Raw genomic sequence first — 42829 nt, 5'->3', positions numbered from 1 at the left:
CTCGCCGAGATCGGCGCCACCGGAAAGCTGACCCGCGCCTACCGACCCCAGACGAACGGCAAGGTCGAACGCTTCAACCGCACCCTGCTCGACGAATGGGCCTACCTACGGCCCTACACCAGCAACACCGAACGCACCGCAGCCCTCGACACCTTCCTGCACACCTACAACCACCACCGCTGCCACACCGCCCTCGGAGGCCAGCCCCCGATCAGCCGTGTCAACAACCCTGCGGGTCAATACAACTAGGCCCTGTCGTCAAATTCCCACCTACCCCCCTTCGGGCGACGGCGGGAATGTGACGACAGGGCCTAGGAGCGTCCGGTGGAAGGTCGTTCACAAGCCACACGACATGAGCACGGAATGTGCCGAATGCCGGACGTCTCCCGTCGGATGCCTCGAATCCTGGGTTGCGGAACATGGCCGAGATTGCCCGTAAGTGGCCCATACATCCGCCGGATTTCTCCGCCGACGACCGAACCGGGCCATGTGATGTACGTCTCACCACACGCCCGGTCCGTCGACGGGTGTCCGGCCACCGAGCGGAGCCCGGCCCGGCCCCTACGGCCGCTGCCCCGGGAACGCGCCCGCGCCGAGCCGCTCGAAGCGCTCCTGGACGTTGGCGGCGAACGCCTGCTGCTCGGGGGCGGCGAACGCCTGGCCCGTGACGTTCATGGCGACTGTCAGCACACCGCTGATGGGCGCGCCGGGCGAGGTCCGCACGGGGGTGCACAGGAAGTCGAACTCCTGGGGCTGCGGGTAGTCGTAGGTGCCGAGGTGTGCGCGGGACAGGGTGGCCGCGCGGCCGCTGTGGAAGGCGTCGTCCATGGCGTTGAACACGCCGACGGCGTCCAGGTGCGGCAGGGCGAGACGGCCCGGGCTGAACTGCGGGACCATGCCGAACGCCTGGCCCTGCTTGCCGTTGGCGTAGCGCAGCAGGTGGTTGGGGCCCTCGGTGAGCATGATGGGGAAGGGCGCGCCGTCGAACACCGCGAACAGCTCCTGCTGCTGGGCGAGCAGGCTGTCGCGCAGCTTGAAGTCCGCGAGCAGGGTCTCGGAGAGTTCCTGCATGGCCTCGCGTATCCGGCGGTCCCACTGGCGCGGCTCGAAGTCGGCGACGCAGACGGTGCCGAGGATCATGCCGGTGTTGTCGCGCAGGGGGGTGCCGAGGTACGAGCGGACGCCCAGGTCGTTGACGAGGGGGTTGCCCTTGAACCTGGGGTAGTCGAAGACGTCGTCGAGGGCGAGCTGGGACCCCTGGGCGACCACATGGGGGCAGAAGCCGTAGTCGCCGGGTGCCTCACGGGACAGTTCGCTCAGGTCGAAGGGGATGGCCGGGCTGTCGGGGCCGACCTTCTCGCCGGGCGACGAGGTGGGGATGTACATGCCCCGGAACATCTGCCGCTCGTCATTGATGAAGTTCACCATGGCCAGGGGCGAGCGGGTGAAGCTGGCGGCGAGCCGGGCCACCCGGTCGAACGTGGCTTCCGCTTCCACGCTGTTGAGGCCGAGCACCTGCAGCCGTAGCCTGCGCTGTTCGCTCGCGCGGAGTGCCTGGTCGGATGAGGTCAGGGGATCCATACCGCAGATGAAAGCAGAATCTCCGACTCCACGGTTCACCACGGCCGTTAATTTCTGCCCCGGATGCCTCACAGACAACGGCTGTCCCTCTAGGCTGACTTGATGGACAGCGCCACCCGCGGCCCTGGCGGACCCCCTGCCACTCCGGTCCCGCTCTGTGGGCCAATCAGGAAGCCTGTCCAGATTTCTCCAAGTTTCAACCTTCGGCGATCACTTCCCGCCAAACCTTGAACGACAATCGAGCGGAAACGATTTTGCGTACGACAATCGTGCGGTGGTCCGGTTTTCGACGGTCGTGTGTGCGGTTTCGGCTGAACGAAAGGGTGTTGAGCGGTGGGGCGAGTGCGGTTCGGGCTGCGGACCCCCGGTCTCACATGTGGGCTGGAACACCCTTCCGCCCAAGACGTTTTCGCGCCAAGATCCACTGAGCGCATTGCGCCGCAGTACAGCTTCCGGGACGGTCGGCCACCGTTCCGGTTAGGGACCTGTCACCGACAGGCCCCGGGGCCCGTCGTCGACGGGCCTGAGTGAGGGCGCCCTGCCCCGCTGATCCACGGGGGACCCGGTACGAGGACGTCCGGGTGGCCACTTCAGACTCATGAACCTGAAACATGCTCAACCTCCGCCACACTCGGGGGCCCCGGGGCCACGCGGAGGTCGAGCGCGCCATCACTCAGGCACATCGACGCACAGGCGAAGGAGAGGTCCGTTGAAGAAGTCGGACGTGGACGCACGGTCCGTGGCAGTGATCGGCATGGCCTGCCGACTCCCGGGGGCCGCGGGGACCGACGAACTGTGGGAGCTGCTGCGCGACGGCGTGGACGCCACCAGCGAGACCCCGCCGGAACGCTACGACGTGGACGCCCTGCACGACCCCCGGCCGGGCCCCGGCAAGCTGGCCAGCCGGCGTGCCGGATACGTTCAGGCGGCGGAGTTCGACGCCGAGTTCTTCGGTCTGTCCGCCACCGAGGCCGTGGAACTGGACCCGCAGCAGCGCCTGTTGCTGATGACCACCTGGGAGGCCCTGGAGGACGCGGGCCAGCGGCCGGACGCCCTGGCGGGCAGCCGTACCGGGGTCTTCGTGGGCAACGCCCGTGCCGACTACCTGGAGCGGGCCCTGCGGCTCGGCCCCGACGGGGTGACCGCCGCCCAACTGCACAACTTCCGCTCGCTGCTGCCCGCCCGGCTCTCCCACTTCTTCGACCTGCGCGGCCCCAGCATGGTCGTCGACACGGCGTGCTCGTCCTCGCTGACCGCCGTGCACAGCGCCGTGCAGAGCCTGCGCGCCAAGGAGATCCCGCTGGCCGTGGTCGCCGGCGTCAACCTCAAGCTCCGCCCCGACGAGGGCCAGGTGATGACCGCCGCCGGGGGGATGTCCGCCGACGGGCGCAGCAGGTTCGGTGACGCGAACGCCGACGGGCACGCGCCCAGCGACGGTGTCGCCGTCGTCGTGCTGAAGCCCCTCACCGACGCGCTCGCCGACGGCGACCGGATCCGCGCCGTCATCCAGGGCAGCGCCGTCGGCAACGACGGCGGCACCAGCGACTCGGTGCTCAACCCCTCCCTCACCGGCCAGCTCGACGTGCTGCGCTGGGCCTACGAGGACGCCGGGATCGACCCCGCCGACGTCGACTACGTCGAGGCGCACGGCTCCGGCTCCCCCGTGTTCGACCCGCTGGAACTGACCGCGCTCGGCCAGGTGCTGGGCGAGGGGCGCCCGGCCGAGCGGCCGCTGCTGGTCGGCTCGGTGAAGTCGAACATCGGTCACGCGGAGGCGGCGGGCGGACTGGCCGGGCTGATCAAGGCGGTGCTCTGCCTGGAGCACGGCGAGGTGCCGGCCAGTCTCCATGTGGAGACCCCCCACCCGGAGGTCGCCTGGGACGAGCTGCGGCTGGAGATACCCCGCTCCCTGCGCCCCCTGCCCGACCGCGGCCGTCCGGCTGTCATGGGCATCTCCGGTCAGGGTTCCTCCGCCCTCAACGCGCATGTCGTCCTGCGCCAGGCCGAGCCCTCCAGGGAGACGTTCAAGGAGCGGCTCATGGCGGTGCTGTCGATCACCACCTATGTGCTCCCGCTCTCCGCCCGGACGCCCGCCGCGCTGGACGCGCTGGCCCGGTCGTACGCGGAGTACCTCGGTGACGGCGGGGCGGGCGCCGGGTACCCCGTGCGGGACATCTGCTTCAGCGCCGCGCTGCGCCGCCGCCACCACGAGCACCGGATGGCGGTGTCCGGCGCCACGCACGCGGAACTGGTGGCCGCGCTCTCCGGGGCGCCGGGCGCGCAGGGCGCGCACAGCGCCCGCGAGGTCGCCGACCGCTACCGCGCGGGCGAGGAGGTGGACTGGGAGAAGGAGTTCAAGGAGTTCAGGAAGGGCGCCCGCTTCGTCCCCCTCCCCCACTACCCCTGGCAGACCAAGCGGTACTGGCCCGGCGAGAGCGCCTCCGGCGGCGGGGACCCGGAGAGCGACCTGTCCTCCTGGCTGCTGCGGGAACACGCCCGCACCGGCTTCGACGACGGCTCCACCCTCACCGAGATCGGCATCGACTCGCTCGCCCGGCTCCGTATCGTGGTGGAGCTGACCAAGCGGTCGGGCCAGGAGGTCGACCCGGAGGAGTTCGGCCGTCTGCGCACGGTGGGCGAACTGCGCGAGTGGACCCGTGAGCTGGAGGCCGCGGCCCGATGAGCGCCCGCCCCGGGGTCGGCACACCCGACCCGAACAGACCCGGCCCGGTGAAGCCCGGGCAGGACACCACCCCGCAGACCCTGTACGGCTGGTTCGCCCGCTCCGCCGAGGAGTTCGCGGACGAGGTCGCGCTGGAGGTCGAGGACCGGCGGCTGACCTACGCCGAGTTGCGGGACCTGGCCGAGGGGATCGCCGCCCGGCTGCTCACGGCCGCCGGGGCCGACCGGCCCCGGCGCATCGGGCTGCTGGCCGGCAGGTCGGTCGCCGCGTACGCCGGGTATCTCGCGATCCAGCGGACGGGGGCCGCCGTCGTCACCCTCAACCCGGAGCACCCGGCGGGCCGTACCGCCGGGATCGTCCGGTCGGCCGGACTGGACCTGGTCGTCACGGACACCGCGGACGTCGACGTGGAGGTGCCGCGGCTCGTCCTGGACGAGCGGGAGCTGGCGGCGATCGGCGCGGGGCCCCGCCCGGACGCCGAGTGGCCCCGGGTGGGACCGGAGGATCTGGCGTACATCGTTTTCACCTCCGGTTCGACCGGGGCGCCGAAGGGCGTGCCGATCACCCACCGGAACATCTCCGCCAATCTCGCTCATGTGGCGCCCCGGTACGGCGTCGGGCCCGGCAGCCGGATGTCACAGACGTTCGAGCTGACCTTCGACGCCTCGGTGCACGACCTGTTCGTGGCCTGGGCGGGCGGGGCGACCCTGGTGGTGCCGGCCCGCAGTCAGCTGCTGTCACCGGTCAAGACCGTCAACGCCCTGCGTCTGACGCACTGGTTCTCGGTGCCCTCGCTCATCACCTTCGCCTCCCGCCTCGGCACCCTGAAGCCGGGCAGCATGCCCACCCTGCGGTGGACGATCTTCGGAGGCGAACCGCTGCCCCTGGCCGCGGCCCGCGAATGGCGGGAGGCCGCCCCGAACAGCGAGCTCGACGTGCTGTACGGCCCGACGGAGCTGACCATCTCCTGCACCGGCTACCGCTTCCCCTCGGACCTCGCCGACTGGCCGGACACCCCGAACGGCACGGCACCCATCGGCCGCTGCTTCCCCACCCTGGACTTCCTGCTCCTGGACGAGGACGGCGAGCCCGCCGACACCGGGGAGCTGTGCGTGCGCGGCCCCCAGCGCTTCCCCGGCTACCTGGACCCCGCGAACGACGCGGGCCGCTTCGTCCCGGCGGGCGACGGCGCAGGCACGGTCGAGAGCACCGGCACGGTCAGCGAGTCCGACTGGTACCGCACCGGCGACCGGGTCGCCCTGCGGGACGGGCAGCTGATCCACCTGGGGCGCACCGACCACCAGGTGAAGATCCGCGGCCATCGCATCGAACTCGGTGAGATCGAGGCGATGCTGCGCGAACAGGGCGGTGTGCGCGAGGCGGTCGTGCTCGCCGTGCCCGCCGCCGACGGCGAACCGGAACTGGAGGCCGCCGTCAGCGGCACCGGCTGCGACCCCGGACGGCTGTTCGCCGGACTGGGCTCCCGGCTCCCTCCTTATATGCTGCCGCGCCGGATCACCGTCCTCGACGAGCTCCCGCTCAACCCCAACGGCAAGATCGACCGCCGGGCCCTCCTCACCGAACTCACCCGAACCCGCTGACCCTTCCCCCCCACCCCGCCGGCATCTCCCCGCCCTCCCCGGAACCCTCACCCGGACCGGGAGGGACCACCCCGCCCCCCGGGGAGCGATGAAAGGGGAAGCAGGGAAGCTCCCCTTCCGTCCCCTCCCGTCTCCCGGCGCCCCACCGCCCGACCGAATCCCCCGCCCGCTCCGACCTCACGCACCGTCCACCCGCCACCCGGGGGCCGGCCCGACCCCCGGCCCCGGCCCCACCCGACTCTCCGATCCCGTCACCCATGAACCCCCGAAGCCGCGCCATCCCCCCACCCGCCGCGCACCGCCCCCTCCCCCGGGGCGTCCGCACGCGGCCCGGGGGCGTCCGCACGCGCTTCCCGGGGGTTCTCGCGTTCCCGGAGGGACCGGCCGCACCCGGCGTGCCGGTCCCCCTACCGTTCGCCGGTGCCCCCGCCCCCTCCGCCGGCGCGTCCGCTCCCCTTCCGACATTCACCCACGTAGTGAGGCCCACATGTTCGACGCCATCGTGGTAGGGGCGCGCTGCGCCGGAGCCCCGACCGCCATGCTGCTGGCCCGCGCCGGCCACCGCGTCCTCCTGCTCGACAAGGGGGTCTTCGGCTCGGACACCCTGTCCACCCACCTGATCCACCAGCCGGGGGTCGCCGCCCTCGCCCGCTGGGGCCTCCTCGACGCCGTGCGCGCCACCGGCTGCCCGCCGCTCGACCATGTGACCTACGAGGTGGCGGACATACGGCTGGAGGGCTGCGCCCGCGGGGTGGACGGGCAGCGCGCCGCGTACGCGCCCCGGCGCCGGGTCCTCGACCCGCTCCTGGTGGAGGCGGCGGTCGCGGCCGGGGTCGAGTACCGCGAGAAGTGCGCGGTCACCGCCCTGCTGCACGACACCTCCGGCCGGGTCGTCGGCGTGGAGGGCAGACACGAGGGACGGCCCTTCACCGAGCGCGCCCGCCTGGTCGTCGGCGCCGACGGCATGCGCTCGACCGTCGCCGACCTCGCCAAGGCCCCGTTCACCGTCGAGGACGACCGGATGACCTGCGCGTACTACGCCTACTACACCGACGTACCGGCCGCGTTGGAGCTGTACGAGGCCACCGGGTCCTGGGTGGCGGCCGTCGCCACCCACGACGACGCGACCCTCGTCCTCGCCTACTTCCCGCAGGCGCGCTTCGACGAGATCCGCTCCGACGCCTCCACGGCGTATCTGGAGCAGGTCCGCACCACCGCGCCCACCCTGTACGAACGCATCGCGGGCCGGGAGCCGGTGGAGCGGCTGCGGGGGACGGGCGACCAGCAGAACTTCTTCCGGCGGGCGGCGGGACCCGGTTGGGTCCTGGTCGGGGATTCCGGGCACCACAAGGACTCGATCACCGCCCGGGGGATCACTGACGCGTTTCAACAAGCGGAATCCCTGGCGAAGCACGCCGGCCCCCGGCTCGGCGGCGACCCGACGGCCCTCGACGCGGCGCTGGCCGCCTACGCCGAGGAACGTGACGCGGCTCTCACTCCGGGGTACGAAGCGACTTTGGGGGTTGCCCGACTGGAGCCGCACGAGCAACGATTGTCCCTGTTGCGGGCCGTGCGGCAGGACCCGGAACTGACGTCCATCTACTTCGACACGGTGGCCGGTATCGGCACGGCGAGCGCACTGTACACCCCCAAGCTGCTCGCTCTTTTGTGATCTTCGTCAACTCATGTCCGGGAGCGATCAGTTGCGGTCAAGCGGATGCTGACGGTCAGGCACGGGGCCTGATACGGTTCCCCACGGCCGCTGACATTTGCCGACGGCGTGTCAAGTCGGCGCACAGGGGGGATGTCGGGCAACGCGCGCCACCCCTGACCGCCATCGGATTTTCGCTGTCGTACGAGGAATCAGATGCCAGGCACCCGCGACCGGCGGACACGTCATCGGTCCGCCTCTCGCACATCCCTCCGGTACTCGTTCGTCGTGCCGTTCGTCGTTCCCGCGGTCCTCGCCACGGGAATCTGGGGCTACACGGCGGCCGGACTCGTCGACGAGCAGATCCAGTTGCGGGCCGAGTCGGACCGCGCCGACTCCGTCGCCGGGCCCGCGCGGACCGTGCTGTCCCGTCTCCAGGAGGAGCGCCGGCTGACGGCCGTGTGGCAGTCGAGCCGCGCCGGGTCGGACCGGTCGAAGCTGGACGCGGCGCGGGAGAAGACGGACGCCGCGGTCACGTCGTACCGCAAGGCGTCCATGTCCGCCCTCGACACCACCCGGCTGCGGAACCTGGCCGAGAAGCTCGACGCGGCGCTGGACGACCTCACGGACCGGCGTTCGGCGATCGACGACCGGGAACTCGACGGCGACGGCGCCTTCCAGTACTTCACCGGTGCCGCGCAGGCCGGGGTGAACCTGTTCGGCGCGGCCGTCAGCAGCGACGACGGAGGCCGCGCGCACTCGGCCGAGGCCACCACGGCGGTCGTCCGGCTGACCGAGATGCTCTCCCGCGAGGACGCGCTGATCTCCGGCGCGCTGCCCTCGCGCAAGCTGACCCCGCAGGCGCGCACCCGGTTCTCCCAGTACCTGGCGATCCAGCAGGAGATCCGCGCCGCGCTCGACGCCCGCGAGCTGCCCGCCGGGGGCGCCGCCTCCTACGGGGAGATCACCGACAGCCCGCAGTGGACCACCATCGGCGTCGTCGAGGACGCCATGGCCAACGGCGAGGGCACCACCCTGCCCCGGCAGGCACCGACCTGGCCCGGCGCCAGTGAGGGCGTCATCGGCGATCTGCAGGCGCTGGGCGCCGAGTCCGTGCGCGGTCTCGCCGACGCCGGTTCGGAACGCGCCGACGATCTGCTCCTCGCCACCCTGCTGGGTTCCGCCGCCACCCTGGCCGCGCTGACCGCCGGGGCACTGCTGGCCGCCCGCGGCCGGCGCTCCACGCTGCGCCGGATCACCGACCTCCAGCGCAGGACCGAGGAACTGTCGGACGTCTGGCTGCCGCAGCTGCTGGCCCGAATAGAGCGCGGCGAACGAATAGAACCCGAGTCCCTCGCCGCCGGCCGGCAGCCCTCGGCGGACGAGATGGAGCGGCTCGCCGGCGCCATCGAGCACCTGGGGCGGGTCGCCGCCGAGAGCGCGGTGCGCCAGAGCCTCGGCCGGGAGGGCTCCGAGAAGGTCTTCGCCCAGCTGATCCGCCGTACGCAGATCCTGATCCACCGTCTCATCTCGCTCCTGGACGACCTGGAGCGCAAGCACGAGGACTCCGACCTGCTGAAGGACATCTTCAAGGTCGACCACCTCGCCACCCGTGTCCGCCGGCACGCGGAGAACCTGGTGATCCTCTCCGGTTCGCCGCCCACCCGCCGGATGACCGCGCCCGTCTCCATCACCGACGTCATGCGCAGCGCGGTCGCGGAGACCGAGGCGTACACCCGCGTCAAGATCAAGAACCAGCCGGCCGACCGGCGGCTCGCCCTGACCGGGCGGGCCGTGTCGGACGTGACGCATCTGCTCGCCGAACTCATCGAGAACGGCACCAGCTTCTCGCCGCCGGACACCCAGGTGTTCGTCAGCGCCACCAAGGTCGCCAAGGGCCTGGCCATCCACGTCGAGGACCACGGCCTGGGTGTGCCGGAGGAGTTGCGGCACAAGGCGAACCACCTCCTCGCCCATCCGCCCAAGCTCGACATGACCGCCCTGGGCGAGGACCCGCGCCTCGGGCACTTCGTGGTGGCGCGGCTCGCCGAGCGCAACAACATCAAGGTGGAGCTGCGCGAGTCGGTGTACGGCGGCACCCTCGTCGTCGTCCTGCTGCCGGCGGACCTGCTGGAGGAGGTGGACTCGCCGGTCCTCGACCAGCTCACGTCGGCGGCCGCCGCGTCGGCCATGGCGCCGGTGTCGTCCGGCAGCGGCGAGCGGGCCGGACTCGGCGGAGGCGGGCGCGCCGTCTCCGAGGTGTCCGAGCCGCAGCCCGCCGGGGTGCTCGCGGGCGTGGGCGCCGGTGCCGTCTCCGGCGGCGCCGACCCGCTGGCGGCTCCCGGGAACCTGCTGACGGACACCCGGATGCCGGACTACAGCGGATTCCCCGACTACGGAGGCGCCGGTCTGCTGCCACCCGAGGCGGCGCCCCCGATGCCCCGTTCCGCGGGCACCACCGACTGGGCTCCCCCGCAGGGGCCCGCCCCGCACCACACCCCGCCGGCCGGGCAGACCACCGCGCCGCACACCACCATGACCAGTGGTGGCGGCACGGCCGGCACGGCACACCAGGGTCCGGGCGCCGGCCACGGCGGCGGATCCGAGTACGGTTCCGGCACCCGGATGAGCGCCGGAACGGAGTACGGGACCGGAAGCGGGCCCCAGTACGGAGGCGGAGGTGGTGCCGGGCTGGGGCCCGCCACCACGGGGCCGGGTGCCATGACCGGGCACTCCTCCCCCGCCGCGTCCGGCCGGGACACCTCCTCCGGGCCCCTGACCACGCCCCAGGTCCTGCCCCAGCGGACCCGGGGAGCGAGCCTCGCACAGCAGCTCCGCAAGGAAGCCGCGGACGGTCTGCGCGAAGGCGACACCGAGGCGGGCCTCTCCCCCGACGCCTCGGCCCGCGCCATGATCGCGATCCAGCAGGGGCTGAAGCGGGCCCGGCTCTCCGAGCCGGGCGCGCCGGACGGCATCGACGACCGGCAGGCACCACCGCGCGGCCCCGGCGCCACCTGACGGGCGCTTCCCCCGGCGCCCCACCCCCCGGCGCACCCCCCGATGGCGCCACCTGACCGGCGCTTCCCCTGGCGCCGACTAACTGTGAGGAACATTCAGCAATGACTGAGCAGGTACACCCCGGTCCCCAGCTGGACTGGCTCCTGGACGGACTCGTCGAGCGGATTCCGGAGATCCGCTGCGCCGTCGTGCTGTCCGGGGACGGCCTTCTCATCGGAAAGTCGAGGGACATCCGGCGTGACGACGCCGAGCACCTGTCCGCCGTCGGTTCCGGCATGCACAGCCTGGCCCGGGGCGTGGCGCGCCACTTCCACGGCGGCGAGGTGCAGCAGACCGTCATCCAGATGGAGCGGGCCTTCCTCTTCGTGACGGCCGCCGGCCGGGGCGCGCGGCTGGCCGCGATCGCCTCGGAGGAGGTGGACGTCGGCATGATGGCGTTCGAGATGGGAACTCTGGTCAAGCAGGTCGGCAAGTACCTGAGTGCCGCACCACGCGTGGAGACCCCGTCCGGTTACGTCCAGGATGCGTGAGCCTCGATGGCTCGACGATGAGCAGGCCGGACGTCATGTCCGGCCGTACGCCATCACCGGTGGCCGTACCCGCCACAGCAGACATCACTTCACGCTGATCACGCTGGTGGTCTCCCGGTTCACCCATGAGTCGGAGCAGGACCACTTAGAGCCGGAGGCCATGGCGATCCTCGCGCTGTGCCGCGACCGCGCCGTCGCGGTGGCCGAGATCGCGGGGACCCTGGACCTCCCGGTGAGCGTGGTCAAGGTGCTCTGTGGCGACCTCCTCAACGCCGAGCTGATCATTGTCCAGGCCCCGCCCGCGCTGACCGAGCAGCCGAGCGTGGATCTCATCGAAAGGGTGATGGATGGTATCCGTCAGCTCTGAGCCGATCCTTCCCACCGCCTTGAAGATCCTCATCGCGGGCGGTTTCGGCGTCGGCAAGACCACCATGGTGGGCTCGGTGAGCGAGGTGGCCCCGCTGGAGACCGAGGAGCGCATCACCGCGGCGAGCGTGGGCGTGGACGACCTCGCGGGCGTCGAGAGGAAGACCTCGACCACGGTCGCCATGGACTTCGGGCGCATCACCATCTCGCCCGAGCTGGTGCTCTACCTCTTCGGAACGCCGGGCCAGGACCGGTTCTGGTTCATGTGGGACGACCTGTCGACGGGCGCGCTGGGCGCCGTGGTCCTCGCCGACACCCGGCGGCTGGACGCGTCGTTCGCCTCGATCGACTTCTTCGAGTCCCGCGACATCCCGTTCGCCGTCGGCGTCAACTGCTTCGACGGCCGCCGGGAGGCGACCGCCGAGCAGGTCCGCCAGGCCCTCGACCTCGACCCGTCGACGCCGGTCGTCCTGTGCGACGTGCGGGAGCGCCAGTCCAGCAAGACGGTCCTGCTGGCGGTGCTCGAAGCGGCCCGCGCCCAGGCGGAGGCCAGGCTCACGGCAAGCGGACACCTCTGACGACCGGGTGCCGCTCAGGCACCCGACTCGACCGGCACAGGAGCAGGGTGGAAGGTCACGCCGTCGGAGGGGCGGGCTCGGCGGTTTCCCGGCCCTCCGACGGCAGTTCTGCCCAGACGACGCGACCGGACCGTTGTGGGGTCTCGCCGACCCCCCAGTCGCTGCTGAGCATGCCGACCAGCATGAGCCCGCGTCCGTTCTGGTCGTCGGGTCCCGGTCGGCGTCGGGCGGGCAGGGCGTGACCGCGGTTCTGGTCCTCGACCTCGATGCGGAGCCGCTGCCCGGTCAGGCGCAGCCGACACACGATCCACTCGCTGGTGGTGTGGGTCAGCGCGTTGGTGACGAGTTCTGAGGTGATGAGGAGGGCGTCCTCGCGGATGTCCGGAGCGACTTCCCACTCCCCGAGCAGTTCGCGGACCGTTCCGCGGGCCTCACCCGCCGACAGGGGAACCGCGGGCAGCCCGAACACGCCCGCTCTGTGCGGCTCGTAGGCCGCCTCGGTGGTGGGCGGACAGATGGCCGGAGGTAACCGGTCCGACGACTGGGGGAGGAGGGGCGGAGCCATCGCCGTATGCCTTTCGTGGGCTCGTCGCACCGTCAGTGGTGCCGGTGCCACGGCCGACCTCGCCCTGCACCGCGAAAGTCGTGCAACTCGCGTCGCGCAGCGCTGAGTTGCGGCCACATCTCCCCCAACCTGGCCGCTCAGCCCCAGCGTTCACCGAAGCCGTGGCGGTGGTCCCACTCTGGCATCCGTGAACAACACCTCGCAACCAGCAAGTTGAAATTTGCAATTCGCCGATCGCAGGAGGCCACCGTTCGAGCCAAGATCGTGCCAGACTGCGTCGACGAGGCGAGGAGGTGGGCGTGACCGCGGAGACCGACTGGGGCGGGGCCCCCTCCGTACTGCGCATGATCCTCGGCCGGCAGCTGGAGGAACTGCGCACCCGCGCCGGGCTCACGTTCGAGCAGGCCGGTGAGGCGATCGGGGTGAGCCACTCCACGATCCGCCGGATGGAGGCCGCCAAGGTCGCCAGGCTGCGCCTGCCGGACGTGGAGAAGCTGCTCCAGGTCTACGGGGTGAGCGACCGGCAGGAGATAGAGACCTTCCTCAAGTCGGTCCGCGAGGCCAACAAGCGCGGCTGGTGGCACACCTACCGGGACGTCCTGCCCGACTGGTTCGCCGCGTATCTGAGCCTGGAGCAGGCGGCGCTCCAGATCCGCGCGTACGAGGCGCAGTTCGTGCACGGGCTGCTGCAGACCGAGGCGTACGCGCGGGCCCTGCTGGGCGCCGGCAACCCGCACGCGGCGACCGAGGCGACGGAGCGCCGGGTGGCGCTGCGGATGCGCCGCCAGGAACTGCTCACCCGGGAGCAGCCGCCGCGGCTGTGGGTGATGATGGACGAGACGGTGCTCCGGTGGCCGGTGGGCGGACCGGACGTGATGCGCGCCCAGATCGACCATCTGATCGAGCTGAATCGGCTGCCGCATGTGACGGTGCAGCTGATGCCGTTCCGGAACGGCCCGCATCCGGCGATGCGGGCCGGGGCGTTCCACCTCTTCCGGTTCAAGGCCCCCGAATTGCCGGACATCGTCTATCTCAACGGTCTGGTGGGCGCGGTGTATCTCGACAAGGGGGACGACGTCGTCGTCTACCGCGAGGCCCTGGACCGGCTGGGCGCGCAGTCCGCGCCGCCCCGCAAGACCGAGGCCCTCCTCGGCGCCCTGCGCAAGGAGCTCTGACGTGCGTCACGACATGTCCCAGGAAGTGCGCCCCTCGATACGTGACCTTCGCGATGTACGCAACGGCGTGCCGGCCTGCGACCTCGGCGCCCACGACTGGCGCCGCCCCTGGAGCGACGACGCCGGCGGCGCCTGCGTGGAGGTGAAGAGTCCTCCTGTGAACTCCCTTGCTGCGAGGCTGTGTTGACGCACCATTTGCTGAACCGGGGTTCGGCGCACACCGGCTCCGGTCCTTGCCCACCGTGCACCTGGACGAAACGACCTGATGGGAGGGGCGGCGTTGCCCGACAACGGATGGCCGGCCGACCGGATCGACACCGAGCACGCGCACTCGGCACGCATCTACGACTACATCCTCGGCGGGAAGGACTACTACCCGGCCGACAAGGAGGCCGGTGACGCCATGGCGCGCGAGTGGCCGGCCCTGCCGGTCCATATGCGCGCCAACCGCGACTGGATGAACCGGGCGGTGCGCTGGCTCGCCGAGAAGGCCGGCATACGCCAGTTCCTCGACATCGGAACCGGCATCCCCACCTCACCCAACCTCCACGAGATCGCCCAGTCGGTGGCCCCCGGGTCGCGGGTGGTCTACGTGGACAACGACCCCATCGTCCTCACCCTGTCCCAGGGGTTGCTGTCCAGCACCCCCGAGGGCAGGACCGCGTACATCGAGGCCGACTTCCAGGACCCGGACGCCGTGCTCGGCTCCCCCGACTTCCTGGAGACCCTCGACCTCGGCGAGCCGGTCGCCCTCACCGTGATCGCGATCGTCCACTTCGTCCTGGACGAGGACGACGCGGTGGGCATCGTGCGCCGGCTCCTGGAACCCCTGCCCTCGGGCAGCTATCTCGCGATGACCATCGGCACCGCCGAGTTCGCGCCGGATGAGGTGGGCCGGGTCGCCCGTGAGTACGCGGCCCGCGACATGCCGATGCGGCTGCGCACGATCGACGAGGCCCATGAGTTCTTCGAGGGCCTGGAGCTCGTCGAGCCCGGCATCGTCCAGGTCCACAAGTGGCACCCGGACGGCACCGGGGAGCAGGACATCCGCGACGAGGACATCGCGATGTACGGGGCGATAGCCCGCAAGCCGTAGCCGCGTGCCGTGCCGACCGGCCGCCGTGCGCCCCAGGGGCACGCTGCGGCCGGATCCGGGCGCCGGCCCGGCGGGGGCCGGCGTCAGCCCGGCGAGCTGGGCAGCGTGGTGCCAGGTCAGCCCGGTGGGCTGGTCAGCGTGGTGCCGGGCCCGTGCTGCAGCGGACGATGAGTTCGACCGGGACGACCTGTTCGGTGTCCGCCGAGGGCTCCTCCGTGTCGGCCGCGTCGTCCAGCTGGGTCAGGAGCAGCCGCAGCGAGCGGGTGCCGATCTCGGAGTAGTCGGTGCGGATGGTCGTCAGCGGGGGCAGCAGATGCGCGGCCTCGGGGATGTCGTCGTAGCCGACCACGCTCACGTCGTCCGGGACGCGGCGGCCCGCCTCGTGCAGGGCCCGCAGCAGACCGAGGGCCATCTGGTCGTTGGAGACGAAGACGGCGGTGACGTCCGCTCTGTCCGCGAGCCGCCGCCCCAGCGCGTAGCCGGAGTCGGCGCTCCAGTCGCCGGCGAGCGGTGCGTGGACGGGGACGCCGGCCCGGATGAGGGTCTCGCGCCAGCTCGCGGCGCGCCGTTCGGCGGAGGTCCAGCCGGTGGGTCCCGCGATGTGCCAGACCGTGGAGTGGCCGAGGCCGAGCAGATGCTCGGTGGCCAGCCGCGCGCCGGCCCGGAAGTCCGACGACACCACGGGCGTGCCGTCGCCGAGACCGTTGTCCAGCATCACCAGCGGGGTGTCGGGGCGGGCACCGGCCAGCGCGGTCGCCACCGGGCGCTGGGGGGCGATGGCGATGATCCCGTCGGCGCCCTCGGCCGAGAGCCGGTCCACCGCCTGGACGACCGTGTCGCGGTCCGCCGTGTCCAGCGCGATGGAGCTGACCAGGTAGCCGGCGTCCTGGGCCGCCGTGTTGATCGCGGTGAGTGTGGAGGCGGGGCCGTAGCGGGCCGCGTCGAACGAGATCACGCCGAGCATGCGGGTGCGGCCGCTGGCGAGGGAGCGCGCGCTGCGGCTCGGGCGGTAGCCGAGGGTGCGCATCGCGGCGCGCACGGCCTCGCGGGTCTCGGGACGTACCGCCGGGTTGTCGTTGAGGACGCGGGAGACCGTCTGTTTGGAGACGCCGGCGAGCCGGGCCACGTCGTCCATCACCGGCCGGGAGCCGGCGAAGTTCCGTCTGCTGCGGCTGCCGGTGGGTCTGGGGCCGCCGGCCGCACCGGCGTCCCCGGCCGCGGTGCCGTCCGTGGTGCTTCGGGGCATGCGGCGCTTCCTTCTTCGACGGGGGGCGGGACGGCGTCCCGCCGGGGTTCTCAGAATAGGTGGGTGCGGCGCCCGGGGCGCCGGGGAGCCGAGGGGAGGCACGGGCGCGGACCCCTGCCTCCCGGCCTCGCGGTCAGGCCGCGCGTAACCGCAGGGTATGGACGGTGAGCCACTCCACCCGGTCGATCCGGGCCGGCAGCGGGGAGTCGCCGGCCCGGCCCGGGATGTACACCGGCGCCCCCGCGGGCAGCGGCAGGATCCGCAGCCTGAGGCCCGACGTCCGCGGGTCCCCTGCCGTCCGCAGCCGGTCCACGGCGAGGTCCCAGACGCGTCCGGAGAAGAACTGGTCGGCGACGAGCCGGTCCCCGACGTACGCGCGGCCGGTGTCGCCGGTCCAGTGGATCCGGAGCAGGGTGCCGGGCGGCAGATCGTCCGGCACGGGCACGTGGTACTCGGCGGCGACGGTGTCGTAGTGCTCGTCGGCCGGGGCACTGGCCCGCCCGAGCACACCGGTCGCGGTCGGCGGTGCCTCACCCGCCGGTCGCACCAGGACCACGGGCAGGGTCCGGCCCGCCTCGGCGTCGAGGCTGCCCGGGCCCTCGGTCGCCGCCGCGACCACGGTGAAGCGGGTGAACACCCCGTCCGCCGTCTCCTTCACCGTGCCCCCTGCCGTCACCGGCGGCGCGTGCGGCGCGGGCAGCACCGCGAACGACGGTTCCGGGGATGTGCTGTGCACCCGTACCTCGTCCCGGTGCGTGTCGAAGACGACGCCGCCGTCGCAGAGGACCAGCCGGTCGGCGCCCCAGGCGGGGCCCCGGTAGGCGGTACGGGCCGTCGCCGCGTCCAGGACGAGGAGGTCGACCCGGCGGCCGTCGGCGGTGTCCACCTCGACGAGGGCGTCGGTGCCGGGCCGCAACCCGGTGACGAGGAGGCGGTCCCCGACGGTGGTCAGGTCGCCGGAGGGCACCCGCACCGCCTTCACCGACCGGGTGTCCAGGGCGAGTTCGGGGGCGATGCCGTCGACGGCGGCCAGCACCAGCACCGGCCGACCGGGACCTGTGTCACCGCCGGGACCTGTGTCACCGCCGGCCCCGGCGCCCTCGCCGCTGCCCTCGACCACGCACACCACCTGCGCCGTGGCCCACTCCAGCCGCAGTCCGCCGAGGTCGAGCCGGAGCGGCCAGCAGAAGTACGCGCCCTGCGGGACGGTGACCGGCGTGGACGGCAGGGTGAGGGGCGGGGCGCCGGGGAAGTCGACCGTGAAGGAGACGTCCGTGTGGTCCGGCAGCGGCTCGTGCGGCTGGTGGTTGTTGACGAAGAGGAAGCCGGAGCGCCCGTCACCGCGCACCGCCCAGCGCAGGGTCTCCCGGTCGTCCTGTCCCGTCGGCCGCCGCTCGGGCAGGACCGACGTCATGGGGGCGATGCGCTGCCCGAAGTCGGCCAGCATCAGGTGCTGGAGGCGGAGTTCGTGGTAGGAGGGGCGGTACTGGCCGTACTCGCCGAGCGGGGCCTGGAAGTCATAGGTGAGCAGGGGCAGGTCGTTGGGGTAGCCGGTGGCGTGGGACTCCTGGAGGTACGTGGTGCTCCCCCGGGGGTTCGTTCCGCCGTGGAACATGTAGTAGCCCTGCCACACCGAGCCGCAACCGATCTTGGTGAGGCCCAGGGCGCCGATGTCGGCGGCGTCGACGCGCGGCCTGCGGTGGTAGGCGACGGCCATACCGCCGCCCAGCTCGCAGGTCGCCCAGGGGAACCGGTCGGCCAGCGCCTCCGGGTCGCCGCCCCGTACCGTCGTCGGGCGCAGGTCCGCGCCGATGCCCTCGTCGTCGCGCTGATGGGTGAAGAAGAAGTGCTTGCGGCAGGTGTCGGGCCAGCCGCCGTCGGCCTCGGTCCAGAAGGTCTCGGTGTAGCCGCCGTACAGGGGCAGCAGTTCGTCCTGGGGCAGCTGGACGCCGCCCCAGGCGGTCGACGTCCACAGCGGGGCGGCGAGTCCGGCCTCCTGGGCCGTCCGCTTCAGGGTCAGCAGATGGCCGGGCTGGTCGTACAGCTCGTTCTCGATCTGGATCGCGACGACGGGGCCGCCGTCGCCCCGGTCCAGCCCGCGGAGCTGCTCGGCGACGGCCGCGTACCAGCGGCGTACGGGCGCCAGGTACGCCGGGTCGTCGGTGCGGGGCGCGTCGGTGCGGGCCAGGACCCAGTCGGGCAGGCCCCCGCCCCGCACCTCCGCGTGCACCCAGGGGCCGATACGGGGGATGAGATCCAGGCCGTGGCGGGCGCAGAGTTCGGCGAAGCGCCGCAGGTCGCGGTCGCCGTCGAAGCGGAGGTCGCCCTCGGTCTCCTCGTGGTGGATCCAGATGACGTACGCGGCGACGACCGTCACCCCGCCCGCCTTCATCTTCAGCAGCTCCTCCTCCCACTCCCCGGCGGGGTAGCGGGTGAAGTGGAACTCACCGGAGACCGGGAACCAGGGGCGGCCACCGCGGGTGAGCCAGCGGCTGGTGACCTCGATCGGGTCGCTCGCCCCGGGGACGTCCGTGAAGGGGAGGTGGCCGCGCAGCGGGGGCGGGAGGTCCGCGGTCACCCGCAGGTGGTGGGGGGCCGTCATCAGGGCTTCACCGGCCCCAGATCGGGTGTGTCGGTGAAGTGCGCGCGGGCACCGGTGGTGGCGTTCAGCTCCAGCAGGACCAGCTCGTTGGCGCCGGACCGCAGGACGGGCGCGGGGACGTAGAGGGTGCGCTGCGGGCCCCGGTTCCAGTAGCGGCCGAGGTGGAAGCCGTTGACCCAGGCCTGGCCCTTGGTCCAGCCGGGCAGGGAGAGGAAGGTGTCGGCGGGGGCGTCCACGTCGAAGGTGCCGTGGTGGAAGGCGGGCACGGTGGCGGGGGCCGTCGCGTCGGCCGGGGCGAAGGGCACCGTGGACAGGTCGGTCAGGGGCAGCTGGTGGATGTCCCAGCCGTGCAGGGCGGTGCCGTTGAAGGTGACGGGGCCGAGCAGGCCCTTGGGGGCGCCGATGCGGGGCCCGTAGTTCACGCCGCCCATGTTCTCGACCAGCACCTCCAGGGTGGCGCCGGCGCGGGGGACGCGCAGCGGGAGGGTCTCGTCGTGGCGTTCGCGCTCCAGTACGCCGACGGGGGCGCCGTCCACGAACACCTGGGCACGGTCGCCGACCCCGCCGGTGAAGTGCAGCAGGCCGTCGCCCGCGGCGGGGAAGGCGCTCCGGTAGAGGACGTAGCCGGAGCGCTGGCCAAGCTCCTCCATGGTGACCGGGTCCTCGGTGCGGGTGACGGGCGCGCTGTGGGCGGTGGCCCACGGCAGCAGGGGCGCTCTGCGGTCCAGCTCGACGGTGACGCCGGAGAGCTTGGGCGAGGGGGCCGGGGCGGGCTCGTCCGGGACCGGGGCGTGGCGGGCGATCACCTCGCGGAAGGCGTGGTACTTGGGGCCGGGGTCGCCGGACTCGGTGAGGGCGGCGTCGTAGTCGTAGGAGGTGACGATCGGCGCGTAGCACTGGTCGTGGTTGGCGCCGTTGGTGAAGCCGAAGTTGGTGCCGCCGTGGAACATGTAGATGTTGACGGAGGCGCCCGCGGCGAGCAGCCGGTCGAGGTCGGCGGCGGCGTCGGCGCCGTCCCGGACGTGGTGCTCCTCGCCCCAGTGGTCGAACCAGCCGATCCAGAACTCCGAGCACATCAGCGGACCCTCGGGCTGGTGCTCGCGCAGCTTGCGCAGCGACTCCTCGATCCTGCCGCCGAAGGTGCCGGTGGACAGCACGCCGGGCAGGCTGCCCGCGGCCAGGTGGTGGGCGGAGCCCACCTGGTCGCAGGTGAACAGCAGCTCCTCGACGCCCCGGGTGCGCAGCGCGTTGTGCACGTGCTTGAGGTACGCGGTGTCGTCGCCGTACGCCCCGTACTCGTTCTCGACCTGGACGGCGATGACGGGTCCGCCGTTCGCGGCCATGTGCGGCAGCAGCGGGGGCAGCAGGATGTCGAGGTAGCGGTCGAGGGCGTCCGTGAAGCGGGGGTCGCTGGTGCGCAGCCGGATGTCGGGGTCCGTGGTGAGCCAGGAGGGCAGACCGCCGCCGTCCCACTCGGCGCAGATGTACGGGCCGGGCCGCAGCAGCACGTGCAGGCCCTCGGCGCGGGCGAGGCTCAGATAGCGGGGCAGGTCGAGGAGGCCGTCGAGGACGAGGGGGCTGTCGGGGTCGGGCTGGTGGAGGTTCCAGGGGACGTACGTCTCCACCGTGTTCAGGCCCATCAGCCGGGCCTTGCGCAGCCGGTCGGCCCACAGGTCGGGGTGGACGCGGAAGTAGTGCATCGCGCCGGAGATGATCCGGAACGGCTCACCGTTCAGGAGGAAACCGTCGGACGAGGTGGTGAGGGCGGGCGTACGCAAGGCTGATTCCTTTCGGACGTGCGGGTGACTCGGGGGCGGACTCGGCTCAGCGGGACGGGGCGGGGGCGCGGGTGGCGCGGATCAGCCACAGGGTGGCCAGCAGGCAAAGGGCCGAGACCCCGCACAGCAGCAGCGGCACGGCGCGGACGCCGGACCATTCGATGGCCTTGCCGAGCACGGGCCCGGCGGCCACTCCCCCGATCATGGAGGCGGCGATGACCAGCGCTCCTGCGCTGCGGGCCCGGGGAGCGGCCGCGTTCAGCCAGGGCAGGCCGGTGGGGAAGATCGGCGCCATGAAGAGGCCGACGCCGGCGTAGGCGAACGGGGCGAGCCAGGGGACGACGGCGAGGAGCAGACAGACGGTCATGCCCGCGCAGGAGACGGTGATGATCGTCTGCGGGGAGTAGCGCAGGGCGATCGGGACCACCAGGAAGCGGCCGACGGTCAGCATCAGCCAGTACACGGAGGTCGCGGTGGCGGCGACCCCGGCGCCGTAGCCGACGGTCTCCAGGTGAGTGGGCTCCCAGCCGCCGACGCCGGCCTCGATGCCCACGTGCAGGACGTAGAGGGCGACGAACACGCCGAGCACCGAGCCCAGGCTGCGGCTGAGGGCGGACCCGCCGTCCTGCGTGGTGCCCTCGTCCGGTGCCGCGGTCAGGGGCGCGCGGTCGCGTACGCCGCGCAGACACAGCAGCAGGGGCAGGTTGGCGGCGGCGAAGGCGAGGAAGACGGCCGGGTAGTGCTCGGCGCCGACCGCGCCGATCAGGGCGGGGCCGAGGATCGCGCCGATGCCGAAGTGGGCGTTGAGGATGTTCAGCATGGCCGTCGAACGTTTGCCGAAGCCGACGGCGAAGAGCTGGTTGAGGCCGTAGTCGACACCGCCGAAGCCGAGTCCGGCGAGCAGGGCGGCGGCGAGGCCGACGGGCCAGTTCGGGGCGAGCGCGAAGCCTGCCGCGCCGAGGGCCATCAGCAGGTACGAGGCGCCGAGGATGGTCCGGTTGCCCATCCGCCCGTAGAGCCGGTCGAAGAGCAGGACACCGGCGACACCGCCGATGAAGTGGGCGCTCAGCCCGAGCCCGGCGGCCGACGGGGACAGCCCGAACTCGTCGCGGAGGGCCGGGATGGCGGGCCCGTACAGCGCCTGGAGGGCACCGATGAGTACGAACCCCACACAGGAGGCGACCACGGCGGCGGGGCTGAACACCCGCGCCTCCTCGGCGGCTTGCGGGTGGTTCACAGCGGATGCGGTCGGTACGTCGGACACGCGGGCACTCCACCTCTCCATGGCTGGGGACCCTCGCAGTGTTACCGGTAACATCACCTCCGTCAAGACGACGATGCGCCTATCGCCGTGGTGTCGCCGTGGTGGGGGGCGGGGGGCGCGGAACGCCGTCGGCGAGAACGGGGGCGGGATCGGCGGGACGCCGACGCGCACGCACGCCCCCTCCTCCCCCAAGGGCGATGTCGCCGACGAGGGCCGCCGTTGACTACAGGTGATGCCCGTCGGCCGGGGGCCGGCGGGCATCAACGCGTACGGCCCGCGTGGGCGGCGGCGCGTACGGCTCAGGGTGGGCAGTGTCGGCGCCTGCCGACCCGGCGGGGCCTGCGCGGCGCACTGCGCCGGGGATGGGGAGGGCGCTCGCGCGGGCCGGGATCCCGCCCGGCACCGGGTGCTCGGCCGTGGCGAGCGGTACCCAGCCGGGGCCGGGCGGTGCTCGGCCCGAGTCGGGAGAGATGCCCGGCCGGGGGCGGCCTCAGGCGGAGCCGGGGTTTCGGCGGGCCTCGTCGGTTATCTGGCGGCCTGAGTCGCGGGCCTGGTCGGTGACCTGGGTGGCCTGGTCGCGGGCCTCGTCCTGCGTGGTGCGGGCGGCCTCCGCGGCCGTGTCCTTGACCTCCTGTGCCGCGCTCTGGACGGACTCCTTGGCACCCTCCTTCAGGTTCTGCGCGGAGTCGAGCGCGGCCTGCTTCACCGGCTCCAGCGCTTCGCCGCCCTGCTGCATCAGGTCGCCGGCCTTCTCCCGCTCCAGCTCGGACGCGGGCACCATCGACGCCGCCAGCATGCCGACCCCGAAGGCGATCAGCCCGGCGGCCAGCGGGTTCCCCTGCGTCTGGCGCATGGCCTGCTCCGGAGCCTGCCGTACGGTCTCACCGGCCTGGTCGGCCGCCTGGCGGGCGGTGTCGACCGCCTGCCGGCCGCCCTCCTGCAACGATCCGGCCATCGACTGCGCACCACCGCCGGCCTGGTGCACGGCCTGGGAGGCGGATCCCATGACCCGTTCCCGCATGCCCGAGACGGCGCCCCGCATCCTGCGCGTGCGGCGACGGGCGATCTTCCGAGGGCTGGCGCGGTCCGCGAGCCGGTTCACATCGGCGGACAGCCGCTCCCTCGTGGCCGTGATCTCGGCCCTCATCTGGTCGGGTGACGTGCCCATTGCGCATCCTCCTTCAGGGTCTCGACCGTGCGCTCGGGCTTCGGCGACACGGTACGCATACGGGTGCGGCCCAGCTGGTACAGCACCGCCGCGACCACGGCCCACACCGCGGTGACGATCAGTGCGGCCCAGCCGCCGTCCATCACGTTGGACAGGCCCAGCAGCGCGGCCAGGGACAGGAACAGCAGGACCATGTAGCCGGCGAACCCGGCGCCGCCGTACATGCCGGCCGCCTTGCCCGCCTTGGTCGCCTCCTGCTTGACCTCGGTCCTGGCCAGTTCGACCTCCTGCCGGAACAGCGTCTGGACGTCGGAGGTCACGGTGGACAGCAGCTCGCCCACCGAGGCGTCCTCATGGGTTTCGACGGGGCGGGAGTGGATCGTGGCCATCTCACACCCCCGGATGGGCACGGGCCGCCGCACCGCCGGGTGGCATACCGACGGACGGCTGCGGCTCGGGCACGGGGGCGGACGGCAGCGCCGTGGGACGCCCCTCATCCGTCGCCGTGGCCTGCCGGCCCCGCCCGGAGGAGCCGTCGGCCCCCGACGCCGCCTTCACCAGCCGCCCGACGACCAGCCCCGCCAGCAGCGCGCCGCCCAGGAACATGCCGGGGCGCCTGCGGGCGAAGTCCTGCACGTCGGTGAGGACGCCGTCCGCGCCCGCTCTGTCCAGATAGTCGGCCGCCCGGTGCCCCCGGTCGGCCGCCTGCGCGGCGAAACCACGGGCCGGGGAGTCGCTCTGCGCGTTCTCCGCCATCCCCGCCAGGTCGTCCGCCCAGTGGCGCACCGAGTCGGCGGCCCGGTGCGCCTGTTCGTCGACCTCGTCCATCGCGCGGCTCCGCAGATCACGGACGACCGCGCCGGCCTGTTGACGCGCTTCCCCCACCACGGCACCAGCCTGGTCCACGGCGGTTCCCCCGACCTGTCCCGCGGCCTGCTTGGCGCGGTCGGCGGTGGCCGACGCCTCGGCCCGGGCCGTCTCACCGGTCTGCCGCAACCTCGTCGAGTTGCCCTGTTCTGCCTCGCTCATCAGCCACTCCTCCTCACACGGTCACATGACTGCGCACCAGTTGTTCGGGTCGGTCATGTAGGCGAGTGACTGTTTTGTTGGCGTTCACACACCTTGATACGGATTTATCGGGTCCGTCGGGTTTCGTCCGCCCGTGGATCAAGGGGGCGGGCTCAGCAGACGTTCTGGGTGCTGTTCACCAGCCGGTTGTTCCGGAACGTGGTGTTCTCGCCGCAGGGGCTCTCCCGGATGGACGAGTTGGTGACCGTGAGGTTCTGCACGACGATGTCGCGGTTGTCAGGGAACTCCGAGCGGGCCGCGAGCCGGATCTCGCCCCCGCCGGAGACCGTGCCGCTCTGGGCCGCGAGGTTCACGTTGGAGCAGTTCTCGATCAGGATGGCGTTGTTGCCGGTGTTGGTGAGGCTCAGGCGGTCGATGACGGCGCCGCCGCTCTCCGAGACACAGAAGACGCCACGTCCGCCGCCGCGGGCCACGACCTCGCCGACGCGGATGTTCGTCGGGTACGAGTTGCCGACGCGGCCGTTGCGGTTCGCCATGCGGAAGGCCGCGTAGCCGGTGCCGGCGCCCGCGCCGTCCGCGTCGACCTTGGTGACCGTGGCGTTGATGGTCTGGTTGAGCAGCAGGCCGGACTCGCCGACATTGCGGGCGGTCACCGTGCCCACGGTGAGGCCGTCGACGCCGTAGGTCTCCACGGCGTGGCTGCTCGCCCCGGAGACGTACACGTTGTCGATCCGCACGTTGCGGGTCCACTGGCTGGTGTCGCCCCGGTTGTCGACGCGGACGCCGAGGCCGCGCGACAGCCGCATGTCCAGCCGGCCGAGGACGACGTTCTGGACGTTGCGCAGGAAGACGCCGTACAGGGGGGTGCCGGTGAGGTTGAGGTGCTGGACCTCGATGTCGCGGGTGCCGCGGGAGTAGATCGGGGCCTGGTCGCCGGAGCCGGTACCGGTGACGTCGATCGTGCCGCAGACGTCGAGCACGGTGTAGCTGGGCAGCGAGATCCGGGACCCGGCGCCGATGGAGCCGGATCCGCGGACCACGACCCGCTCCTTCGAGGTCCGGCCCGGGGTCAGGCTGTTCACGGCGGCCTGGACCGCGGCCCGCATGTCGGTACCGGTGTACGTGACACCGCCGCCGCGCCGGGCGGTCCAGGTGCCGCCGCTGAGCACGGCCTCCGCCTGGTACGAGCCCTCGCCGCACGCCGCCGCGACGGCGGCCGGGACCGCGGGGACCTCGGCGGCGGGGCGTTCGGGGGCCGCGCTCGCGGGAGCCGTGAGCGCGGCGGCCCCGGTGAGCAGGGCGACGGCGCAGGCCATGGTGACGAGGGGCCGTGCGCGGTGGCTGGGGCGGGGGGAACGAGTGGGGCGGGGGGAATGGGTGGGGCGGGGGGAATGGGTGGGGCGGGGGGAATGGGTGGCGCGGGTTGCGGCAGTGCGTCCCATCTCGGCCTCTCCTGTGGGGGGATAGGAGGTCCGCCGGTCGCCGCCCCGCGCGGCCCGGCGCCCCTCGTCGAACCCGGTTCGACCGGGCCGGGGCGCGGGCGAAGGGCCGATGACCTGGACAGGCCGGGGGGCGGGCAGCTCAGGACGGCTCAGTGCGGTACGACGGTGGGGCGGCGGACCGTTCGTGTGGCGGGCCGCGAGTGTGGCAAGCGCTTTCCGTCACCGTCAAGAGGCGGGGGCGAACCGCGCCACGGCAGGTGTCCCCCTCGCCGCGCCTTCCGCCGCGGGCCCAGCAGGCATCGCTTCGCCGCGCCTTCCGCCGCGGGCCCAGCAGGCATCGCTTCGCCGCCCATCCGCCCGGCGCCCCCTCAGGCGTCCGTGCCCTCGCGGGTCAGCGGGGGTTCCTCGGGGGTCGGCAGGGCGGGGCCGAAGAGGACCGCGCGGGCCACCTCCGGGGCGAACAGGGCGCTCAGCGGCTCCTTGAGCGTGAGGGCGGAGCGGAAGGCGCGGCCCACGACGGGGTCGCCCGGCGTGCGCTCCTGGACCCGGCGCAGATACCACCCGGCGACCCGGTCGGCGGGCCGCACCACGGCGGCGTTGCCGATCGCCCCGGGCATCTTCTTGTCCGCCCCGGCCGAGATGTCCCAGGCCTGCCGGGACGCGGCGAGCAACGCCTTCTGCACTCTGCGTGTGGTGGGCGTACGGCGCGGGTCCGCCAGGGCGTCGCGCAGCGCCACGGCGCCCAGCGCGGCCACGGCCATGCCCTGCCCGTAGACGGGGTTGAACGTGCACAGCGCGTCGCCGGTCGCGAGGAATCCGGCGGGGCGGCGGCCGGGCAGATCGTAGCGGCGCCGTACGTTGGCGGTCCGCCGGAAGCCGGAGACCGGCGAGAGCGGCTCGGCACCGCGCAGCCAGCGGTGCACCACCGGATGCGGCAACCGCTTGGCGTACGTCTCGAACTCCTCCTCGTCGGTGGGCGGTTCGTCGCCGCGCAGCCCGGAGAAGGTCGCCAGATGGGTGCCGTCCTCCAGGGGCAGCACGACGACACCGTAGGGCTGGGCCGGGTTGGGGACGACGTAGAACCCGAGCGCCTCGGCGGTCGCGTCGACGCCCAGCGTCCCGGTGGTGTCGCGGTAGACGCGGGAGGCGTACGCGAGGCCGGTGTCGATGGTCTCCTCGTGCGGCGCCTCCGCCCCGATGGCGGTGAGCCAGCGCGGCGCCCTGGTCCCGCGCCCGGACGCGTCGACGACCAGATCGGCCGTCAGTTCCCGCTGCTCGCCCCGCCTGTCCCGCTGTTCGCCCCGCGCGTCCCCCTGTTCGCCCCGCGTGCCGTCGCCGCGCTCGCGCAGCAGCACGCCGCGTACGCGGGAGGCGTCGCCGAGCAGTCCCACGGTCTCGGTTCCCTCGACGAGGGTGACGGCGGGGTTGGCCAGCACCCGGTCCCGGATCAGCCGCTCGATCTGCGCCCGCGAACCGGTATGGATGTGGGTGGAGGCGGGCACCCGCCGGAACCAGCGGCCGCTCTGCCACTGCACGATGTCCTCCGGCATCCCCACGCGCGGCGCTCCCGCCGCCCGCAGCTCCTCCATGAACCCCGGCAGCAGTGCCTCCAGCGCGAGTTGACCGCCCTCCAGCAGCACGTGGGGGTGCCGGCTCTGCGGTACGCCGGGCCGGGGCGCCGCACCGCCCGGGGCGCCCCCGGCGGGGTTGGTGGCGTCGACGGGGAAGCGGTCGCGTTCCACGATCGTCACCCGCTCCGCGTGCCCGGCGAGGACATGCGCGGCGAGCAGTCCCGCGAGGCTGCCCCCGACGACGACCACGTGCCGACCGGCCGAGCCCCCCGATTCCGCTGCTCCCCAACGGCTGCCTGCCCGAACCGAGTTCACCGAACGCGCTCCCTTTGCCCCGGATACCTTGCGACCTGACACCAGTATCACCGCGCCCGGCGAACCGCCCTCCGGCGCACCGGCGCGGACCACCGCCCATCGCCACCCCTCGCGTGTAACTCTGGGTAACTCGCGGGGCGACGTATCGTCAGGGGGTCACAGAAGATACGAGATACGAGATACAAGGGGGGCCTCATTGGCACTGGAGCCGGTGTGGTTCGCGGTTCTGGGGCCGGTCCGGGTGCGGCGGGCCGGGGTGGAACTGGCGCCGGGGCGTCCGCAGGAACAGGCGCTGCTGGCACTGCTCCTGGCACGGGCGGGGCGACCGGTGGCGACGGCCGAGATCGTCGACGTGCTGTGGGGGCGGCGCCCACCGGACAGTGCCATCAATGTGATACGCCGTCATGTCGGCTCGCTGCGACGGTGGTTGGAGCCAGAGCTGCCCAACCGCGCCGTCGGGCGGTGGCTCGTGCGCGACGCGGGCGGGTACCGGCTCCTGGTCGGCGACGGGTGTCTGGACCTGCTCCGCTTCCGTCGGCTGTGTGACGAGGCGCGGCGGACCGCCGCCGACCCGGCCGCGGCGCCCGCACGGGCCGTGGACATCCTCAGCGAAGCCCTGGAACTGTGGCGCGGGCCGGTCGGCGCCGGTCTCCCTGCCGACGTCCGGGAGCGGGCCGGGTTCGCCCAACTCGACCGCGAGCGCCTGGCGGCCGTACGGGAGGCGGCCGACGCAGCCCTGCGCGCCGGTACGCCCGGGGCGGTGCTGCCCGCCCTCCAGGAGGCCGCGTTCGGCGACCCGCTGGACGAACCGCTGCTGGCCCGGCTCATCCTCACCCTGGCGGCCACCGGCCGCACGGCCGAGGCGCTGAGCACCTACCGGGCCGCCCGCGCGCGACTGGCCGACGAGCTGGGGATCGACCCCGGCCGGGAGCTGCGGGAGGCGCACCGGACCGTACTGCGGGAGACGGCGCCCCGGGACACCGACGCCTCGCCGGGGCTTGCCGATCCAACCCCTCCCCCTACCTCTGGCCCTGCCCCTGCCCCCGCCCCTTCCCCGAGTCGAGCCCCCGGCCCGAGCGAGACCGCCACAGCCGGCGGGGCCGCCACACTCAACGGGACCGGCACACCCAGCGGGACCGCAGCACCGGCACCCGCACCGGGACATGCGCCCGCACCCGCGCCCGCGCCCGCGCCCGCAGCCACACCGGTCCCGGCCCAACTCCCCCACGACCTCCCGACATTCACCGGCCGTCGGGCGGAGCTGGAGCAGGTGCTGGCCCTGTTGGACACCGCCACCGGCTCACCCGGTCCCGCCGCCTCGTCCACCGGCCCCGGCACCGTCGTCATCAGCGCGATCGGGGGTATGGCCGGCATCGGCAAGACCACGCTGGCCGTGCACTGGGCACACCGGGTCGCCGACCGTTTTCCGGACGGGCAGCTGTACGTCAACCTGCGGGGGTTCGCCTCCTCGGGCGCGGTGATGGGCGCGGACGAGGCGGTGCGGGTGTTCCTCGACGCGCTGGGCGTACCGCCGGAGCGGGTCCCGCACGGCGTGGACGCCCGGGCCGCGCTGTACCGCAGCCTGCTGGCCGGGCGGCGGTTCCTGGTCCTGTTGGACAACGCGCGCGACACCGAGCAGGTACGGCCGCTGCTGCCGGGGGCGCCCGGGTGCCTGGCCATCGTCACCAGCCGCAACCAGCTGACCGGGCTGGTGTCCGCGCACGGCGCCCACGCGCTGACGCTGCGTCCGCTGGACGGCGAACAGGCGCGGGCGTTCCTCGAACGGCGGCTGGGTGCCGCACGGCTCACGGGCGAGTCGCGGGCGGTGGCCGAGATCGCCGCGCTGTGCGCGGGGCTGCCGCTGGCCCTGGCGTGTGTGGCGGCCCGGGCGGCCGCGCATCCGGGTTTCGCGCTGTCGGCGATCGCGGCCGAGCTGCGGGAGGCGCACGGCAGCCTCGACGCGTTCAGCCGGAGCGACGCGTCCGCGAACGTGGGCGCGGTGTTCTCCTGGTCCCTGAGTGCCGTCTCCCCCGAGGCGGCCCGCCTCTTCCCGCTCCTCGGCCTGCACCCCGGTCCGCACTTCTCGGCGGCGGCGACGGCCGCGTTGTCCGGGCTTCCGCCGCGCGTCGCCCGGTCGCTGCTGACCGAACTCGCCGACGTCCACCTGGTCCACGAGCACGCCCCCGGTCGCTACACCCTCCACGACCTCCTCCGCGCCCACGCGACCGAGCTCCTGCGGGAAGCCGCACCCGAGCCGGCCGGCGAGACCCCCGCCGAGAACGACGCAGCAGCGGAGCGCGAGACGACCGCGGAGCGCGCGGCGGCCGTGACGCCCGGGACTGCCTCCGGGCACGAATCCGCCGCCGCGCACGAACCCGCCATCGGACACGAGGCAACCGCCGGACACGAGGCAACCGCCGGACGCGAGGCAACCGTCGGATACGAGGCAGCCGCCGGAGACCAGGCAACCGTCGGTCACCAGGCACCCACCGGATACGACCCAGCCGTCGAGCGGCTGTACGCGTACCACCTGCACGCCGCCCACGCCGGGCAGCGGCTGCTCGCCCCGCAGGAGGATCCGTTGGCGCCGGGGCCGGTGCCGGCGGGCGTGCCGGTCGAGTCGTTCCGCGATCACGAGCAGGCCCTGGCATGGCTGACGACCGAGTACCCGGTGCTGTTGGCCGTGGTCGAGGCGGCGGCCCGCTCCGGCCGGGACCGGCTCGCGTGTCTGCTGGCCTGGGCGCTGGAGCCGTACTTCGACCGGCGGGGCCACTGGCACGACTGGGCGGCCGCCCAGCGGACCGCGCTCGACGCCGCCCTCCGGCTGGGCGAGCCCCAGTGGGAGGCCAGGGGACTGCGCGCGCTGGCCCGGGCCGAGGGGCGGCTCGGTCTGCACCAGTCGGCCAGGCCCCGCCTCGACCGCGCCCTGGAACTCTTCACCGGGCTGGGCGACGACATCGGGCGGGCCGACACCCACCGCAGTCTCGGCTGGACCTGCGACCAGGAGGGCGACCTGCCCGGCGCGCTGCGCCACAACCGGCTCGCCCTGGAACTGTTCCGGGACAGCGGCCGCCCGGCCGCGCACGCCAGCGTCCTCAACTCGGTCGGCTGGTACCACGCGCTGCTGGGCGAGTACCGGGAGGCGCTGAGCCACTGCTTCCAGGCCCTGCCCCTGCTCCAGGACCTCGGCGACCGCTACGGCCAGGCCGCCACCTGGCACAGCATCGCCTACGCCCACCACCACCTCGGCCGTCACCGGCAGGCCCTCCTCGGCTACGGCAACGCGCTCGGCTTCTACCAGGAACTGGGCGTGCCCTACCTGGAGGCGAGCACCCTCGTCCATATCGGCGACACCCGTCGCGCGATGAGCGACCACGACGCCGCCCACGAGGCGTACCAGCAGGCGCTCACCATCCTCATCACCCTCGGCCATCCCGACGCCGACGACGTCAGGGCCCTGCTCGCGGAGAGTGACCGATGTGTGTGACCGGCGGGGGCCCGTTGACCGGGAGCACGGCCGCTCTGTTCCCTGGACGGGGTGACCGGTGGGCCGGCCCGGCGGGGGCGCCGGCCGGTGGTCCGGGGCGCGGGCCGGGGCATGGATGGTCGGGGGTTTCCGGGGTGCGGGAAGCGATGCGGTTCGAGGTGCTGGGACCCCTGCGGGTGTGCCGGGGCGACGAGGAGCTGGACCTCGGCTTCCCCCAGCAACGCGCCCTGCTCGCACTGCTGTTGGTGCGGGCGGGCCGCCCCGTGCCGACCGGCGGGATCGTCGACGTGCTGTGGCCCGGGCGGCCCCCGGCCAGCGCGACGAACGTCGTACGGCGGTACGCCGGTGCGCTGCGGCGGCTACTCGAACCGGGTCTGCCGCCGCGCGCCCCCGGGCACCGCGTGCTGCGCCGCGCCGGTGGTTATCTGCTGGAGGCGACCGAGGACGAGGTGGACCTGCTGCGCTTCCGCGCGCTCACCAAGCGCGGCAAGCGGGCGGCGGCCACCGGGCGGTCCGAGGCGGCGCTGCGGCATTTCGTGGCCGCCCTGGGCGACTGGCACGGCCCGGTGGCGATGGGCATCCCCGCGTCCGTCCGCGAGCACACCGAGTTCGCCGCGCTGGAGCGCGAGGTGGCGCGCACGGCGCGGATGGCCGCCGACGCCGCGCTGCTCTGCGGCCACCCCGAGCTGGTGCTGCCGCATCTGCGCCGGGCCGTCGAACTCGACCCGCTGGACGAGTCGTCGCAGGCGGGCCTCGTCATGGCCCTGGCCGCGTCCGGCCTCCAGGCGGAGGCGCTGGCGGCGTTCGAACGCGTACGGCGGCTGCTCGCCGAGGAGCTGGGCATCGTCCCCGGCCCCGAACTGGTGACCGCCCACACCCGGGTACTCCACCAGGAGTGGGGGCCGCTGCGGCCCACCGGGCCGGCACCACCACCCCGCCCCGCACCGACCGGCACCGTCCCGGCCCCCGGGGGCCACCGGACACCGGCGCACACCGTCCCCCCGACCGCCCCCGCCCCGTCGCCCGCCCTCGTCCGCCCCGCCCAGCTTCCCCCCGGCCTCCCCGTCTTCGTCGGCCGAGAGGCGGAACTCGGCACCCTGCTGCGGGCCACCGACTCGGCCGACGCCTCCGCCGGGGCGCCCACGACCGTGCTGGTCAGCGGGATGCCCGGCATCGGCAAGACGACGCTCGCTGTGCACTGGGCGCACCGGGTCGCCCACCGGTTCCCTGACGGCCAACTCCACGTGGCGCTCAGGGGGTTCGGGACAGCCGGGCCCCCGCTGGAGCCCGGCGAGGCGCTGCGCGGGATGCTCGCCGCGCTCGGGGTGCCCGCCGCGAGGATGCCGGACGGGGTGGACTCCCTGGCCGGGCTCTACCGCAGCACCCTGGTCGGGCGGCGGCTGCTCGTGCTGCTCGACGACGCGGCGGACACCGAGCAGGTACGGCCGCTGCTGCCCGCCTGCCCGGGCACCCTCACCGTGGTCACCAGCCGTCTCGCGCTGTCCGGGCTGACCGCGTCGGGGGCCCGTCCGCTGCACCTGGACCTGCCGTCGGCGGCGGACGCACGCGCCGCCCTCGCGCGTCGCGTCGGCCCGGGGCGGGCCGCCGCCGAGCCCGGGGCCGCCGCGGAGATCGTCGCGCGGTGCGGACGGCTGCCGCTGGCGCTTGCCGTCGTGGCCGCCCGCGCCGCCGACCGCCCCGACGCCCCGCTGTCAGCGATCGCCGCCGCACTACGGTCCCCGGCCGACGGCCTCGACCCCTTCACCGGTACGGGAGCCGCGCCCGGCGTCCGAGCCGCCTTCGACTCCTCCTACCGCCGGCTGCCCCCGGAGAGCGCCCGCCTGTTCCGGCTGCTGTCCCTGCGCCCGGGCCCGGGCCTCACCGCCGGTACGGCCGCCGCGCTGACCGGCCTCCCGCCCCGCCGCACCCGGCTGCTGCTCGACGAACTCGCCGACGCCCACCTCGTCACCGAACACGCCCCCGGCCGCTACGTCCAGCACCGCCTGCTGCGGCTCTTCGCCGCCGAGCTGGCCGACAGGCACGACTCCCCCGCGGAACGCGGCGCCGCCCTCGACCGGCTCCGCACCCACACCTCGCACGGTGACGGGCCCTAGAGCGTTTCTGATGGCTCTTGGTGGGCGGGGTGGATCTCCTGGTTGGCCGGGCAGGACGCCCTTATGGTGCGGCGACACGAGCTCACGGACGCGCAGTGGCGGAAGATCGAGCCTCTCCTGCCCGGTAACGGCAAGCCGGGTGGGCAGTGGGCGGATCACCGCAGGGTGATCAACGGGGTGTTGTTCCGGGCCCGGACCGGGGTGCCCTGGCCTGACCTGCCGGAACGGTACGGTCCTTGGCAGACCGTCTATGAGCGCCATCGCCGCTGGTCGGCCGACGGCACCTGGCAGGCCGTCCTTGAGGAGTTACAGATCGAGGCGGATGCCGGCGACCCGGACGGGGCGCTCGCTGGCCGGGCAGGCCGGCAGGAGTGGGCGGTGAACATCGGCTCCACGTCCTGCCGGGCGCATCAGCACGCGGCCGGAGCGCCTCGCAAGCCCCCGGCCGACCACCCGCAAAAAGGGGCGGGACGCGTGAGGAGGCAGATGGGCGGGAGGCGTTGGGGCGCTCACGGGGCGGGCTGACCAGCAAGGTCCATCTGCTCTCCGACGACCGGGCCCGCCCGCTGCATTGGCTGACCTCGCCCGGTCAGCGCGGTGACAGCCCGATGTTCGCCCCGGTGCTGGACGGCCTACGCATCCGGCGCCGCGGACCGGGCCGCCCGCGCAGCCGGCCGGACCGGGTGCGCGGCGACAAGGCCTACTCCAGCCGCGACAACCGCGCCTACCTGCGCAGGCGCGGCATCAAAGCCACCATCGCCCAGCCCGACGACCAGCAGCTTCACCGCAAGCGCCGGGGACGAGCCGGTGGCCGGCCCCCGGCCTTCGACAAGGTCCAGTACCGCCGTCGCAACGCAGTCGAGCGATGCGTGAACAAGTGGAAACAGTTCCGCGCGGTGGCCACCCGGTACGACAAACGCGACTACATCTTCAACGGCACCCTGACCGTCACCGCGATCGTCATCTGGCTCCGAGACACCGTCCAAGAGCCATCAGAAACGACCTAGCGCCGTCACTTCGCCGTCACTCTTTTTGCACATCCTCCTTCCTACGCTCCCGGTGCAGTGACCGACGGTGTGTTCGAACGGCCCGGGAGGCAGCCAGAGATGATCTCCGACACCAGCACGCCAGGGGCCCCGGCCCTCCGTATCGCCGTCCTCGACGAGGCGCCGGCACGGCTGCCGGGTCGTACGCCGTCCGGCGCGGAGGCGTACCGGCTGACCGCGCGGACCGGTGGCGAGTACCTGTTCGTGGGCGTCTGCGGGAGCGGCGCCCGCTCCCCGGAGTGTCCGCCCGACTTCGCGCTGGGGCCCGGTGACATCTGCTTCTACGACGCCGACCACCCGCCGTTACTGGAGTTCCCCGACCGTTTCCGGCTGAAGGTGTTCCTCGTGCCGCGTGAGGCGATGGGGTTGGAGGAGCGCGACGTGCGGCGGGTGACGGCGGCGCCGGTGGCCCGGGCCTCCCGGCTGGGTTCGCTGCTGTCGCCGTTCCTGTCGGAGCTGGCCGACTCGGCGGTCTCCGCCCGGCCGCTGGTCGCCGAGATGCTCACCCGGAACGCGGTGAACCTGCTGGCCACCCTCGCCACCGACCAGCTGGGCCGGGAGGCGGGCGGGCCGCCGGGCGGCCGGTCGCCGCTGGTGGCACGCATCCTGCGGTTCATCGACGAGCATCTGGCCGACGCGGATCTGTCGCCCGAGGTGATCGCCGGGGCGCACCACATCTCGGTGCGCTATCTGCACAAGCTGTTCCAGGACGAGGGCACCACGGTGGGCCGCTGGATCCAGCGCCGCCGGCTGGAGGAGTGCCGGCGCGATCTGGAACTCGGTGTCCGGGGGCGCCGCACGATCGCCTCGGTGGCGGGCCGGTGGGGTTTCCTGAGCGCGACGCACTTCAGCCGGGTGTTCCGCGCGGCGTACGGGATGTCCCCGAGCGAGTGGCGGGACAGCACGGTCCGGGTCGTGCGGACCCTCGCCCGGTAGCAGCCGCGGGCGGCGGCCCCGGACAGGGGGCCGCCGCCCGCGGGGGAGGCAGGGCCGTCAGGACGGCGGGCGGGTCCACGCGGCGTCGGAGGCCGACAGGCGGAGGCCGGCCACGCCGGCCGACGCGAGCAGGAACAGGATCAGGCCCAGGGTGGCCGTGAGTCCGGCGTGCCGCAGGAGCAGGGCTCCGGCGAGGGCGCCGAGGAACATCGCGAGGACGGACAGGACGCGCCGCCCGGGCCGGGGCGCGGCCCCGCCGGCCGGGGTGGAGTCGGCCGCGAGGCCCGTCAGGGTGAGGGTGAGGACGGTCGTGGTGAGGTCGGGGACGCCGAGGCGCCGTACGACCGCGTTCTGCAGCCCCATCGCCAGCCCCAGCAGCACGATCAGGGTGTGGCGGAGAGGGCCGCCGACACGGTCGCCGTCGGAGAGGGCGGCGGCGAGGACGGCCGCGGCGGCGAGAACCGTCTGCGCGGCCACGGCGATCGCCGGCACCTTCCCGCGGTGGGCGGCGAACCGGGCGGAGACCCGGCCCCCGGCCAGCGCGCCGGCGAGGAAGGCGGCCATGGCGACGACGGACGCGAGCGCGGACAGGCCCTCGGCACCCGCCAGGGCGAACCCCAGGAAGACCACGTTGCCGGTCATGTTGGCGACGAAGACATGGCCGAGCGCCAGATAGCTGACCGCGTCGACGAGGCCGGTCACCACCGTGAGGACCAGCAGGAGCGGCGGCAGCGGCCCGTGCCGGTCGCCGCGCGGCGGTACGAGGGTGCGGGCCGCGTCGGCCACCAGCTCACGCACGGCCCGGCACCCCTTCCGGCTCCGCCCCGGGGGCCGGGCGGTGCAGGACCACCCGGGTGGCGAACCCGGCGGCCGGGCCGAGCAGGACCGCGGTGACGGAGATCCACAGCGGCCACGGACCGAACCCGAGCGCCTCGTCGGCCGCCCAGCGGCCGGGGCCGGTGAGCGCGAGCACGGCGGCCACGAGCACGAGGACGAGCGGGTACTCGTACCCGTCGTTCTGCACCCACAGGCCGTTGCGCCACTTGACGGTGCCCGCGACCGTCATGACGCCCATGGCGGTCATCGCCGCCAAGGGGGTGAGCAGCCCGGCCGCCAGGAACAGGCCGGCGCCGAGCTGGCCGCCGCCCGCGGCGAGCGCGGTGAGCCGGCCGCCGCGGAAGCCGTCGCGGCGGAACTCCTCGGTTCCGCCGGCCAGGCCGTTCCCGCCCAGCAGGAAGCTGACCTTCTGCACCCCGTGGCCGGCGATGAGGAGCCCGACCACGGCACGCAGGAGCAACAGTCCGGTGTCCATCACGTTCCCGCCCGTTCCCGACGTCCGTCGTGCTCTCAGCCGGCCGCGTGGGCGCCGATGACGGCGTGCGCGTAGACGATTCCGAGGCCGTAGGCGCCCGCGTGCTCCTTCACGACCTCCGTGGTGGGCCCGTACGTCTCCTGGCGCGCCCAGTCCCGCTGGAGCTCCAGCAGCACCTGCACCCAGGTGACGGGTACGGCGCCGGCCTGGACCATGCGCTGGACGGCGTGCTCGTGGGCCTGCGGGCTGACGCCGCCGGAGGCGTCGGTGACGACGTAGACCTCGTAGCCCTGGGCGAGCGCGGACAGCGTGGGCAGGACGACGCACACCTCGGTCCACAGACCGGCGATGACGAGCTTCTTGCGGCCGGTGGCCTTGACGGCCTCGACGAAGGCGACGTCCTCCCAGGCGTTCATCGTCGTACGGTCGACGATCTTGTGGTCGGGGAAGACGTCGGCGAGCTGTGGCAGGAGGGGGCCGGAGAAGGACTCGGCGGCCACCGTGCTCAGCACGACGGGCACGTCGAAGACCTTGGCCGCCTTGGCCAGGCCCACGGTCGCGTTGATGATCGCGCCGCGGTCGCCGCTGCCGGTGCCGAAGAACATCTGCGGCTGGTGGTCCACGAAGAGGACCGCGCAGTTGTCGGGGGTGAGGAGGTCGGGGCCGGGAGCGGCGGTGACCTCGTCGATGTCGACCATGGGGGTGCCTTTCTGATGTGACGGGTGTGATCCGGAGGAGGCAGTGATGTCCCCCGCGCCCCTGGAAAGGGACGTCAGAGGGAGAAGCAGGGGTCGAGTGCCTGGTCGCCGTCGGTGCCGGTGGCGAGTCCGCGCGCGGCGCGCCACCGCCGGTGGAGTGCGGACTCGGCGGCGGCCTCGCCGAGCAGCTCGGCCTGGCGGGCGCCCGACCGGCCGTCGCCGCCGGTGGTCTGGTAGCCGCCGTGGTGCGCGACCGGGCTCCAGTCGGGGCTGACCGGCGGGAGTTCCTCGTCGAGGCCCTCGTACTCGGCGGCGGCGTGCACGATCCGGCCGCCGACGACGGTCAGGACGGACTCGATGTGGGGGATGTCCGGCTCGGGCACGGTGAAGTAGTCCTCGGACAGCAGCGCGAGGTCGCCGAAGTACCCGGTGCGCAGGACGCCCTTGAGGTGGTCCTCGCCGGTGAGGGCGGCGCCCGCCGTGGTGAACATCGCGAGGGCGGTGGCCCGGTCGACCCGGTTGCGGGGCGGGCGCAGGGCCAGGTCGCCGACGGTACGGCCGCTGACCAGCCAGTGCAGGGCGACCCAGGGGTTGTAGGTGGACACCCGGGTGGCGTCGGTGCCGGCGCCGACGGTCAGGCCCCGCTCCAGCATGGCGCGGACCGGCGGGGCGGTCGCGGCGGCCTCGGGGCCGTAGCGGCGCAGGAACGCCTCGCCCTGGAAGGACAGGCGGTTCTGCACGGACAGGGCTCCGCCGAGGGCGGCGATCCGGTCCAGGCTGCCGGCGGAGACGGTCTCCGCGTGGTCGAACAGCCATCGGTTCCCGGCGGGGAAAAGCCCTTCGGCGGCGAGTTTCTCGAATACGGCGAGGTCCCGGCGAATGGTCTCGTCATAGGTGGCGTGGAGCCGGAATCCCCAGCCGTTCTCCATGAGGATCCGTACGGCCTTCTCGAATTCCGTCTCGTAGTCCGCGGTGAGTTCCGGACGCGGTTGACCGAAGTTCTCGAAATCCGCGGCGGCCCAGGTGAGATTCTCGCCCGCCCCGTTGAGGCGCAGCCAGGCGTCGCCGTCCTCCGGGCGGACCGTCGCGGTCCAGCGGGCCAGGTCGGCCGTCTCCTGGCCGGGGGTCTGCGGGAAGAGGTGATAGGCGATGCGCAGGGAGAGCTGTCCGGCCCCGGCGAGTTCGACGACCGTGCGGTAGTCGTCGGGGAAGTTCTGGAATCCGCCGGCGGCGTCGATGGCGGAGGTGAGCCCGAACCGGTTGAGTTCCTTGAGGAAGTGCCGGGTGGAGGTCTTCCGGTCCTCATCGTCCAGGGCCGGTGCCTTGGCGAGCGTCGAGTAGAGGATCAGGGCGCTGGGCGCGGCCAGCAGCAGGCCCGTGGGGGCGCCGTCCCGGCCGCGGACGATCTGGCCGCCCCTGGGGTCGGGGGTGTCGCGGGTGTATCCGGCGGCCTTGAGCGCGGCGCGGTTGAGGATCGCCGACTGGTAGAGGTGCAGGACGAACACGGGGGTGTCGGGCGCGGCGGCGTTCAGTTCGGCGACGGTCGGCAGCCTGCGCTCGGCGAACTGCTCGGCCGACCAGCCGCCCACCACCCGCACCCACTGTCCCCGGGGGGTGCGGGCCGCCTGTTCGCGGAGCATGGCGAGGCCCTGGCGGAGGGTGGGGACGCCGTCCCAGCGAAGTTCCAGGACGTAGTTGAGGCCGCCCCGGATGACGTGCAGGTGGGAGTCGTTGAGTCCGGGGACGGCGCGGCGGCCGAGGGCGTCGACCACCCGTGTCGCCGGGCCGATGCGGGGCGCCACGTCGCTGTCGTCGCCGACGGCCATGATGACCCCGCCGCGCACGGCGAGCGCCTCGGCCGCCGGGCGGCCCGGGTCACCGGTGTGGATCCTCGCGTTGCGGACGACGAGGTCCGCGGCGTCGTCGACGGCACGGGGCACGAGCCCACCGACCGGCATCGTGGACAACTTGGGCCAACCTCCTGGGAAAAGGGGCGGGAGCGGCTGAACGGGGTGTGCCCTCAAGTTATTTCGCAAGGCCGTATCCGGATGACCCGGCAGCGCACGGAATTCGTACTCACAGCGCACTGCCGTGGTCCGGCGCTTTTCCCGTGCGCTGTGGGATAAGTCCCGGTGCGCGCAGGGGCCATTCCCGTCGCGTTCCCGGTCCTAGCGTGCGGAACGACGCACCCGCGCCTCGCGCACAACACATCGGGAGAAACACATGTCCGACACCGTCGAACCGGTACGGCCGGTCCTGGAACCGGCGGCCGCCGCCTTCGCCGAGGCGACGGCCAACCGCCCCTTCCTCTTCGAACTCCCGCCCGCGGAGGGCCGCAAGGCGGTCGACGAGGTGCAGTCCGGCGACATCGGCAAGCCGGAGATCGACGAGGAGTGGATCACCGTCTCGGGCGGCCCGACGGGCAGCGTCAGGGCGCGGATCGTGCGGCCCGCCGGCGCCGAGGGCGCCCTGCCGGTGATCCTCTACATCCACGGCGCCGGCTGGGTGTTCGGCAACGCCCACACCCACGACCGTCTCGTCCGTGAACTGGCCGTCGGCGCGGGCGCCGCCGTGGTCTTCCCGGAGTACGACCTCTCCCCCGAGGCCCGTTACCCGGTCGCCATCGAGCAGAACTACGCCGTCGCCAAGTGGGTCGTGGAGCAGGGCGCGTCGAAGGAGCTGGACGGCTCGCGGCTCGCGGTGGCCGGTGACTCGGTCGGCGGCAACATGACCGCCGCCCTGACCCTGATGGCCAAGGAGCGCGGGGATGTGCCCCTGGTCCAGCAGGTCCTCTTCTACCCGGTGACCGACGCGAACTTCGACACCGGCTCCTACCGCCAGTTCGCCGAGGGCTACTTCCTGCGCCGCGACGGCATGGAGTGGTTCTGGGACCAGTACACGACCAGCGAGGAGGAGCGCGCGGAGATCACCGCGTCCCCGCTGCGCGCCACCACCGAGCAGCTGACCGGGCTCCCTCCGGCGCTGGTCGTCACCGGTGAGGCCGATGTCCTGCGCGACGAGGGCGAGGCGTACGCGAACAAGCTCCGCGAGGCGGGCGTCCCGGTCACCGCCGTCCGCTTCCAGGGCATCATCCACGACTTCGTGATGCTCGACGCGCTGCGCGGCACCCATGCCGCCGAGGCCGCGATCACGCTGGCCACCGGCACCCTGCGCACCGCGCTGCACGCCGGCTGACCGACCCGTACCGAGAGAGAGAACCCCCTCATGTCCACCACGCCCACCGCCCTCCTCGTGCACGGGGCCTTCGCCGACGCGTCCAGCTGGGCCGGCGTCGTCGAGGAGCTCCAGAGCCACGACATCCCCGTCGTCGCCGTACCGAACCCGCTGCGGGGCCTGGCCTCCGACGCCGCGTACATCGCCTCCGCGGCCGCCCAGATCGACGGCCCCGTCGTCCTCGTCGGCCACTCCTACGGCGGTGCGCTCATCACCGTGGCGGGCGCGACCGAGAACGTCGTCGGCCTGGTCTACGTGGCGGCGTACATCCCGGAGGAGGGCGAGAGCCTCGGCGAGCTGCAGGGGCGCTTCCCGCTGTCCCCGCTCGTCGCCAACCTGGTGGAGCGGACCTACCCCGTCGAGGGAGGGGAGCCCGGTGTCGAGGTCACCATCGCCCCGGACGCCTTCCCGGGCATCTTCGCCGCCGACGTCCCCGCGGAGGTGACCCGGATCCTGGCGGTGTCGCAGCGTCCGCTGGCCACCGCCGCGTTCACCGAGACCCCGCCGGTCGCCGCCTGGAGGACCCGGCCGTCCTGGGCCGTGGTCGCGGCGGCCGACGAGGCCATCAACCCCGAGGTCCAGCGCTTCGCCGCGAAGCGCGCGGGCTCCACCGTCACCGAACTGGAGGGCGCCTCGCACGCGGTGGCGGTCTCCCGCCCCGCGGAGGTGGCGGCGGTCATCCGCGACGCGGTACGCCTCACCGGCTGAACGACGTGTGCCCCGCACCCCGGTCAGGGGCGCGGGGCACACGTGCCGCCGGGTTCAGGACGTCACTCGCCGTCGGGCGCCAGCCGCAGCGAGATGCTGTTGATGCAGTACCGCTGATCCGTGGGGGTGGGGTACCCCTCCCCCTCGAAGACGTGCCCGAGGTGCGATCCGCACCGGGCGCACCGCACCTCGGTCCGCACCATGCCGTACGACCGGTCCTCGATCAGTTCCACCGCGTCGCTGTCCTTCGGGTCGTAGAAGGACGGCCATCCGCAGTGCGACGCGAACTTGGTCTCGGAGGTGAACAGCTCCGCGCCGCAGGCCCGGCAGGAGTACACCCCCTTGGTCTTCGTGTCGGTGTACTCCCCGGTGAACGCCGGTTCCGTACCGGCCTGACGCAGCACCGCGTACTCCGCCGGGGTCAGCTCCGCGCGCCACTGCTCGTCCGGCTTGTCGACGTCGTACGGCATGAGTCTCAGCCCCTCACTGCGAAAGACGGTCCAGGATCCTCGGGCCCAGGTCGGTCACGTCGCCCGCGCCCATGGTGAGAACGAGATCACCGGGCTTCGCCATTCCCGCGATCACCGCGGGCGCCTCCCTCTTGTCGTGGACGGCCGTGACCTCGGCGCCGGCCGCCCGCGCCGCGTCGATGATCAGCTCGCTGGTCACGCCCGGGATCGGGTCCTCGCGGGCCGGGTAGATGTCGAGCACGACGGACGCGTCCGCGAGGGCGAGCGACTGCCCCATCTCGGTGCCCAGTTCCTGCGTCCGGGAGAACAGATGGGGCTGGAACAGCACGAGGATGCGCGCGTCACCGACGGCGGCCCGCATCGCCTCCAGGTCGGCCGTCATCTCGGTCGGGTGGTGCGCGTACGAGTCGACGACCTGCACCCCGGCGGCCTCGCCCTTGAGCTGCAACCGCCGCTTCACACCGGTGTACGCCGCCAGGGCGGGCGCCAGCTCCGCCGCCGGGATCCCGAGCGCGACGCCGGCGGCCAGCGCGGCGACCGCGTTGTGCGCGTAGTGCCGTCCGGGCACGGACACCGTGAAGGTGAGTTCCCGCCCCTCCAGCACAACGGTGACCTCGCTCTTCAGCCCCTGCGGGACGACGCTCAGGACCCGGACGTCGGCGTCGTCGCTCTCGCCGTAGGTGACGACCCGTACGCCCGCGATACGACGGGTCAGCTCCCTGGCGCCCTCGTGGTCCGCCGAGATCACCAGCGTGCCGCCGGGCACGATACGGCCGGCGAACGTCTCGAAGGACTCGTAGATCTCGTCCATGGACGCGTAGTTGGCGTGGTGGTCCAGCTCCACGTTGAGGACGATCGCGACCTCGGGGGCGTACTTGTGGAAGCTGCGGTCGCTTTCGTCCGCCTCGGCCACGAAGATGTCGCCGTCGCCGTGCAGGGCGTTGGAGCCGGGCGCGTCGAGGTCGCCGCCGATGGCGTACGAAGGGTTCAGGCCCAGCTCGGTCAGCGACACGGCCAGCATGGAGGTGGTGGTGGTCTTGCCATGGGTGCCGGCCACCGCGATCGGGCGCAGCCCGTCCATCAGCCGGGCGAGCGCGTCCGAGCGGTGGACGACCGGGATGCCCAGCTCGGCGGCGCGGGCCAGTTCCGGGTTGTCCGCGCGGATCGCCGACGACACGACCACACAGGTCGCGTCGTCGGCGAGGTGCTCCGCGGCGTGGCCGATGTGCACGGTCGCGCCCAGCGCGCGCAACGCCTGCGCCGTCTCCGACTCCTTGGCGTCGCTCCCCGCCACCTTGGCGCCGCGCTGGGCCAGGATCTTCGCGATCCCCGACATCCCGGCCCCGCCGATCCCGATGAAGTGCGGTCGGTCCATGGCGGAAGGAAGGCCGGGTGCCATGTGCGTTCTCCCAGTACTGGTACGGCGAAGGTTCAGGGCAACCCTATGCCCATACGGCCCCGCGATCGGCAGGGACCACCGGTTGCGGCTACGCCCGGCTGTGGGAGAACAGCTTCAGCACCGGGACCCCCACCTTGTGCCGTGCCCGGGACGCCCAGTCGCGGTG

The 42829-nt window shown here is 73.2% G+C and carries 34 protein-coding genes (1 of these 34 cut by a window edge); 16 read left to right on the top strand and 18 right to left on the bottom strand.

The features are described from left to right. The coding region (locus ACZ4Z2_RS07495) for an integrase core domain-containing protein (RefSeq protein ID WP_468073352.1) at positions 1-249 on the top strand (249 nt) is incomplete at its 5' end. Between the two features lie 312 nt (positions 250-561). Here the strand turns inward: ACZ4Z2_RS07495 and ACZ4Z2_RS07490 are convergent. Then, positions 562-1581: a GAF domain-containing protein gene (locus ACZ4Z2_RS07490; RefSeq protein WP_468073350.1), complete on the bottom strand. Its 1020-nt coding sequence runs from the start codon at positions 1579-1581 to the stop codon at positions 562-564. Between the two features lie 709 nt (positions 1582-2290). On the opposite strand from ACZ4Z2_RS07490, the gene ACZ4Z2_RS07485 reads away from it, so the two are divergent. The 7 genes from ACZ4Z2_RS07485 (at position 2291) to ACZ4Z2_RS07455 (ending at position 12008) form a co-directional block, all read left to right on the top strand. Then, positions 2291-4264, top strand: a complete 1974-nt coding sequence (locus ACZ4Z2_RS07485) for a beta-ketoacyl synthase N-terminal-like domain-containing protein (protein WP_468073348.1) — start codon at positions 2291-2293, stop codon at positions 4262-4264. Then, entirely contained in the window at positions 4261-5865 is a 1605-nt protein-coding gene (locus ACZ4Z2_RS07480; protein ID WP_468073346.1) for an amino acid adenylation domain-containing protein, read from the top strand. The genes ACZ4Z2_RS07485 and ACZ4Z2_RS07480 overlap by 4 nt, the downstream gene beginning before the upstream one ends. A gap of 487 nt (positions 5866-6352) precedes the next feature. Then, positions 6353-7537 (top strand): NAD(P)/FAD-dependent oxidoreductase, encoded by a 1185-nt coding sequence (locus tag ACZ4Z2_RS07475; protein ID WP_468073344.1) that lies wholly within the window; start codon positions 6353-6355, stop codon positions 7535-7537. A 267-nt stretch (positions 7538-7804) separates the two neighbouring features. After that, positions 7805-10534, top strand: coding sequence for a sensor histidine kinase (locus ACZ4Z2_RS07470; protein WP_468073342.1), 2730 nt, complete (start codon positions 7805-7807; stop codon positions 10532-10534). A gap of 101 nt (positions 10535-10635) precedes the next feature. Beyond that, positions 10636-11064 carry a roadblock/LC7 domain-containing protein gene (locus ACZ4Z2_RS07465; protein WP_468073340.1) on the top strand — a complete coding sequence of 143 codons (429 nt, stop codon included), beginning with the start codon at positions 10636-10638 and terminating at the stop codon, positions 11062-11064. After that, positions 11057-11431, top strand: coding sequence for a DUF742 domain-containing protein (locus ACZ4Z2_RS07460; protein WP_468073338.1), 375 nt, complete (start codon positions 11057-11059; stop codon positions 11429-11431). The genes ACZ4Z2_RS07465 and ACZ4Z2_RS07460 overlap by 8 nt, the downstream gene beginning before the upstream one ends. Then, entirely contained in the window at positions 11412-12008 is a 597-nt protein-coding gene (locus ACZ4Z2_RS07455; protein WP_468073336.1) for a GTP-binding protein, read from the top strand. Before ACZ4Z2_RS07460 ends, ACZ4Z2_RS07455 begins: the two co-directional genes overlap by 20 nt. 55 nt (positions 12009-12063) lie before the next feature. On the opposite strand, the gene ACZ4Z2_RS07450 is transcribed toward ACZ4Z2_RS07455, so the two are convergent. Further along, positions 12064-12573 (bottom strand): ATP-binding protein, encoded by a 510-nt coding sequence (locus tag ACZ4Z2_RS07450; RefSeq protein WP_468073334.1) that lies wholly within the window; start codon positions 12571-12573, stop codon positions 12064-12066. Between the two features lie 299 nt (positions 12574-12872). Between ACZ4Z2_RS07450 and ACZ4Z2_RS07445 the strand changes: the two genes are divergently transcribed. Then, entirely contained in the window at positions 12873-13748 is an 876-nt protein-coding gene (locus ACZ4Z2_RS07445; RefSeq protein WP_468073332.1) for a helix-turn-helix domain-containing protein, read from the top strand. Positions 13749-14028: 280 nt separating this feature from the next. Then, positions 14029-14844 (top strand): SAM-dependent methyltransferase, encoded by an 816-nt coding sequence (locus ACZ4Z2_RS07440; protein ID WP_468073330.1) that lies wholly within the window; start codon positions 14029-14031, stop codon positions 14842-14844. 133 nt (positions 14845-14977) lie between these two features. Here ACZ4Z2_RS07440 and ACZ4Z2_RS07435 read toward each other — a convergent pair whose 3' ends face one another. From ACZ4Z2_RS07435 to ACZ4Z2_RS07395, 9 genes are all read right to left on the bottom strand, one after another. After that, positions 14978-16090: a LacI family DNA-binding transcriptional regulator gene (locus ACZ4Z2_RS07435; protein ID WP_468073328.1), complete on the bottom strand. Its 1113-nt coding sequence runs from the start codon at positions 16088-16090 to the stop codon at positions 14978-14980. A gap of 133 nt (positions 16091-16223) precedes the next feature. Continuing rightward, positions 16224-18692, bottom strand: a complete 2469-nt coding sequence (locus ACZ4Z2_RS07430; protein WP_468073326.1) for a beta-galactosidase — start codon at positions 18690-18692, stop codon at positions 16224-16226. Further along, complete coding sequence (locus ACZ4Z2_RS07425) at positions 18692-20470, bottom strand: glycoside hydrolase family 35 protein (RefSeq protein ID WP_468073325.1); 1779 nt, start codon at positions 20468-20470, stop codon at positions 18692-18694. The genes ACZ4Z2_RS07430 and ACZ4Z2_RS07425 overlap by 1 nt, the downstream gene beginning before the upstream one ends. Before the next feature lie 46 nt (positions 20471-20516). After that, the gene (locus ACZ4Z2_RS07420) at positions 20517-21674 is read right to left on the bottom strand and encodes an MFS transporter (protein ID WP_468073370.1); all 1158 of its coding nucleotides are present in this window, start codon (positions 21672-21674) and stop codon (positions 20517-20519) included. A gap of 550 nt (positions 21675-22224) precedes the next feature. Then, complete coding sequence (locus tag ACZ4Z2_RS07415) at positions 22225-22902, bottom strand: DUF3618 domain-containing protein (protein ID WP_468073323.1); 678 nt, start codon at positions 22900-22902, stop codon at positions 22225-22227. Then, positions 22878-23291 (bottom strand): phage holin family protein, encoded by a 414-nt coding sequence (locus tag ACZ4Z2_RS07410; protein ID WP_468073321.1) that lies wholly within the window; start codon positions 23289-23291, stop codon positions 22878-22880. Before ACZ4Z2_RS07410 ends, ACZ4Z2_RS07415 begins: the two co-directional genes overlap by 25 nt. Position 23292: 1 nt before the next feature. After that, positions 23293-23931, bottom strand: a complete 639-nt coding sequence (locus ACZ4Z2_RS07405) for a hypothetical protein (RefSeq protein ID WP_468073319.1) — start codon at positions 23929-23931, stop codon at positions 23293-23295. Between the two features lie 152 nt (positions 23932-24083). After that, on the bottom strand, positions 24084-25247 hold the full coding sequence (locus tag ACZ4Z2_RS07400; RefSeq protein WP_468073317.1) for a hypothetical protein: 1164 nt from the start codon (positions 25245-25247) through the stop codon (positions 24084-24086). A gap of 494 nt (positions 25248-25741) precedes the next feature. After that, positions 25742-27193 carry an FAD-dependent oxidoreductase gene (locus tag ACZ4Z2_RS07395; RefSeq protein WP_468073315.1) on the bottom strand — a complete coding sequence of 484 codons (1452 nt, stop codon included), beginning with the start codon at positions 27191-27193 and terminating at the stop codon, positions 25742-25744. A gap of 262 nt (positions 27194-27455) precedes the next feature. On the opposite strand from ACZ4Z2_RS07395, the gene ACZ4Z2_RS07390 reads away from it, so the two are divergent. The 4 genes from ACZ4Z2_RS07390 (at position 27456) to ACZ4Z2_RS07375 (ending at position 34842) form a co-directional block, all read left to right on the top strand. Continuing rightward, positions 27456-30746 carry an AfsR/SARP family transcriptional regulator gene (locus ACZ4Z2_RS07390; RefSeq protein ID WP_468073313.1) on the top strand — a complete coding sequence of 1097 codons (3291 nt, stop codon included), beginning with the start codon at positions 27456-27458 and terminating at the stop codon, positions 30744-30746. Positions 30747-30892: 146 nt separating this feature from the next. Continuing rightward, entirely contained in the window at positions 30893-32860 is a 1968-nt protein-coding gene (locus ACZ4Z2_RS07385; protein ID WP_468073311.1) for an AfsR/SARP family transcriptional regulator, read from the top strand. A 66-nt stretch (positions 32861-32926) separates the two neighbouring features. Beyond that, a protein-coding gene (locus tag ACZ4Z2_RS07380) for an IS5 family transposase (protein ID WP_468073368.1) occupies positions 32927-33867 on the top strand; the annotation gives its coding sequence in 2 pieces (ribosomal slippage) (positions 32927-33290 and positions 33290-33867; 942 coding nt in all). 99 nt (positions 33868-33966) lie between these two features. Continuing rightward, positions 33967-34842: a helix-turn-helix domain-containing protein gene (locus ACZ4Z2_RS07375; protein ID WP_468073309.1), complete on the top strand. Its 876-nt coding sequence runs from the start codon at positions 33967-33969 to the stop codon at positions 34840-34842. A 57-nt stretch (positions 34843-34899) separates the two neighbouring features. Here ACZ4Z2_RS07375 and ACZ4Z2_RS07370 read toward each other — a convergent pair whose 3' ends face one another. The 4 genes from ACZ4Z2_RS07370 to ACZ4Z2_RS07355 all read right to left on the bottom strand — a co-directional run bounded on the left by ACZ4Z2_RS07370 (position 34900) and on the right by ACZ4Z2_RS07355 (position 38810). Beyond that, positions 34900-35640, bottom strand: a complete 741-nt coding sequence (locus ACZ4Z2_RS07370) for a DUF1275 family protein (protein ID WP_468073307.1) — start codon at positions 35638-35640, stop codon at positions 34900-34902. Further along, positions 35633-36154: a DoxX family protein gene (locus ACZ4Z2_RS07365; RefSeq protein WP_468073305.1), complete on the bottom strand. Its 522-nt coding sequence runs from the start codon at positions 36152-36154 to the stop codon at positions 35633-35635. The genes ACZ4Z2_RS07370 and ACZ4Z2_RS07365 overlap by 8 nt, the downstream gene beginning before the upstream one ends. Positions 36155-36189: 35 nt before the next feature. Continuing rightward, a complete protein-coding gene (locus ACZ4Z2_RS07360) occupies positions 36190-36852 on the bottom strand; it encodes a hydrolase (protein WP_468073303.1) in 663 nt (220 codons plus the stop codon). Between the two features lie 74 nt (positions 36853-36926). Next, a complete protein-coding gene (locus ACZ4Z2_RS07355) occupies positions 36927-38810 on the bottom strand; it encodes an amidohydrolase (RefSeq protein WP_468073366.1) in 1884 nt (627 codons plus the stop codon). Positions 38811-39075: 265 nt separating this feature from the next. Between ACZ4Z2_RS07355 and ACZ4Z2_RS07350 the strand changes: the two genes are divergently transcribed. Together ACZ4Z2_RS07350 and ACZ4Z2_RS07345 are read left to right on the top strand one after the other, a co-directional pair. After that, on the top strand, positions 39076-40047 hold the full coding sequence (locus ACZ4Z2_RS07350; protein WP_468073301.1) for an alpha/beta hydrolase: 972 nt from the start codon (positions 39076-39078) through the stop codon (positions 40045-40047). Between the two features lie 30 nt (positions 40048-40077). Next, positions 40078-40794: an alpha/beta fold hydrolase gene (locus ACZ4Z2_RS07345; protein WP_468073299.1), complete on the top strand. Its 717-nt coding sequence runs from the start codon at positions 40078-40080 to the stop codon at positions 40792-40794. Between the two features lie 62 nt (positions 40795-40856). Here the strand turns inward: ACZ4Z2_RS07345 and msrB are convergent, their stop codons facing one another. The 3 genes from msrB to ACZ4Z2_RS07330 form a co-directional block, all read right to left on the bottom strand. After that, a complete protein-coding gene (msrB, locus tag ACZ4Z2_RS07340; RefSeq protein WP_468073297.1) occupies positions 40857-41264 on the bottom strand; it encodes a peptide-methionine (R)-S-oxide reductase MsrB in 408 nt (135 codons plus the stop codon). 13 nt (positions 41265-41277) lie between these two features. Continuing rightward, positions 41278-42663, bottom strand: a complete 1386-nt coding sequence (murC, locus tag ACZ4Z2_RS07335; RefSeq protein WP_468073295.1) for a UDP-N-acetylmuramate--L-alanine ligase — start codon at positions 42661-42663, stop codon at positions 41278-41280. Between the two features lie 88 nt (positions 42664-42751). Further along, positions 42752-42829, bottom strand: partial view of an indole-3-glycerol phosphate synthase gene (locus ACZ4Z2_RS07330; protein WP_468073293.1) — the end only. Its footprint extends 378 nt past the window's final position; only the last 78 of its 456 coding nucleotides appear in the window; its start codon lies off the right edge, out of view; the stop codon is at positions 42752-42754.

The organism is Streptomyces sp. NPDC030183 (assembly GCF_055573455.1).
Note: the sequence above shows the minus strand (reverse complement) of the source record. Positions and strands in the feature narration are given on the sequence as shown.

Excerpts from the sequence above, each read along its gene's own strand:
- ACZ4Z2_RS07460 (WP_468073338.1), top strand. The coding sequence starts at position 11,057 with ATGCGTGAGCCTCGATGGCTCGACGATGAGCAGGCCGGACGTCATGTC.
- ACZ4Z2_RS07410 (WP_468073321.1), bottom strand. The coding sequence starts at position 23,291 with ATGGCCACGATCCACTCCCGCCCCGTCGAAACCCATGAGGACGCCTCG.
- ACZ4Z2_RS07360 (WP_468073303.1), bottom strand. The coding sequence starts at position 36,852 with ATGGTCGACATCGACGAGGTCACCGCCGCTCCCGGCCCCGACCTCCTC.
- murC (WP_468073295.1), bottom strand. The coding sequence starts at position 42,663 with ATGGCACCCGGCCTTCCTTCCGCCATGGACCGACCGCACTTCATCGGG.
- ACZ4Z2_RS07475 (WP_468073344.1), top strand. The coding sequence starts at position 6,353 with ATGTTCGACGCCATCGTGGTAGGGGCGCGCTGCGCCGGAGCCCCGACC.
- ACZ4Z2_RS07455 (WP_468073336.1), top strand. The coding sequence starts at position 11,412 with ATGGTATCCGTCAGCTCTGAGCCGATCCTTCCCACCGCCTTGAAGATC.
- ACZ4Z2_RS07385 (WP_468073311.1), top strand. The coding sequence starts at position 30,893 with ATGCGGTTCGAGGTGCTGGGACCCCTGCGGGTGTGCCGGGGCGACGAG.
- ACZ4Z2_RS07450 (WP_468073334.1), bottom strand. The coding sequence starts at position 12,573 with ATGGCTCCGCCCCTCCTCCCCCAGTCGTCGGACCGGTTACCTCCGGCC.
- ACZ4Z2_RS07345 (WP_468073299.1), top strand. The coding sequence starts at position 40,078 with ATGTCCACCACGCCCACCGCCCTCCTCGTGCACGGGGCCTTCGCCGAC.
- ACZ4Z2_RS07465 (WP_468073340.1), top strand. The coding sequence starts at position 10,636 with ATGACTGAGCAGGTACACCCCGGTCCCCAGCTGGACTGGCTCCTGGAC.
- ACZ4Z2_RS07375 (WP_468073309.1), top strand. The coding sequence starts at position 33,967 with ATGATCTCCGACACCAGCACGCCAGGGGCCCCGGCCCTCCGTATCGCC.
- ACZ4Z2_RS07405 (WP_468073319.1), bottom strand. The coding sequence starts at position 23,931 with ATGAGCGAGGCAGAACAGGGCAACTCGACGAGGTTGCGGCAGACCGGT.
- msrB (WP_468073297.1), bottom strand. The coding sequence starts at position 41,264 with ATGCCGTACGACGTCGACAAGCCGGACGAGCAGTGGCGCGCGGAGCTG.
- ACZ4Z2_RS07400 (WP_468073317.1), bottom strand. The coding sequence starts at position 25,247 with ATGGCCTGCGCCGTCGCCCTGCTCACCGGGGCCGCCGCGCTCACGGCT.
- ACZ4Z2_RS07435 (WP_468073328.1), bottom strand. The coding sequence starts at position 16,090 with ATGCCCCGAAGCACCACGGACGGCACCGCGGCCGGGGACGCCGGTGCG.
- ACZ4Z2_RS07355 (WP_468073366.1), bottom strand. The coding sequence starts at position 38,810 with ATGCCGGTCGGTGGGCTCGTGCCCCGTGCCGTCGACGACGCCGCGGAC.
- ACZ4Z2_RS07480 (WP_468073346.1), top strand. The coding sequence starts at position 4,261 with ATGAGCGCCCGCCCCGGGGTCGGCACACCCGACCCGAACAGACCCGGC.
- ACZ4Z2_RS07490 (WP_468073350.1), bottom strand. The coding sequence starts at position 1,581 with ATGGATCCCCTGACCTCATCCGACCAGGCACTCCGCGCGAGCGAACAG.
- ACZ4Z2_RS07430 (WP_468073326.1), bottom strand. The coding sequence starts at position 18,692 with ATGACGGCCCCCCACCACCTGCGGGTGACCGCGGACCTCCCGCCCCCG.
- ACZ4Z2_RS07350 (WP_468073301.1), top strand. The coding sequence starts at position 39,076 with ATGTCCGACACCGTCGAACCGGTACGGCCGGTCCTGGAACCGGCGGCC.
- ACZ4Z2_RS07415 (WP_468073323.1), bottom strand. The coding sequence starts at position 22,902 with ATGGGCACGTCACCCGACCAGATGAGGGCCGAGATCACGGCCACGAGG.
- ACZ4Z2_RS07365 (WP_468073305.1), bottom strand. The coding sequence starts at position 36,154 with ATGGACACCGGACTGTTGCTCCTGCGTGCCGTGGTCGGGCTCCTCATC.